The sequence below is a fragment of the Curtobacterium sp. MCLR17_040 genome (genome assembly GCF_003234735.1).
GTDB classification, from domain to species: Bacteria; Actinomycetota; Actinomycetes; order Actinomycetales; family Microbacteriaceae; genus Curtobacterium; species Curtobacterium flaccumfaciens.
Window position 1 is genome coordinate 1 of the sequence record NZ_QKTE01000028.1, and the last position, 41,469, is coordinate 41,469.

The 41,469-nt window shown below is 71.5% G+C and carries 39 protein-coding genes; 19 read left to right on the forward strand and 20 right to left on the reverse strand.

Going from position 1 to position 41,469, the window contains the following annotated elements:
- Positions 1-51: 51 nt before the first annotated feature.
- Positions 52-633 carry a hypothetical protein gene (locus DEJ01_RS16770; RefSeq protein ID WP_111093655.1) on the reverse strand — a complete coding sequence of 194 codons (582 nt, stop codon included), beginning with the start codon at positions 631-633 and terminating at the stop codon, positions 52-54.
- 114 nt (positions 634-747) lie between these two features.
- Between DEJ01_RS16770 and DEJ01_RS16775 the strand changes: the two genes are divergently transcribed.
- Positions 748-1,188 carry a GNAT family N-acetyltransferase gene (locus DEJ01_RS16775; RefSeq protein ID WP_027465835.1) on the forward strand — a complete coding sequence of 147 codons (441 nt, stop codon included), beginning with the start codon at positions 748-750 and terminating at the stop codon, positions 1,186-1,188.
- Between the two features lie 76 nt (positions 1,189-1,264).
- Here the strand turns inward: DEJ01_RS16775 and DEJ01_RS16780 are convergent, their stop codons facing one another.
- On the reverse strand, positions 1,265-5,041 hold the full coding sequence (locus DEJ01_RS16780; protein ID WP_181438488.1) for a multifunctional oxoglutarate decarboxylase/oxoglutarate dehydrogenase thiamine pyrophosphate-binding subunit/dihydrolipoyllysine-residue succinyltransferase subunit: 3,777 nt from the start codon (positions 5,039-5,041) through the stop codon (positions 1,265-1,267).
- Positions 5,042-5,219: 178 nt separating this feature from the next.
- On the opposite strand from DEJ01_RS16780, the gene DEJ01_RS16785 reads away from it, so the two are divergent.
- On the forward strand, positions 5,220-6,659 hold the full coding sequence (locus DEJ01_RS16785; protein ID WP_071406349.1) for a GuaB1 family IMP dehydrogenase-related protein: 1,440 nt from the start codon (positions 5,220-5,222) through the stop codon (positions 6,657-6,659).
- A gap of 97 nt (positions 6,660-6,756) precedes the next feature.
- On the opposite strand, the gene DEJ01_RS16790 is transcribed toward DEJ01_RS16785, so the two are convergent.
- The 4 genes from DEJ01_RS16790 to DEJ01_RS16805 form a co-directional block, all read right to left on the reverse strand.
- Positions 6,757-7,794 carry a hemolysin family protein gene (locus tag DEJ01_RS16790; protein ID WP_027465832.1) on the reverse strand — a complete coding sequence of 346 codons (1,038 nt, stop codon included), beginning with the start codon at positions 7,792-7,794 and terminating at the stop codon, positions 6,757-6,759.
- The gene (locus tag DEJ01_RS16795; protein WP_111093656.1) at positions 7,791-9,173 is read right to left on the reverse strand and encodes a hemolysin family protein; all 1,383 of its coding nucleotides are present in this window, start codon (positions 9,171-9,173) and stop codon (positions 7,791-7,793) included. Before DEJ01_RS16795 ends, DEJ01_RS16790 begins: the two co-directional genes overlap by 4 nt.
- 156 nt (positions 9,174-9,329) lie before the next feature.
- Positions 9,330-10,412 carry an NADH:flavin oxidoreductase/NADH oxidase gene (locus tag DEJ01_RS16800; RefSeq protein WP_027465830.1) on the reverse strand — a complete coding sequence of 361 codons (1,083 nt, stop codon included), beginning with the start codon at positions 10,410-10,412 and terminating at the stop codon, positions 9,330-9,332.
- A gap of 9 nt (positions 10,413-10,421) precedes the next feature.
- Complete coding sequence (locus tag DEJ01_RS16805) at positions 10,422-11,054, reverse strand: HAD family phosphatase (RefSeq protein ID WP_071244826.1); 633 nt, start codon at positions 11,052-11,054, stop codon at positions 10,422-10,424.
- Positions 11,055-11,078: 24 nt separating this feature from the next.
- On the opposite strand from DEJ01_RS16805, the gene DEJ01_RS16810 reads away from it, so the two are divergent.
- Positions 11,079-11,939, forward strand: a complete 861-nt coding sequence (locus tag DEJ01_RS16810; RefSeq protein ID WP_111093657.1) for an ADP/ATP-dependent (S)-NAD(P)H-hydrate dehydratase — start codon at positions 11,079-11,081, stop codon at positions 11,937-11,939.
- Between the two features lie 264 nt (positions 11,940-12,203).
- Here the strand turns inward: DEJ01_RS16810 and DEJ01_RS16815 are convergent, their stop codons facing one another.
- Positions 12,204-12,914 carry a YceI family protein gene (locus DEJ01_RS16815; protein ID WP_111093658.1) on the reverse strand — a complete coding sequence of 237 codons (711 nt, stop codon included), beginning with the start codon at positions 12,912-12,914 and terminating at the stop codon, positions 12,204-12,206.
- A gap of 83 nt (positions 12,915-12,997) precedes the next feature.
- On the opposite strand from DEJ01_RS16815, the gene DEJ01_RS16820 reads away from it, so the two are divergent.
- Together DEJ01_RS16820 and DEJ01_RS16825 are read left to right on the forward strand one after the other, a co-directional pair.
- Positions 12,998-14,311 (forward strand): glycosyltransferase 87 family protein, encoded by a 1,314-nt coding sequence (locus DEJ01_RS16820; protein WP_111093659.1) that lies wholly within the window; start codon positions 12,998-13,000, stop codon positions 14,309-14,311.
- On the forward strand, positions 14,308-14,616 hold the full coding sequence (locus tag DEJ01_RS16825) for a thiamine-binding protein (protein WP_111038588.1): 309 nt from the start codon (positions 14,308-14,310) through the stop codon (positions 14,614-14,616). The genes DEJ01_RS16820 and DEJ01_RS16825 overlap by 4 nt, the downstream gene beginning before the upstream one ends.
- Before the next feature lie 3 nt (positions 14,617-14,619).
- Here DEJ01_RS16825 and DEJ01_RS16830 read toward each other — a convergent pair whose 3' ends face one another.
- Complete coding sequence (locus DEJ01_RS16830; protein WP_146245116.1) at positions 14,620-14,808, reverse strand: hypothetical protein; 189 nt, start codon at positions 14,806-14,808, stop codon at positions 14,620-14,622.
- Between the two features lie 128 nt (positions 14,809-14,936).
- Here DEJ01_RS16830 and DEJ01_RS16835 point away from each other — a divergent pair, with 128 nt between their 5' ends.
- Both DEJ01_RS16835 and DEJ01_RS16840 read left to right on the forward strand, forming a co-directional pair.
- Positions 14,937-15,116, forward strand: a complete 180-nt coding sequence (locus DEJ01_RS16835) for a hypothetical protein (RefSeq protein WP_111038590.1) — start codon at positions 14,937-14,939, stop codon at positions 15,114-15,116.
- A 124-nt stretch (positions 15,117-15,240) separates the two neighbouring features.
- Positions 15,241-16,506, forward strand: coding sequence for an MFS transporter (locus DEJ01_RS16840; protein WP_111093660.1), 1,266 nt, complete (start codon positions 15,241-15,243; stop codon positions 16,504-16,506).
- Between the two features lie 169 nt (positions 16,507-16,675).
- On the opposite strand, the gene DEJ01_RS16845 is transcribed toward DEJ01_RS16840, so the two are convergent.
- The 6 genes from DEJ01_RS16845 to DEJ01_RS16870 all read right to left on the reverse strand — a co-directional run bounded on the left by DEJ01_RS16845 (position 16,676) and on the right by DEJ01_RS16870 (position 24,345).
- The gene (locus DEJ01_RS16845) at positions 16,676-17,347 is read right to left on the reverse strand and encodes a response regulator transcription factor (protein ID WP_017888182.1); all 672 of its coding nucleotides are present in this window, start codon (positions 17,345-17,347) and stop codon (positions 16,676-16,678) included.
- Between the two features lie 87 nt (positions 17,348-17,434).
- Positions 17,435-18,757: a hypothetical protein gene (locus DEJ01_RS16850; protein WP_111093661.1), complete on the reverse strand. Its 1,323-nt coding sequence runs from the start codon at positions 18,755-18,757 to the stop codon at positions 17,435-17,437.
- Entirely contained in the window at positions 18,754-19,911 is a 1,158-nt protein-coding gene (locus DEJ01_RS16855) for an ATP-binding protein (RefSeq protein WP_111029197.1), read from the reverse strand. Before DEJ01_RS16855 ends, DEJ01_RS16850 begins: the two co-directional genes overlap by 4 nt.
- 132 nt (positions 19,912-20,043) lie before the next feature.
- Positions 20,044-21,246 (reverse strand): homoserine O-acetyltransferase, encoded by a 1,203-nt coding sequence (locus tag DEJ01_RS16860; RefSeq protein ID WP_111093662.1) that lies wholly within the window; start codon positions 21,244-21,246, stop codon positions 20,044-20,046.
- Positions 21,247-21,516: 270 nt separating this feature from the next.
- Entirely contained in the window at positions 21,517-22,848 is a 1,332-nt protein-coding gene (locus DEJ01_RS16865; RefSeq protein ID WP_071404574.1) for a bifunctional o-acetylhomoserine/o-acetylserine sulfhydrylase, read from the reverse strand.
- A 405-nt stretch (positions 22,849-23,253) separates the two neighbouring features.
- The gene (locus tag DEJ01_RS16870) at positions 23,254-24,345 is read right to left on the reverse strand and encodes an acyltransferase family protein (protein WP_111047812.1); all 1,092 of its coding nucleotides are present in this window, start codon (positions 24,343-24,345) and stop codon (positions 23,254-23,256) included.
- A gap of 122 nt (positions 24,346-24,467) precedes the next feature.
- Between DEJ01_RS16870 and DEJ01_RS16875 the strand changes: the two genes are divergently transcribed.
- The 5 genes from DEJ01_RS16875 to DEJ01_RS16895 all read left to right on the forward strand — a co-directional run bounded on the left by DEJ01_RS16875 (position 24,468) and on the right by DEJ01_RS16895 (position 27,871).
- A complete protein-coding gene (locus DEJ01_RS16875) occupies positions 24,468-25,241 on the forward strand; it encodes an SDR family oxidoreductase (protein ID WP_111024829.1) in 774 nt (257 codons plus the stop codon).
- An 82-nt stretch (positions 25,242-25,323) separates the two neighbouring features.
- On the forward strand, positions 25,324-25,851 hold the full coding sequence (locus tag DEJ01_RS16880) for a phosphoribosyltransferase (RefSeq protein WP_051596753.1): 528 nt from the start codon (positions 25,324-25,326) through the stop codon (positions 25,849-25,851).
- Complete coding sequence (locus DEJ01_RS16885; protein WP_181438489.1) at positions 25,848-26,567, forward strand: Type 1 glutamine amidotransferase-like domain-containing protein; 720 nt, start codon at positions 25,848-25,850, stop codon at positions 26,565-26,567. The genes DEJ01_RS16880 and DEJ01_RS16885 overlap by 4 nt, the downstream gene beginning before the upstream one ends.
- Before the next feature lie 5 nt (positions 26,568-26,572).
- On the forward strand, positions 26,573-27,256 hold the full coding sequence (locus tag DEJ01_RS16890; protein ID WP_111093664.1) for a uracil-DNA glycosylase: 684 nt from the start codon (positions 26,573-26,575) through the stop codon (positions 27,254-27,256).
- 9 nt (positions 27,257-27,265) lie between these two features.
- A complete protein-coding gene (locus tag DEJ01_RS16895) occupies positions 27,266-27,871 on the forward strand; it encodes a GNAT family N-acetyltransferase (protein WP_111093665.1) in 606 nt (201 codons plus the stop codon).
- Between the two features lie 106 nt (positions 27,872-27,977).
- Here DEJ01_RS16895 and DEJ01_RS16900 read toward each other — a convergent pair whose 3' ends face one another.
- Positions 27,978-28,676: a FadR/GntR family transcriptional regulator gene (locus DEJ01_RS16900; RefSeq protein WP_181438490.1), complete on the reverse strand. Its 699-nt coding sequence runs from the start codon at positions 28,674-28,676 to the stop codon at positions 27,978-27,980.
- Positions 28,677-28,883: 207 nt separating this feature from the next.
- Between DEJ01_RS16900 and DEJ01_RS16905 the strand changes: the two genes are divergently transcribed.
- On the forward strand, positions 28,884-30,440 hold the full coding sequence (locus DEJ01_RS16905; RefSeq protein ID WP_111093667.1) for a GntP family permease: 1,557 nt from the start codon (positions 28,884-28,886) through the stop codon (positions 30,438-30,440).
- A complete protein-coding gene (locus DEJ01_RS16910) occupies positions 30,437-31,006 on the forward strand; it encodes a gluconokinase (protein WP_111093668.1) in 570 nt (189 codons plus the stop codon). Before DEJ01_RS16905 ends, DEJ01_RS16910 begins: the two co-directional genes overlap by 4 nt.
- 157 nt (positions 31,007-31,163) lie before the next feature.
- Here the strand turns inward: DEJ01_RS16910 and DEJ01_RS16915 are convergent, their stop codons facing one another.
- The gene (locus DEJ01_RS16915) at positions 31,164-32,159 is read right to left on the reverse strand and encodes a zinc-binding dehydrogenase (protein ID WP_220038704.1); all 996 of its coding nucleotides are present in this window, start codon (positions 32,157-32,159) and stop codon (positions 31,164-31,166) included.
- Complete coding sequence (locus DEJ01_RS16920; RefSeq protein WP_220038705.1) at positions 32,152-32,700, reverse strand: TetR/AcrR family transcriptional regulator; 549 nt, start codon at positions 32,698-32,700, stop codon at positions 32,152-32,154. The genes DEJ01_RS16915 and DEJ01_RS16920 overlap by 8 nt, the downstream gene beginning before the upstream one ends.
- 197 nt (positions 32,701-32,897) lie before the next feature.
- On the opposite strand from DEJ01_RS16920, the gene DEJ01_RS16925 reads away from it, so the two are divergent.
- From DEJ01_RS16925 to DEJ01_RS16935, 3 genes are read left to right on the forward strand one after another with little or no spacing between them, the layout of a single operon-like run.
- A complete protein-coding gene (locus tag DEJ01_RS16925; protein ID WP_111093670.1) occupies positions 32,898-33,257 on the forward strand; it encodes an MmcQ/YjbR family DNA-binding protein in 360 nt (119 codons plus the stop codon).
- Positions 33,254-34,600, forward strand: coding sequence for a replication-associated recombination protein A (locus tag DEJ01_RS16930; protein WP_111093671.1), 1,347 nt, complete (start codon positions 33,254-33,256; stop codon positions 34,598-34,600). Before DEJ01_RS16925 ends, DEJ01_RS16930 begins: the two co-directional genes overlap by 4 nt.
- Positions 34,597-36,030, forward strand: coding sequence for a carboxylesterase family protein (locus tag DEJ01_RS16935; RefSeq protein ID WP_111093672.1), 1,434 nt, complete (start codon positions 34,597-34,599; stop codon positions 36,028-36,030). Before DEJ01_RS16930 ends, DEJ01_RS16935 begins: the two co-directional genes overlap by 4 nt.
- 63 nt (positions 36,031-36,093) lie before the next feature.
- On the opposite strand, the gene DEJ01_RS16940 is transcribed toward DEJ01_RS16935, so the two are convergent.
- Both DEJ01_RS16940 and DEJ01_RS16945 read right to left on the reverse strand, forming a co-directional pair.
- A complete protein-coding gene (locus tag DEJ01_RS16940) occupies positions 36,094-37,011 on the reverse strand; it encodes a L,D-transpeptidase (protein WP_111093673.1) in 918 nt (305 codons plus the stop codon).
- Positions 37,012-37,035: 24 nt separating this feature from the next.
- Positions 37,036-38,709, reverse strand: a complete 1,674-nt coding sequence (locus DEJ01_RS16945) for an ABC-F family ATP-binding cassette domain-containing protein (protein WP_111093674.1) — start codon at positions 38,707-38,709, stop codon at positions 37,036-37,038.
- A 52-nt stretch (positions 38,710-38,761) separates the two neighbouring features.
- On the opposite strand from DEJ01_RS16945, the gene DEJ01_RS16950 reads away from it, so the two are divergent.
- A complete protein-coding gene (locus DEJ01_RS16950) occupies positions 38,762-39,178 on the forward strand; it encodes an HIT family protein (protein WP_071404585.1) in 417 nt (138 codons plus the stop codon).
- 36 nt (positions 39,179-39,214) lie between these two features.
- Here DEJ01_RS16950 and DEJ01_RS16955 read toward each other — a convergent pair whose 3' ends face one another.
- Positions 39,215-39,514 (reverse strand): hypothetical protein, encoded by a 300-nt coding sequence (locus DEJ01_RS16955; protein WP_071404586.1) that lies wholly within the window; start codon positions 39,512-39,514, stop codon positions 39,215-39,217.
- Between the two features lie 40 nt (positions 39,515-39,554).
- On the opposite strand from DEJ01_RS16955, the gene DEJ01_RS16960 reads away from it, so the two are divergent.
- Positions 39,555-41,000 (forward strand): amidase, encoded by a 1,446-nt coding sequence (locus tag DEJ01_RS16960; protein ID WP_111093675.1) that lies wholly within the window; start codon positions 39,555-39,557, stop codon positions 40,998-41,000.
- Positions 41,001-41,469 lie beyond the last annotated feature (469 nt).

Consider the following 41,469-nt stretch of genomic DNA (forward strand, 5'->3'; position numbering starts at 1 on the left):
TCAGATGTGTATAAGAGACAGGGGTGGGACGGATCGGGACGGGGACGGGGATCAGTCGGTCTGCGCTTCCCACACGAACGTGGTGCCGGCCTCGGACGACTGCACCTTGTTGGGCGCTCCCTCGCTCAGGTCGTAGCTGAAGCGGTAGGTCGTGCTCGCCGTGCCCGTCGTGGGCTTCCACGCGTCGACGCCGGTGCCGAAGGAGTCGGACGCCATGAGGTCGGCGAGCGTCCCGTCGTGCACGGTCGTCCCCGTGGTGAAGGTGCTGCAGTCCCCGGCGGTACCCAGGGCGCCGCGCTCGACCTTCATGCCGACGTACTGCGCCAGTTCGTCGGCGTCGGCTGCGTCTGCGGCGTAGAGCTTCACGGTCGAGGCGTTGGTGGTGTTCGCCGTCACCGTGATGCAGTTCGAGCCGGCGGACCCCGGCACCAGGTCGTCGACGTCGAACAGCGCGACGCCCTGGTCGTCGTCGGTGAGGGAGACGGCACCGGTGCGCCAGCTGTTCGCGGCGTTGTCGGTGCTGCTCGAGAAGGCGGCGTACGAGGCCGTGGCGATGAGTGCGCCGCTGGCGACGACGGCGAGGGGGAAGGCGATCCAGGCGGCGGTGCGGCCGTGGCGGGAGGTGATGTGCATGGCTGTCCTGTCGGTCGGTTCACCCGGCGGGTGATATGACAGCAGCGTATATGAATATCAGTTGTTATGGAACCCCGTCGCAACACGACCGACGGCCCGGGTAGGTTGGCCGACATGACCCTCTCCGTCGAGTCGACCACCACCTGGTCCGACACGGACGTCGCCGACGTCGCCGCCCTCGTCCGCCTGCTCGGTCACGACGTCGACGATGCGTCGATGCGCGCCCGCCTCGACCGGCTCACCCCCGAAGCCGGGCACCGCACCTGGGTGGTCCGTGGTGACGACGGCCGGGTCGTCGCGGTCGCCGGCGCGCAGGTCACGTGGGCGTACGCCAGCGACGAGCCGACGGCGCAGCTGCTGCTGCTGGTCGTCGACGACACGGCCAGGAGGCTCGGCACCGGTTCGGCGCTCATCGGCACGTTCGAAGCATGGGCGGTCGAGCAGGGCGCGCGTCGCCTCAGCGCCGTCAGCGCGGCCGCGACGGACAGCGCGCACCGGTTCTACCAGAAGCGCGGGTACCACGACGCCGGGGTGCGGTACACGAAGATCGCGTAGCGCCACCTTCCTGGCGAACGTCGAAGCGCCCCGTGCAGGAGTCCCTCGGACTCCCGCACGGGGCGCTTCCCCGTGACTAGGCCGACGCGCTCAGCGCCGTGTCGATGACGTCGGCGGCCTCCTGCGCGGAGCGCTTCGAGGACCCCGTGGCCGGTGCGGCACTCGCCGAGCGGGCCGCGACGGACAACGGGCGACCGCCCAGGTGCGGCGACAGGTTCATGCAGACGAACGGCCAGGCGCCCTGGTTCTCCGGCTCCTCCTGCGCCCACACGACGTCGGCGTCCGGGTAGCCCGCCAGGACCTCGAGGATGCGGTCGAGGGGGAGCGGGGCGAGCTGCTCGAGGCGGACGAGTGCGACGTCGGTGATGCCGCGCTTGTCGACCTCGGCACGCAGGTCGTGGTGCACCTTGCCGGAGTGCAGCACCACGCGACGCACGGCGCCCTTGTCGGTGATCCGCGCGTCGTCCAGCACGGGCTCGAACGTGCCCGTCGTGAAGTCCTCGACCGTGCTCGTCGCCTGGCGGAGCCGGAGCATCGCCTTCGGGGAGAACACGACGAGCGGCTTCTGCGGACGGGCCCAGGCCTGCCGGCGGAGCAGGTGGAAGTACGACGCCGGAGTCGACGGGCGCGCGACGATCATGTTGTCCTCGGCGCACAGCTGCAGGTAACGCTCGATGCGTGCCGACGAGTGGTCCGGCCCCTGGCCCTCGTACCCGTGCGGCAGCAGCAGGACGAGGCCGGAGCGCTGTCCCCACTTCTGCTCGGCGGACGAGATGAACTCGTCGATGACGATCTGGGCGCCGTTCGCGAAGTCGCCGAACTGCGCCTCCCAGAGCACGAGGGACTCGGGGCGCTCCACCGAGTAGCCGTACTCGAAGGCCATCGCCGCGTACTCGCTCAGCAGCGAGTCGTACACGTAGAACCGGGCCTGGTCCTCGGTGAGGTTCGACAGCGGCAGCCATTCCTGGCCGTTCACCCGGTCGTGGAACACCGACTGGCGCTGGACGAAGGTGCCGCGTCGGGCGTCCTGTCCGGCGAGGCGGACGGGCTTCCCCTCGACCAGGATCGACCCGATCGCCATGAGCTCGGCCATCGCCCAGTCGATGCCGCCGTTGCGCGTCATCTCGGTGCGCTTGGTCAGCAGCTGCTGCAGCTTCGGGTGGATCGAGAACCCGGCGGGCGGGTTGCTGTGCGCGTCGCCGATCGCCCGGACGAGTTCTTCGGACACGGCGGTCTCGTGCACCTCGACCTCGGAGTCGTCGCGCTGCGCGGCCGGGCGTTCGAGCCCCTGCACCGCACCGTCGTCGTCGACCTCGATGACCGGGATGGTGCCGGTCTGTGCCTCGTGCGTCTCGGCGAAGGCGCGTTCCAGGCGGTCCTGGAAGTCGCGGTGCGCCTCGTCGTACTCCTCTTGCGTGATGTCACCGCGGCCGACGAGGGCCTCGGTGTACAGCGTGCGGACGGAGCGCTTCGCCTCGATGAGGTTGTACATCAGCGGCTGCGTCATCGAGGGGTCGTCGCCCTCGTTGTGCCCACGGCGGCGGTAGCAGATCAGGTCGATCACGACGTCGCGGTGGAACTCCTCGCGGTACGCGAAGGCGAGTTCGGCGACGCGGGCGACGGCCTCGGGGTCGTCGCCGTTCACGTGGAAGATCGGTGCCTGGATCGTCTTCGCGACGTCGGTGGAGTACACCGAGCTGCGCGCCGACTCGGGCGGGGTGGTGAACCCGACCTGGTTGTTGATGACGAGGTGGACCGTGCCGCCGGTGCGGTAGCCGCGGAGCTGCGACATCTGCAGCGTCTCGACGACCACGCCCTGGCCGGCCATCGCCGCGTCGCCGTGCACGAGCACGGGGAGCACACCGAAGCTGCCGGGGGCTTCGCGGTCCTGCTTGGCGCGGACGATGCCCTCGAGCACGCCGTCGACGGCTTCGAGGTGGGACGGGTTCGCGGCGATCGTCACCGGGATGCTCGAGCCGTCGGACGTGCGGAACACGCCCTCGGTGCCGACGTGGTACTTCACGTCGCCGGAGCCCTGACCGGACACCGTGCCCGGCAGCGAGGACCCCTCGAACTCACGGAAGATCTGCCCGTAGGTCTTGCCGGCGATGTTCGTCAGGACGTTCAGGCGGCCACGGTGGGCCATGCCGATCGCGACCTCGGCCAGTCCGGCTCCGGCGGCGTGCTGGATCAGGGTGTCGAGGAAGGCGATGGTGGACTCGCCGCCCTCGAGCGAGAAGCGCTTCTGGCCGACGTACTTGGTCTGCAGGAAGGTCTCGAACGCCTCGGCCTCGTTGAGCTTGCCGAGGACGCGGAGCTGCTCGTCCTTCGACGGCTTCGAGTACGGCACCTCGATGCGCTCCTGCACCCAGCGACGCTGTTCCGGGTCCTGGATGTGCATGTACTCGATGCCGACCGTGCGGCAGTAGGCGTCGCGCAGGATCCCGAGGACGTCGCGGAGCGGAGCCGAGGTGGTGCCGGCGAGCCCACCGGTGACGAACTCGCGGTCGAGGTCCCAGAAGGTCAGCCCGTGGCTCTCGATCTCGAGGTCGGGGTGCGTGCGCTGGCGGTACTCGAGCGGGTCGATGTCGGCCATCAGGTGCCCACGGACGCGGAAGCTGTTGATGAGCTCCTGCACGCGCGCGGTCTTGTTCACCCGGTGCGCCAGGTCGACGTTGATGTCGTTCGCCCACTGGATCGGCTTGTAGGGGATCCGGAGTGCGGCGAAGATGCCGTCGTAGAAGCCGTGCTCGCCGATGAGGCGCTCGTGCACGTGCTTGAGGTACTCGCCCGAACCGGCGCCCTGGATGACGCGGTGGTCGTAGGTGCTCGTCAGGGTGATGGTCTTGCCGATGCCGAGCTCGACCAGGGTCTTCGACGCCGAGCCCTGGAACTGCGCCGGGTACTCGAGGGCGCCGGCGCCGATGATCGAGCCCTGCCCCTTCGTCAGACGGGGGACCGAGTGCACGGTGCCGATGCCGCCCGGGTTGGTGAGCGAGATCGTCGTGCTCTGGAAGTCCGCCGGGGTGAGCTTGTTGTCACGGGCACGCTTGACGAGGTCTTCGTAAGCGGAGAGGAACTGACCGAACGTCAGGGTCTCCGCGCGCTTGATGCTCGGCACCAGGAGCGAGCGGGTGCCGTCCTTCTTCGGGACGTCGATCGCGATGCCGAGGTTCACGTGCGCCGGGGCGACGACGAACGGCTTGCCGTCGCGCTCCTCGTAGTAGACGTTCTGGCTCGGGAAGTCCTTGAGCGCCTGCACCATCGCCCACCCGATCAGGTGCGTGAAGGAGATCTTGCCGCCGCGGGCGCGTCGCAGGTGGTTGTTGATGACGATCCGGTTGTCGATCATCAGCTTCGCCGGGATCGTCCGGACGCTCGTGGCGGTCGGGACGGTCAGCGAGGCGTCCATGTTCGACGCCAGCGTCTTGGCCATGCCCCGCAGCGGGGTCGCCACGTCCTCGTGGGTCTCCTCGTGGTCGTCGGCGGCGTCGTTCGCCTCGGCCGGGATCGGCTGCGGTGCCGGCTGACGCGAGGTGGTCTTCGCCTGGATCGGGCCCGACTTCGCCTCGCCCGGGGTGTCCCCGGTGGCCGGCTGCTGCGTCGACGACTGCTGCTGGGCGGATGCCTGCTGGGCCGGTGCCTGCTGTGCCGGCGCCTGCTGCGCGGGGGAGCCCGCCGGAGCCGGAGCGTCACCGACCTGCGTGCGGTGGTAGCTCTCGAGGACCGGCCACCAGGACTTGTCGACCGACTCCTTGTCCGCGACGAACTGCTCGTAGAGCTCGTCGACGAGCCACTCGTTCGCCCCGAATTCGCCCGCGGTCTCGTCCGTTCCGGTCAGATGGCTCGACACAGCCGATCGCCCACTCTCCGTCGATAGATGCTCGTGTGTGTCGTGCGGAGCAACCCTGCGCCGCACAGGTGCCAAGCCTAGCCGCTCCGACATGTCCGTTCCGTGTCAGCCGCGGCGCGAGTCGGCAGCCCCCGGAGCACCCGGTCGGGGCCGTGACGGGAGCCGTACAGTGGAGCGCATGAGGTTCTACGAGACGCGGCCGACGCACGACCTGACCTACTCCGACGTCTTCCTCGTCCCGAGCCGTTCCGGCGTGACGAGCCGCTTCGACGTCGACCTCGCGGCGAACGACGGCAGCGGTGCCACGATCCCGATCGTCAGCGCCAACATGAACTCCGTCACCGGCCCCCGGCTCGCCGCCACCCTGGCCCGCCGCGGTGGTCTGGGCGTGCTGCCGCAGGACATGCACCTGCAGGACCTCGACGCCGCGATCCGCTGGGTGAAGGACCAGCCGGTCGACTTCGACACCGCCTACGACATGGGTGCGCAGACCACCGTCGCCGAGGCCCTCGAGCAGCTCCTGCCGGTGGCCGGCCGTGGTGTGGTCGTCCGCGACGCCGACGGCGAGTACCTGGGCTGTGTGCCCGCGACCCGCCTCGGCACCGCCGGCCCCGACGCCGTCCTCGGCGACCTGCTGCACGGTGCCTCGACCGCGATCGACGCCGAGGACGCCGGCACGCCCCGCCACGTCTACGACGTGCTCGCGGCCGCCGAGGTCGACTTCGCGCCGGTGATGCGGCACGGCCGGGTCGTCGGGACCACGAGCCAGACGAGCGCGATCCGCTCCGACATCTACACGCCCGCCGTCGACGGTTCCGGCCGGCTCCGGGTCGCCGCCGCCCTCGGCATCAACGGCGACGTCGCCGCCAAGGCCAAGGCGCTGGCGGCCGCGGGCGTGGACGTCCTGGTCCTCGACACCGCGCACGGCCACCAGGACGGCATGCTCCGCGCACTCCGCACGGTCGCGTCGCTGCAGCTCGGCATCCCGCTCGTCGCCGGCAACGTCGTCACGGCCGACGCCGTCGCACACCTGGTGGGGGCCGGAGCGGACATCATCAAGGTCGGCGTCGGCCCTGGTGCCATGTGCACCACCCGCATGATGACGGCCGTCGGTCGTCCGCAGTTCTCCGCCGTGCTCGAGACCGCCGCGGCGGCCCGCTCGCTGGGCGCACACGTCTGGGCGGACGGCGGGGTGCGCTACCCGCGCGACGTCGCCCTCGCGCTGGCAGCCGGGGCGTCCGCCGTCATGATCGGCTCGTGGTTCGCCGGCACGCTCGAGGCCCCCGGTGTCCTGCGCCGCGACGCCGCGGGCAAGGCGTACAAGGAGAGCTGGGGCATGGCCTCGGCCAAGGCCGTGCGTGAGCGGTTCGAGCGGCTCGACCCGTACGAGCGGGCCCGCAAGGCGCTCTTCGCCGAGGGGATCTCGTCGTCCACGATCTACCTCGACCCGGAGCGCCCGAGCGTCGAGGACCTGCTCGACATGATCACCACCGGCGTCCGTAGCTCCGCGACCTACGCGGGCGCGTCGTCCCTCGCCGAGTTCTCCGAGCGTGCGCTGGTCGGCATCCAGTCCGCCGCCGGGTACGAGGAGGGCAAGCCCCTGCCCGTCAGCTGGTAGCGCGGCCGGGGCGCGCGTCGCCCTGGTCGCGACCACGGACGGACGGGAGGCGCGGTGCCAGCTGGCACCGCGCCTCCCGTCCGTCCTTCCGCTGCGTCTACCGGCGTCGGGTCGCGTCCTCGACCTCGCCCACCAGTTCTTCGAGGATGTCCTCGAGGAACAGCACGCCGATCGTGCGGCCGTCCGCGTCGAAGGCGCGGGCCACGTGGCGCCCGGCGGCCCGCATGGTCGCGAGCGCGTCCTCGAGGTCCATCTCGGTGTAGAGCGAGATGAGCTGGCGGATGCGCTTCGGCGGCACTGGGTCGTCGAACTCGTCCGGTCGCAGGTCGATGACGTCCTTCACGTGCACGTAGCCGGTGGGGGAGCCGTCCTCGCCGACGAGCACGTAGCGGGAGAACCCGCGCTGCGCCACGGCGTGCTCGACGTCGGCCGGGGTGGCGTCGTCGGGCAGGGTGACGAGTTCGGCCATCGGCACGGCGACGTCACGGACCTTCTTCTCGGTGAACTCGAACGCCAGGGCGAGCTTGCCGTCGTCGGTCAGGGTGCCCTCGCGGCGGGACTGCTCCACGATGGTCTGCACCTCCTCCACCGTGAAGGCGCTCACCGCTTCGTCCTTGGGCTCGACGCGGAACAGCCGCAGCACGGCGTTCGCGACCTCGTTCAGGCCGACGATGACCCAGTGCAGGCCGTGACCGATGTACCAGAGCGTCGGCACGAGCAGCAGCGCGGCGCGGTCCGGCATCGAGAACGAGATGTTCTTCGGCACCATCTCGCCGAACACCACGTGCAGGAACGACACGAGCAGCAGCGTGAACACGAAGGCCACGGTGCCGATCACCTCGGCGCTCCAGCCGGTCAGGTGCAGCGGGACCTCGAGCAGGTGGTGGATCGCCGGCTCGGACACGTTGAGGATGAGCAGCGAGCAGACCGTGATGCCGAGCTGGGTCGTCGCGAGCATGCGGGTGGCGTGCTCCATGGCCCACAGGGTCATCTGCGCGGCCTTCGAGCCCTCCTCCGCGCGGGGTTCGATCTGCGAACGGCGTGCGGAGATGACCGCGAACTCCGCCGCGACGAAGTACGCGTTGCCCATCAACAGGACGACGAGCCAGAAGATGCCCCACCAATCGGAGCTCATCGGGTGCTGCCCTTCGTCGTGGTGGTCGGGGTGCTCTTGGTGGACGGGATGATGATCGCGGTCGCCGCCGTGTCGGTCGACGGGCGCGTCGGGGTCCAGCGGATGCGGTCGATCCGACGGCCGTCCAGCCGTTCGACGCGGAACACGCCGCCGTCCAGTGGCACCTCGTCGCCGACGACGGGCAGGCGGCCCAGCGTCGACATGACGAACCCGCCGACGGTCTCGTACGGGCCCTCCTCGGGCACCTTCACGCCGGCGCGGTCCTCGAGCTCGTCGGGACGCAGCAGACCGGGGAAGGTCAGCCAGTCGCGGGAGCGGACCACGTCGATGCGGGCGCGGTCGTGCTCGTCGGAGACCTCGCCGACGATCTCCTCGATCAGGTCCTCGAGCGTGACGACCCCGGCGGTGCCGCCGTACTCGTCGACGACGATGACCATCTGGTAGCCGCGACCGCGGACCTCGGCGAGCAGGGTGTCGCCGGGCATGGTCTCCGGCACGCGTTCGGCGCCGGTCATGAGAGCCCCGACGGGGACTTCCGGACGCTTCTCGCGCGGCACGGCGACGGCCTGCTTGACGTGCACGATGCCGACGACGTCGTCCGCGTCCTCCTCGATGACGGGGAAGCGGCTGAAGCCGGTCTTGCGGGCGAGGGCGATGACGTCCTCGGCGGACTCGGACACGCGGATGGTGGAGAGCCGCGGGCGCGGGGTCATCACGTCGCTGGCGCTCAGCTCGGAGAACGAGATGGTGCGCTCGAGGAGCGTCGCGGTGTCCTGTTCGAGCGAGCCCTCCGACGCCGAGCGGCGCAGCAGCGAGGTCAGTTCCTCGGCACTGCGCGCACCGGAGAGTTCCTCCTGCGGCTCGATGCCCAGCGACCGGAGCACGGCGTTCGCGGTGCCGTTCAGCAGCGCGACGGCGGGCTTGAAGACCGTCGTGAACGCGATCTGCAGCGGGACCACGAGCCTGGCGGTCTGCAGGGGCAGCGCGAGCGCGAAGTTCTTCGGCACGAGCTCGCCGAGGATCATCGACAGCAGGGTCGCGATGACCAGCGCCACGATCGAGCCGACGGTCTCGACGATGCCCTCCGGCAGGTTCATCGCCAGGAACGGCGCCTCGAGCAGCTTCGCGATCGAGGGTTCGAGCAGGTAGCCGGTCAGCAGCGTGGTCAGCGTGATGCCCAGCTGTGCGCTGGACAGGTGCGTCGAGGTGACCTTCAGCGCGCCGATGACCGGCGCGAGACCGGCTTCACCGCGGTCGCGCCGCGCTTCGACGTCGGCGCGGTCGAGGTTGACCAGCGCGAACTCGGACGCGACGAAGACACCCGTGCCGAGGGTCAGCAGGATGCCGCCGATCAGCATGACGATGTCGATCGGACTCATGATTCACCCCCGTTCGCGCACAGGGATGACGTGCAGCTCACCGAGTGAGCGGCGGATGAGTGAGGCGAAGAACTATTCGGGGGATCGTCCACAGTGCTGCCAATCGTACTGCCTGCGCGGTCGCCGGACCGTGAATCCGTACAGAACCGACCGCGCCTAGGCCGTGATCCGCGCGCGGTGGTACTGCTGCGGCTCGTAGTCGACCGGCACGCGGAGTTCGACGGCGGCACGGAGCGCGAACGACGGGTCGCGCAGCATCTCGCGACCGATCATCACGACGTCGGCCAGGCCGGTCGCGACGATCTGCTCGGCCTGGAACGCCTCGGAGATCATGCCCACCGCGATCGTCGGGATGCCGGCGTCGCGCTTGATCGCCGCGGCGTGCGGCACCTGGTAGCCGGGGCCGACCGGGATCGGCGCGCTCGCGACGTTGCCGCCGGTCGACACGTCGGCCAGGTCGGCACCGTGCTCAGCGGCCCAGCGGGCGACGACCGTGGTCTCGTCGAGCGTGAGCCCGCCGTCGACCCAGTCGGTGGCCGAGAACCGGACGACGATCGGGAAGCCCTCGCCGACCTCGGCGCGCACGGCGTCGACGACCTCGAGCAGCGCGCGGGCACGGTTCTCGAGCGAGCCGCCGTACTGGTCGGTGCGCTGGTTGCTCAGCGGCGAGAGGAACTGGTGCAGCAGGTAGCCGTGGGCCGCGTGGATCTCGACCAGGTCGAACCCGGCCTCGACCGCGCGGCGGGCGGACTGCGCGAAGGCGAGGGCGACCACGCGGATGTCCTCGACCGCGAGCTCGCGCGGGACGTCGTAGCCGTCGAAGGCCACGGCCGACGGCGCGACCGTGGTCCAGCCGCCCTGGTCGGCGGGGACGGTGCCGTGCGTGGTGTCCCAGGGGCGGTAGGTCGACGCCTTGCGCCCGGCGTGCGCGAGCTGGATGCCCGCCGCGGCCCCCTGCTCGTGCAGGAAGTCGACGATCGGCTTGAACGCGTCGCGCTGCTGGTCGTTCCAGAGCCCGAGGTCCTGCGGGGTGATCCGTCCCTCGGGCACGACGCCCGTCGCCTCGACGACGACCGCGCCGGCGCCGCCCTTGGCGAACCCGCCCAGGTGCACGAGGTGCCACGGCGTCGGGACGCCGTCCTGCTGGTCCACCGAGTACTGGCACATCGGGGAGACCCAGATGCGGTTGCGGACGGTCAGGTCACGGACGGTGATCGGGTCGAACAGGGCGTGCGTCACGCGGGCTCCTCAGAGGACGGGTGCCGGCGCCTCGGCCAGTTCCGTCAGGAACGACCGCAGCGACGCCGGCGACGTGTAGTGGTGGCCGACCGCCCCGATCGCTTCCGCACCGGTGGCGTTCTCGGCCCTGTTGTCCACGAACACCATCTGACCCGGGTCGATTCCCAAGCGCGCACAGGTGTCGCGGTAGATGGATGCCGCGGGCTTCAGGACGTGCTCCTCGGCGCTCACCACGACGGTCTCGAACAGCGAGCCCATCGGGGAGCGGCGGTACGGGTCGCCGAAGTCGAAGCCTGCGTTCGAGAGCAGGGCGACACGGGTGCCGGCGTCGTGCAGCTCCTCGACGATCTCGAGGGTCTCCGGCTCGACCTCGAACCACCCGGTGAAGTCGATCGCCCAGAACCGGTGGATCTCGGAGATGCTCCAGGTCCGTCCGGTCCGTTCCGCGATGGCACGCCAGTACGCCACGACGGACAGGTCGCCGCGGTCCAGGTCGTGCCGGAGCTCCTGGTACACCGGGAACAGCTCGTCCGCCGGGACCCCGGTGGCGGCCACGAGGGCGTCCCGCGAGGCGTGCGGCGTCCGGCTGATCACCTCGCCGTAGTCGAAGACCACCACGCGACCAGGCAGGAACAGGCTCATGTGCTCCACCGTAACGTGGGGCCGGTGAACGACTTCGTGCCCGTCCGACCGTCCGATGCCGCCGCGTGGGTCACCGCGCCGACGGGGGAGTCCACCAAGTACCGCCGCGGGGTGCTCGGCATCGCGACCGGGTCCGACCAGTACCCCGGCGCCGCGGTGCTCGGGGTCGACGCCGCCGTGCACACCGGCGTCGGCATGGTCCGGTACGTCGGACCGTCACGCGCCACCGACCACGTGCTCACCCGCCGCCCCGAGGTCGTGTCCGGTGTCGGCCGCGTGCAGGCCTGGCTCGTCGGCTCCGGCATCTCGGCGCCGTCGCTCGGTGACCTGGACGCGACGACGGCGGCGGGCTTCTCGCACGCGTCCGACGACGGCGTGCCGGTCGTCGTCGACGCCGGGGCGATCCCGCTCGTCGACCTCGGGCCGCTCGCCGTGCTCACCCCGCACGCCGGTGAGCTCGCCTCGTTCCTGGGGGCCGATCGCGCCGAGATCGAACAGGACCCGGCGGCCGCGGCGCTCCGGGCGGCCGAGCAGACCGGCAGCGTCGTGCTGCTCAAGGGCGAGCGGACGCACGTGGTCACCCCGGACGGGTCGGTGCGGCTCGTGGCGTCCTCGGCGACGCCGTGGCTCGCGGCGGCCGGTGCCGGGGACGTGCTGGGCGGGGTCCTCGGGGCGCTCGTCGCCGCGCGGCAGGGCTCCGTCGAGGCGGTTGGGTCGTCGCTCACGCCGTCGGACCTCGCGCACCTGGCCGCGTCGGCCGCGGTGGTGCACGGGCTGGCGGCGCGGCGGGCGTCCGGCGGCGGGCCGTTCCCGATGACGACGCTCATCGCCGAGCTGCCGGGGGTCGTGCGGGACCTGGTCGTGGACGGGGACGCGCGCGGCTAGCGGTCGGTGCGCGTGCACCTTCCGACGATCCACGAGGTGATCGACGCGTGTTCTGTCGAAGGATGCGCACGCAATGGGTTCGTGCGCATGTTCCGACGGGACACCACGGGTTCGACAGGTGCAAGGTCGCAACATGCGCACGCATCAGTGAGCGGGTGCGGCCCCAGGACGCGACGACGGACGGACGGGAGGCGCGGTGCCAGCTGGCACCGCGCCTCCAGGCCGTCGGCGGGCACGTCACGGGCGTGACGCGCGTCGCGGACGTCAGCTCGCGGGGGTCGCGTGCACCAGGAACTCGACGGAACCGGCGTCGTCGACCTTGACGAACCCCAGGCTCGGGGCCTGCACGCCGTAGTCCGAGAAGGTGATCGGGACCGAACCGGAGATGTCGACGCCGTCGCCGTTCAGGCCGACCTGCAGCTTCGCGGTGACGTCCTTCGTGACGCCGTGCAGGGTGAGCGTCCCCGGGGCCGTCACGGTCGTCGTGTCGGAGCCGCTCGGGACCGCGTCGGCGATCGGTCCGGTGAGTTCGAAGGTGGCCTCGGGGAAGGCCGCCGCGTCCATCGCGGAGTCGCGGAAGTAGGCGTCGCGCTGGTCGGAGTCGGTGGTGATGTCGGCGACCTGCACCGTGATCTTCGCGGCGGTGATGCTCGTGCCGTCGACGGTCGCGGTGCCGGCGACGCTGTCGGTGCGGCCGGTGACGGTGACGTCGGAGCCGTTCAGGACCTCGTGGACGCGGTACCCGGCCTCGGAGTCGCCGCCGACCGTCCACTCGCCGGACAGGTCCGTGTCGTCGAGGGTGGAGGCTTCGCGGGTGGCGGCGACGGACGGCGCGGCCGAGGCCTTCGCGTTCTCGTTGCTCGTGTAGACGTTCGTGAAGACCACCGCGCCCACGACGCCGAGGACGACGACGGCGGCGATGACGGAGATCCAGATGACGGCCTTGCGGCGCTTGCGCGGGGTGTCGGAGGTCACGAGCAGAACGGTGACACGTCATGCTCGGGAGACCCTGAGTCCGTGGCAGCGACCGTCCCCGGTCCGGCCGCTACGCTCGTCCGGTGCAGAGGACCTCGACCCGGTGGCTCGAACTCGCCGGCTTCGTCCTGGCGTTCGTCGCCGTGCACGGGTTCCTGTGGTGGCTGACCCTCGTGTCGGCGAACCTGCCGCTCGGTGACGTGACCATCACCTACAGCCGCTGGATCGAGACCGGGCGGACCGCGGACTTCTGGGTCGGCATCGACGGCGCGTGGGTGTACCCGATCCTGGCGATCGTGCCGATGGCGGCCGCGGCACTCGGGGGCGTCGCGTCGATCGGTACCGGTTGGCTGCTGCTGATGGTGCTGCTCGATGCCGCGGCGTGCGCGTTCCTGTGGCGGTTCCGGGCACGTGTGGGGTCGTCCGACCGCTTCGGCGTGCACGGCGTGCGGGTCGTCTGGTGGTGGCTGCTGTTCCTGCTCGCGCTCGGGCCGATCGCGCTCGGTCGGATCGACACCGTCGCGACGGTGTTCGCGCTGGTGGGCGTGGCGTTCGTGGCCTCGAGGCCGGCCGTCGCCTCCGCGCTCTTCACCGCCGGCGCGTGGACGAAGGTGTGGCCCGCGGCGCTCGTCGCGGTGCTGCTGCTGGTGCGTCGTGGACATCGCCGTGGCGTGCTCACCGGGGCCCTGGTGCTGAGTGCGCTGATCGTGCTCGTCGACGTGCTGTGGGGCGGTGCGCCGTACCTGCTGTCCTTCGTCGGTGAGCAGACCGGCCGTGGGCTGCAGATCGAGTCACCGCTCGCGACGCCCTTCATGTGGGCCGCAGCGTTCGGCGTCCCGGGTGCAGCGGTGTTCTACGACCAGGAGATCCTGACCTTCGAGGTGTCCGGTGCCGGCACGTCCGCCGCCGCCGCGGTGTCGACGCCGCTGATGGCCGTCGTCGTGGTGGCCGGGGTCGTGCTCGCGCTCTGGGCCGCGCGCCGGGGTGCCCGTCGGGCCGAGCTCGCGCCGGTCCTCGCGCTGCTGTTCGTCGCGGCGCTCATCGCGACGAACAAGGTGGGGTCGCCGCAGTACATCGGCTGGTTCGCGGTGCCGATCGTGTGGGGGCTGGCCGCCGGTACCCCCAGTGCGCGCCGGTTCGTGCCGATCGCGGTGACCGCGCTGCCGATGGCCCTGCTCACGCAGGTGATCTACCCGGGCTACTACGACCAGTTGCTCGGTGTGCAGCCGTGGATCCTCGTGGTGCTCACGGTCCGGAACGTGCTCGAGGTCGCGATCCTGGTGTGGAGCGTGGTCGTACTGGTGCGGATGGGGCGGGCTGCGCGGTCCGGACGGGTGTCGGCGCGCTCGTCGCCGTCCGTGCGCGACCAGCCCGAGCCGGGCAGGATGGACGCATGATCGTCGCCTTCTCCGTCGCTCCGTCCGGTGGTCCCGCTGCAACGTCCGACGGGTCCGTGCACGACGCCGTCGCGGCCGCCGTGCGCGTGGTGCGCGAGAGCGGGCTGCCGAACCGCACCTCGTCGATGTTCACCGAGATCGAGGGGGAGTGGGACGACGTCATGGACGTCGTCAAGCGCGCCACCGAGGCCGTCGGTGCGTACGGCACCCGGGTGTCGCTCGTGCTCAAGGCCGACATCCGCCCCGGGCACACCGGCGAGATCGACGGCAAGCTCGAACGGCTCGAGGCCGCGCTCGGCGACTAGTGGTCAGCGGCGCCGACGCGGACGCCTGCGGCGACGGGGGTCGGTGCCGAGGACCGCGGCGACCGTCAGCATGACGAGGCCGGCGACCGCGAACACCACGACGATGACGATCCCGATCGGGTCGGTCGCGTCCTCGCAGTTCGCAGGCGCGCCGGCGGCGCAGGAGGCCAGGACGGTCGTGACGGTGGGCACGTCGTCATCCTGCACCGCAGCGTCGCCCGACACGCCGGAGCGGTCCCTCGGATGTCGGTGGCCGGGTGTCTCATGGTCTGCATCGAGCCACTTCCGGTGGCCTGCGAGACGACGATGAGGAGCGCGTGATGATGCACGACGGCTGGTGCCCCGACTGCGACCTGCGAACGGTCGTCATCGACACGGACGAACAGGGCGAGAACGCCTGGGCGAGCTGCGCGGAGTGCGGCACCGGATGGGTGCACCGCGACGAGCTGCCCGAGCAGGCCCCGGCACGGACCCGCACCCCGGAGCGCCAGGCGGCCTGAGCTCCCGCGGGCTTTCGTTGGTCCGTTGGAGCGGTCTACACTCGACGGACCAGGACATCACGGCCGCCCCGTCCGGTGGGGTGCTGCACCGTCGTCCCGCTCTGCCCGCACGAGAACAGGCCCCATGTCACAGCTCACGCCTGCGCGTCGCACCCTCGCGCTCATCTCGCTCGCCCTCGGCGGGTTCGCCATCGGCTCGACCGAGTTCGTCGCGATGGGGCTGCTGCCGAACATCGCGCAGGCCCTGCTCCCCGAGCAGTACGGCATCGACCCCGACGCGGGGATCGCCCACGCCGGCTGGCTCGTCAGTGCCTACGCCCTCGGGGTGGTGGTCGGTGCGCCGACCATCGCGGCGATGTCCGCCCGGTTCCCGCGCAAGGGCCTGATCCTCGTGCTGCTCGTCGGGTTCGTCGTCGCGACGATCGCGAGCGCGCTGCTGCCCTCGTTCGGTCTGGTGCTCGTCGCCCGCTTCGTCGCGGGTCTGCCGCACGGCGCCTACTTCGGCATCGCGTCGATCGTGGCCGGCGACATGATGGGCCCGGGCAAGCGCGGCAAGGGCATCGCGATGGTGCTGCTCGGCCTGTCGGTCGCGAACGTCGTCGGGGTTCCGGCGATCACGTGGGTCGGACAGGTGGCCGGGTGGCGGGTCGCCTACGGCGTCGTCGCCGCGCTGTTCGCCCTGACGTTTATGGCCGTCGCGGCCTTCGTGCCGAAGAGCGCCCGCGACGAGCACGCCACGATCGGCCGTGAGCTCCGGGCGTTCCGCGTGCCGCAGGTGTGGATCGTGATGGGCCTCGGTGCCGTCGGGTTCGGCGGGTTCTTCGCGGTGTACTCGTACATCTCGCCGCTCGTGCAGAACGTCACCGGCATGCCCGAGTCGTTCGTGCCGATCGTGCTCGTCGTCGTGGGCATCGGCATGGTCGTCGGCGGGGTGCTCGGCGGACACCTGGCCGACCACAGCGTGAAGCGCACGATCTACGTCGGCATGTTCTCGCTCATCGGAGCCCTGCTCATCACCGTCCTGACGGCGCAGTGGCTCTGGGGCATGCTGCTCGGCGCGTTCCTGCTCGGTGCGACCTCGTCGGCGATCCCGCCGGCGGTGCAGTCGCGCCTGATGGACGTCGCCGGGGATGCCCGCACGATCGCCGCGGCGCTGAACCACTCGGCGTTCAACATCGGCAACTCGATCGGTGCGGCCCTGGGCGGCGCGGTCATCGCCGCCGGCTTCGGGTTCCTCGCACCGGGCTGGCTCGGCATCGGCCTCGCGCTGCTCGGCGTCCTGGTGACGATGGTCAGCTACGCGGTCGAGCGGCGGAGCACCCGTCGCGCCGCGGTCCGCTCCTCGTCACCGTCCACCGGTCCGATCACCGCACCGGTCCCGACGGCCTGACACGCGGGGTGCGCGCACGCACCCGCCGGACGGGAGGCCCGTGGCGGCGCCGCCACGGCCCTCCCGTCCGTCACGTGGCGCGGAAGACCGCCCCGAGTGAGCAGAAGACGTCGGGTTCCGTGACCGGACCCGACGTCTTCTGCTCACTCGATGCGCGACGCAGCGCGCGCTAGAGCCCCAGGGGGCTGCCGTCCTGCACGATGATGCCGTCGGTGATCGCACGCTTCCGCAGCGCCACCTTCGTGCCCACGTCGAAGCCGGCGACGCGGTACTTCTCGCGGATGCGCTTGAGGTAGCTCTTCGCGGTCTCCTCGGAGATGCCGAGCTGGTAGGCGACGCTCTTGACGGGCTCGCCACCGCCGTACAGGGCCATCACGCGACGCTCCTGGGCGCTGAGCTTCGGGACGCCGCCGACGTCGCCGCTGTTGATGGCGAGGTCGAGCTCGGCCGAGACGTACTGCTCGCCGCGCTGGGCGGAGCGGATCGCCTCGACGATCATGTCGGCGTCCTCGCTCTTGACGAGGTACCCGAGGGCACCGGCGCCGAGGGCCTCGCGCACGACGTTCGGCTCCGAGTACGTGCTCATCACGACGGTCTTGACGCCCGCGGTCTTGAGCGTCGAGATCTTCAGCGACACCGGGATGGAGTCCTTGAGGTCCAGGTCCAGCAGCACCACGTCGACCGGGAACGCCGGGCTCGTCAGGAGCTCGGGCCAGGTCGTGACGGCGGCCACCAGGGTGATGTCGTCGGCCGCGTTCCGGATCCACTCCGTGAGCGCGCCGAGGAGCATCCTGTGGTCGTCGACCAGTGCGAGTCGGATCGGTTCCTCTGGAGTCGCCATGCTGGCGTCCTTTCTCGGTGCGGATTGCTCGGCCGATCCTAGGAGGATGCGGGCCGGAAGTCGGTCAGGCGTGCGGGTGTCCGGCGGCTACATCGACGGATGTCGGTTCACGACGCAGTGCGCGACGATGTGCAGCGCGCCGTCACGGACGGTCTCGGTGTACGGGCCGATGCGCTGCAGGGCGCTCCACGCCGTCGGGCCGAGGCTGCGCCGGGGCACCCCGCGGGACTCGATGACGACGGGGACGTCCATCGTGTCGTCGCTGACCGGGTGACCGTCGGAGCCGATCGGGCCGAGGGTGACGGAGACGACGGGCATGCCGGGCTGCGCGGTGCGGCCGTCGCCGACCATCTGCCAGATCGCCTGCAGCAGCCCGTCGCGCTGCGTGGGGGAGAGGTGTCCGGCCAGGGCGGTCGGGTCGGCGACGCTCACCGAGCGACCGAGGTGGTCGGACTCGGTGATCGCGTGGTAGAGCCAGGTCTCGCGACGGCCCTCGATCAGGTGCAGGCGGAGCTCGGTGGCGAGCGACGCGGCGACGGAGCTCGAGGCGTCGGACAGCGGCAGCGGGTCGGTGCCGTTGGCGACGGCGTCGAGCAGCTTCTCGGCGGCCAGGTCGAGCCGGGCGAGCTCGTCCGAGGCGAGCATGCCGACGGCGAACTGCGGCGCCTGCACGTTGCTCTGCACGAGCACCCGGTCGAGTTCGCGCTGCACGAGCTGGCGGAACCGCTGCACGACGTACAGCGCGAGCGACGGCGGCACCACGACGAGCGACAGCAGGGACACGATGCCGGGCATGGTGTCGTGCGTGATCGGCGTCGACGCGACGGCCATCACGATGAACGCGATGCCGAGCGCACCGATGGCGGCTGCGACCTCGCGGGCGGGTCGGAGCGTGGCGATCGGCAGCAGGGCGAACCCGGCGGCCATCGACGCGGTCGCGGTGTGCGCGATGTCGTGCTCGGGCGAGATGCCGATGAAGTCGAGGGTGACCACGCACGCCAGCACGACGCAGATCAACGCGAAGGCCGGACCCGTCAGCCGTTCGCCGTAGGTCAGGACACTGAGTCCGACCCCGACGGCGGCGACGACGTAGAGCCCCCAGGCGACCGCGGGCAACCACGGGTCGGAGTACTCGTTCCAGCGCACCAGGAAGAACGCGATGCCGGCGACGGCCTCGATCGCGGTGAGGACCGCGGCGCCGAGGCCGAGGTAGCCGGCACCGAGCGAGGCGCCGGGCTTCGCGGCCTGGCGCAGCGACCGGGCGCCGGTCGACGTGGACGGGAGCCCTCGGGCCTGGCGACGTTCACTCGTCCGGTACCGCTCGCGCGCCTCGCGGCGGGTGCGGGGTGCTGGCGGAGCGGTCTCGCCGGGCAGGCTGCGGCCGATGGTGTCCTCGGGGACCCGGGTCATCGCGGTGCCTCCAGGACGACGGTGGTGCCGGAGCCCGGCGCGGAGAAGAGCTTCGCGTCGCCGCCGACCTCGCGCAGGCGGTTCACGACGCTCTCCTTGAAGCCGAGTCGCTCGGCACTGACGGTGGTGAGGTCGAAGCCGACGCCGGAGTCGGTGACCATCGCACGGACGACCTCGTTGTCGTGGACGATCGTGACGTGCGCCTCGCCGACGCCGGCGTGCCGACGGACGTTCTCGAGGCACTCGCCGAGCGCGAGGAGGAACGCGTCGAGCACGTTCGACGGCAGCAGGACCTGCCCGGTGCCGTGCCAGCTGACCTCGAGCCCCATCCGGCCGAAGCGCTGCTTGACCGACTCGAGGGTCTGCCCGAGCGGTGACTCCTCTTCGCGGGTGAGCGAGTAGTCACCGGACTGCGAGGGCTGCGGGGTCGCACCGAGGCGCAGGTGCCGCAGCAGTCGGGCGTCCTCGGCGGCCTGCTCGCGCATCGCCTGCTCGGAGACGCCGACGCCGGAGTGCGCCAGCAGCGTCAGGGTCGCGAGCACGGTGTCGTGCAGCAGGCGGGCACCCTGGCGGCGCTGGGCCTCGGTCTCGCTGGCCTGCCGTTCGGCGCGGTGGGCGGTGCCGATGCTGTAGATGCGGCGGGCGACGCGGGGGATGCTGCGCGAGATCCAGATCGCCACGACGGCCATCAGGATCCACCCGAGCAGTGCGCCGCTGACCGGGGTCGACAGGAGCGAGCCTGAGCCCCAGACCATGAGCACCACCACGGCGCCGCCGCCGGCGATGGTGATGCCGAGACCGACCGGGTGCCCGCGCTGGGCCATCAGCGGTGCCGAGAGCCCGCCGGCGGCCAGGGGCATGACGGCGCTGGCGACGAGGGGTCGCGCCGAGTCGGGGACCCCGGTGAAGAGCAGCACCATCGTGGCGAGCCCGGCGACGACGATGGCGGCGGTCCACCACACTTCGCCGCCGCGAGCGAAGCACACGAGCGCGGTGATCATCGCGGCGATGCAGAGGAGTGCGCCGATGAGGGGCGGCGTGGGCACGGCGGCGGCGGAGAGGATGCCCACGACGCTGACGAGCGCGCAGACGATGCCCACGACACGGGTCGCCGACCGCAGCAAGCGGTCGCGTTCCTGTGCGATGAAGTCCATCGATGTCCTGGTTGGTGACGATCTGGCGGTGCGGGAAACCGAGCGTCGGTCAGTGCCGAGCTCCACGCCATCATTCCACGCGCGCCACCCGTTGGGGGGTCTTCGGCGCGCCGTGGTGGCAGGCGGGCCCGTTCAGGAGTCGAGCAACCGCCGCAGGTGCGCCCCGACCTGCTCGTGCTCGATGAGGAACCCGTCGTGTCCGAACTCGCTGTCGATCACCGCTGCGGAGTCCCCGTCGAGCGCGTCCGGCACGCCCGCGGCGATCCGGTGCTGGTCCTCGACGGGGAACAGCCGGTCGCTCGAGATCCCCACGACCAGGGTCCGCGCGGTCACGAGCCCGAGTGCCGCCGACACCCCGCCGCGCCCGGCGCCGACGTCGTGCGAGTCCATCGCGTACGTCAGCGTCACGTAGCTCGAGGCGTCGAACCGCCGGGTGAACTTGTTGCCGTGGAAGTCGAGGTAGCTCTCCACGGAGAACCGGCCGTCGTCGCCGAGCGGGGAGACGTCGCTCTGCCAGGACCGCGCAAAGCGGCTGTTCAGCTCGTCCGACGCCCGGTAGGTCATCAGCGCCATCCGCCGGGCCAGCGAGAGTCCGCGGTGCGGGCCCTCGCCGACGTCGGCCTCGTAGTAGTTGCCGCCCGCGAACGCCGGGTCCATCTGGATCGCCGCCCGCTGCAGCGAGTTCGCCGCGATCTGGTCGGCGGTGGTCTGCGCCGTCGACGCGAGGACCGCCAGCCGCTGCACGCGCGCGGGGTGCGAGACCGCGAACTCGAGGGCGTGCATGCCGCCCATCGACCCGCCGACGACGGCCGCGAAGGTCTCGATGCCGAGCCGGTCGGCGAGCTGCGCCTGCACCTCGACCTGGTCGCGCACCGTCACGAACGGGAACCGCGAGCCCCACTCCGCGCCCGACGGCGACACCGACGACGGCCCGGTGGTGCCCTGGCAGCCGCCGAGCATGTTCGGCGCGATCACGAACCACCGGTCGGTGTCGATCGCCCGCCCGGGCCCGACGACGTCGCCCCACCAGCCGGCGGTGCGGTGGCCCGGGCCGGCGGCACCCGTCACGTGCGAGTCCCCGGTCAGTGCGTGCAGGACGAGCACGGCGTTGTCGCGGGCGGCGCTGAGCGTGCCCCACGTCTCGTAGGCCACGCGCACGGATGGCAGGCGGCCGCCGCGCACCCACTGCTCGCCGAGGGACGCGAAGTGGCGTGCACCCGGGTGGTCACCGGGACGCCAGGCACCGGTCACGGGCGGCTTGCCGAGGGTGCCGAGTTCGGTGCCGGGCACCAGGGTGGACGGCACGGAGTCCTCGGGGGTCGTCTGCCAGTCCATCGTGCGTCCAGTCTGCCGGGAGGCGCGGGTCGCCGCCGCCGTGTTACGTCACGCCCGGCGCGTGGCCGGCCTTCGGGCCGTGCTCGCCGTTCCGTGCGCGCGCATGTTCCGACATCGTGCGCGTCGTTCGACTCGTGGATCGTCGCACCGTGCGCACGTACCGGATGCGTGTGCAACGAGCGACGTCCCACGCGTCGATCGACACGTGGGACGTCGCAACATGCACGCGCATCGGCAGCCAGCCAGGCAGGCAAGCAGGACGGGCGAACCCTACGCGCGCTGGCTCTCCTGCGCGATCGCCCGGGCCGCGGCGAGCCCGGCCTCGAGGTCGGCCTTCAGGTCGGCGATGTTCTCGATGCCGACCGACAGCCGCACCAGGCCGGGCGTCACCCCGGTGGTGAGCTGCTGCTCGGGGGTGAGCTGCGAGTGCGTGGTCGACGCCGGGTGGATGACGAGCGAGCGGACGTCGCCGATGTTCGCCAGGTGCGAGAACAGCTGCAGGTTGTCGACGAACGCCTTGCCCGCGGTGACCCCGCCCTTGAGCTCGAACGACAGCACGGCGCCGACGCCCTTCGGCGCGTACCGGTTCGCGGCGGCGTACCAGGGCGACGTCGGCAGCCCGGCGTAGGCGACCGTGGCGACGTCGGGGTGCTGGTCGAGCCACTCCGCGATCTCCTGCGCGTTGGACACGTGCCGCTCGATGCGGAGCGACAGGGTCTCGATGCCCTGCAGCAGCGCGAACGCCGTGTCCGCCGAGTTCGACGCACCGAGGTCACGCAGCAGCTGCACCCGGGCCTTCACGATGTAGGCGAGCTCGTTGCCGACCGCCTCGGCGAAGACCGCACCGTGGTACGACGGGTCGGGCGTGTTGAACTCCGGGAACCGGTCGGCGTGCTGCGACCAGGCGAACTTCCCGCCGTCGACGATGATCCCGCCGATGACCGTGCCGTGGCCACCGAGGAACTTCGTGGCCGAGTGCACCACGATGTCGGCACCGTGCTCGAACGGACGGATCAGGTACGGCGTCGCGATCGTGTTGTCGACGATCAGCGGGACGCCGGACTCGTGGGCGACGTCGCTGACGCCCGTGATGTCGAGGACGTTGATCTTCGGGTTGCCGATGGTCTCGGCGAAGAACAGCTTCGTGTTCGGTCGGACCGCGCGGCGCCACTCCTCGAGGTCGTCCTGGTCCTCGACGAACGTCGTCTCGATGCCGAGCTTCGCCAGCGTGTACTTGAACAGGTTGTACGTGCCGCCGTAGATCGACGACGACGACACGATGTGGTCACCCGCCCCCGCGATGTTCAGCACCGCGTAGGTCTCGGCCGCCTGGCCGGACGCGACGAGCAGGGCCCCGGAACCGCCCTCGAGCGCGGCGATCCGCTGCTCGACGACGTCGTTCGTCGGGTTCATGATCCGGGAGTAGATGTTGCCCGGCTTGGCGAGCGCGAACAGGTCGCGCGCTTCGTCCGAGTTCGCGAAGACGTACGAGGTCGTCTTGTAGATCGGCGTCGCTCGGGCCCCGGTGGTCGGGTCCGGCTGCGCGCCGGCGTGGACCTGGGTGGTCTCGAACTGCCACTGCGCGGCGTCGTGCTCGGTCATCTTGGTGCTCCTGTCCGGTGCGGCTGGTCGTCGGGTCGCCCTGCGCTCGGCCTGGAGGCGCGGCGCGGCTGTGCGTCGGGTGTCACGGTACGCAGGTGGCCGGGCCCGCACCACCGCACCCGCCTCGGGACGTAACGCGCCCGCCCGACGCGCCACGGGCCTCCAGTCCGTCCGGCCGTCCGTCCGCACCGTGCTGTCATCGTCGGACGGTGCGAGGTCGGTGGTTCCGTGCGGCGCTGCCGCGCCGCACGGAACGGGCAAGCCCGCACCGGCCGGAGGAACGCGCACGGTGCGGGGTTCCGTCGGACGGTGCGAGGTCGGTGGTTCCGTGCGGCGCTGCCGCGCCGCACGGAACGGGCAAGCTCGCACCGGCCGGAGTAGCGCGCACGGTGCGAGGTGGCACCGCTACGCCGCGTCGCGGCGGAACAGCCAGTCGACCTTCGGCTCGAGCAGCCACCGCATCCCGCGCCGCACGAAGGGCTGCGCCAGGAAGAGGCTGACGGCGCACGCGATGACGACCATGAGGAGCACGAACGGCCATGCCGAGTGCTCGCCGGCCAGGACGCCGGACTCCCGGATCGGGTAGAGCACGAACGTGTGGAGCAGGTAGACGTACATCGTCGCCGCGCCGAACTGGGTGATCCAGATGTTCCGACGGGGGATGAGCACCAGGAACGACGCCGTCAGCAGGGTCGCGAGCAGCATCAGGCCGAAGCGCACCGCACCCGCCCACCAGGCGTCCTCGCCGAGCCCCGAGTAGGAGTCGTCGTAGAAGAACCAGTGGTGCAGGTCGAACTCCTTGAACTGCGGGATCCAGACCGCGCACGACACCGCCCACGCGGCGAACACCACGACGGCGGCGATCCGCACCCGGACGACCGTGCGGCGGGACGCCTCGTACCAGCGGTCGAAGACGCCCCACTGCTTGACCTGCCAGCCGAGCAGGAAGAACGGCAGCAGGCTGATCGCGCGGGACAGCGAGAGCGTGGAGTCGACGTTGTCGAAGTAGCCGACGCCGATGCTGAACACGACCGCCCAGAACAGCGGCCACCGCAGCTGCGCCAGGTACGGCAGGATCAGCTTGAAGATGCCCAGGGCCAGCAGGAACCACAGGGTCCACGTCGGCTTCGTCGGGTTGAAGTCCTTGCCGCCCTCGACGATGCCCTGCACCACGGTCCAGATCGTCTGCATGATGATGTACGGCACGACGATGTCCGTGATCGTCCGCCGCATCCGCTTCGCCGTCGGGGTGTCCGCCGACGAGAAGTAGCCGCTGATCACACCGAACGCCGGCATGTGGAACGCGTAGATGAACGTGTAGAGCGCCAGGGCGTGCTCGCTCGCCGGCGTCTGCCGCTGGATCGCGTGGCCGATGACCACGAGCGTGACCGCGACGAACCGCGCGGTGTCCCACATCGGGATCCGGCGCGGGGCTCGACCGGGCTCGAGCTGCGTCGCCGGGGCCGAGGGGGCGGGAGGGGCGGCATCCGTCGTCATCGCCGGTCACGTTACCGGATCGTGACCTGGACGGCCCGGTGCGGTGCCGGAACCGTCCCGCTCGGTACGGTGGACGGACCGGGCCACCACGCGCGCGGTCACCGACGCAGGAGGCAGATCACATGGCAGCACGGCGCGCAGTCGTCACCGGAGCGAGCTCGGGCATCGGGGCGGCCACCGTCCGGCTGTTCCGGTCGCGGGGCTGGGACGTGCTCGCCGTGGCCCGCCGCGCCGCGAAGCTCGAGGCGCTCGCCGCGGAGACCGGGGCCGACACCCTGGTCGCCGACATCACGGACGCCGACGACGTGGCGGCGCTGGCCGCACGGGTCGCGGACCTCGGCGGTGCCGACGTGCTCGTGAACAACGCCGGTGGGGCGTTCGGCTCGGCGAGCGTCGAGGAGTCCGACGTCGACGACTGGCGCGCCATGTTCGAGGTCAACGTGATCGGCACGAAGCGTGTCGTCTCCGCGCTGCTGCCGCACCTGCGGGACCGGGCTCGGGAGTCCGGGGGCGCCGACATCGTCACGGTGACCAGCACCGCCGGGTTCGTCGCGTACGAGAACGGTGGCGGCTACAACGCCGCGAAGTTCGCCGAGCACGCCCTGGTCGGTGCGCTCCGGCTCGAGCTGAACGGCGAGCCGATCCGGGTCGTCGAGATCGCGCCGGGCATGGTGAAGACCGACGAGTTCGCGCTCACCCGGTTCCGCGGGGACGAGCAGAAGGCCGCCGCGGTGTACGACGACGTGCCGGAGCCGCTCGTGGCCGACGACGTCGCCGAGGCGATCGTGCACGCGGTGGAGCTGCCGGCACACGTGAACCTCGACCTCGTGACGATCCGGCCGGTGGCACAGTCGGCGCAGCACAAGCTGGCGCGCGGCCCGCTGACGCCCCGCTGAGCCAGCCCGCGCCGGACCCGCGCAGCGCCCGGGCTGCTGCCGCGGGTCGCGGGCGCGGGCTCCCTGCCGGTACCGTGGTCGGATGCCGATCAGCAGCGAACCCGAGCCCGCGGCTCCGTCCACCGTGACCGTGACGAGCGGGCCCGAGGTACTCGGCTGGCTCGAGTTCGGTGACGCCGCACGCCTGCTCGCCAAGGACGTCCTGTCCAGCGGCTTCGAGCCCGAGGTCGTCGTCGCCGTCGCCCGCGGCGGACTGATCATCGCCGGCGCCGTGGCGTACGCCCTCGGCACCAAGGAGTGCGGCTCGATCAACGTCGAGTTCTACACCGACGTCGAGCAGCGGCTGGAGGAGCCGGTCGTGCTCGCCCCCGCCCTCGACGCCCCGAGCCTGGCCGGCAAGCGGGTCCTCGTCGTCGACGACGTGTCGGACTCCGGCCGCACCCTGCGCCTGGTGGTCGACATCATCCGGAACGCCGGTGCCGACGTCCGGAGCGCCTGCCTGTACTCGAAGCCCGGCACCGTCCTCGAGCCCGACCACGTGTGGCGCCGGGTCGACGGCTGGATCACGTTCCCGTGGAGCGCCCTCGCCCCCGTGACGGCCGAGTCGTGAGCATCCACCTGGTCGGCGGCGGTCTCTTTGCCGCCTCGGACGCCGCAGCACCATTCCTCGCCGAGGCGACCGCCCGTTCGGCAGCGGTCGGCCGGAGCGTCCCGCGCATCGCCCTGCTCTCCGTGGCGGGCACGGACGGCGGCAGCCCGTCGTCGACGGCCGACATCGCCGAGGTCCTCGGCGGCCCGCGCACGGCCGAGGTGCTCGTCACCGAGGTCGCGGCCGGTCAGGTCTTCGACACCACCGTCCTGAGCGACGTCGACGCCCTGGTGATCGGCGGCGGTGTCACCCCCGACTACCTGGCGGCGATCGCCCCGCTCGTCGACCAGCTCCGGCTGCTCGTCTCCGACGGTCTGCCCTACCTCGGCTACTCGGCCGGTGCGATGATCGCCGCCGACCGTGCCCTGGTGGGCGGCTGGCGCATCGGCGGCGTCGAGATCTGCCCCGAGGCGGCGTCCGAGGGGCTGGACGAGGTCGAGCTCCGCGAGGGCCTCGGCCTGGTCGACCTGACCATCGACGTGCACGCGGTGCAGGCCGGCACGCTCGCGCGGCTCGTCGCCAGCGCCGAGGCCGAGTTCGTCACCGCCGGACTCGCGATCGACGAGGACACCACGCTCGTCGTCGGCGAGGGCGCGCTCGAGGTCCGCGGGACCGGCAGCGTCTGGCGTGTGATGGCCGGCGAGGAGTCGGTGGCCGTCGCCACCATGGGCGCGTAGCCGACGTGGAACCACGGCCACTGGCCGACCTGGTCGACCCCGGCTGGGCCGATGCCCTCGCACCCGTCGAACCCGACGTACACAGGATCGGCGAGTGGCTCCGCGACGAGACCGCAGCCGGTCGCCACTACCTGCCCGCCGGCGGCGACGTACTCCGCGCGTTCACGAGCCCGTTCGACGCCGTCAAGGTGCTGGTCGTCGGGCAGGACCCGTACCCGACGCCGGGCCACCCGATCGGGCTGTCCTTCGCCGTCGACCCGGCCGTCCGTCCGGTGCCGCGGAGCCTGGCGAACATCTACCGCGAGCTCGCCGACGACCTCGGGGTGACGCCCCCGCAACACGGTGACCTGCGGGCGTGGTCCGACCAGGGCGTGCTGCTGCTCAACCGGGTGCTCACCGTGCAGGCGGGCGAGGCCGGCAGCCACCGCGGCAAGGGTTGGGAGGCTGTGACCGACCAGGCCGTCCGCGCCCTGGTCGCCCGTGGCACCCCGCTCGTCGCCGTGCTCTGGGGTGCCCAGGCCGGTTCGGTGCGACCGCTCCTCGGCGACACCCCGGTCGTCGCGTCGGCCCACCCGAGCCCGCTCAGCGCGTCGCGCGGGTTCTTCGGCAGCCGCCCGTTCTCGCAGGTGAACGCGCTGCTCGAGTCGCAGGGCGCACCGCCCGTCGACTGGACGCTGCCCGCTCAGTAGGCTCGGCACGTGCTCGAGGAGGAATACCAGCGACGGCGGGTCCTGCCGCGGCACCTGCGTGCCCCGGCGGCGACCGAGGCGGCCTTCGAGTACCGCATCCGTGCGGCCGAGGTGGGGGACCTGCCCCACGTGCGCGAGATCCACACGCACTACGTCCGCAACTCGTCGGTGACCTTCGACCCGGCGGCGTTCACGTACGCCGCGTGGAAGAAGCGCTACGACGACATCCGGAAGCGCCGCCTGCCGTTCCTGGTGGCGGAGAACCCCGCCGGGCAGATCCTCGGGTACGCCCTGGTCGACGCGTGGAACCCGCGGGACCGCTCGAACCACGTCGTCGAGGACTCGATCTACCTCGGCGCCGCGTCCGGTGGCAAGGGGCTCGGCCGCGCGCTGATGGAGGCACTGCTCGACGAGTGCCGTTCGGCCGGCGTGCGCGAGGTCGTCGCCGTCATCGCGGACCGCCAGGCCGAGGCGTCGATCCGGCTGCACGAGCGGCTCGGCTTCGAGGAAGTGGGCCGGATGGGCAAGGTCGGCTACAAGTACGACCGCTGGCTCGGCACGGTCACGATGCGGCTCCGCCTGCGCGGCCCGCGACTGTTCGCGCGACGACGCTGACGGAGCCGACGCGGTCGACGCGCGTCACGCTCGAGACGCGGCCGCGGGGCGGACGGGAGGCCCGTGGCGGCCCCGGCACGCGCCTCCAGGCCGTCGCCCGGTCGCGTCAGCCCGTCGGCGCCTCGGTGATGAACTCGTCGCGCGTCACGCGGAGCAGCGCGGTGGCCGCCGCCGCGGCGGCGTCCGCGTCACCGTCGACCGCTGCGCGCCCGACCGCCTGGTGCCGGAGCGCCGCCTCGCGCGTCCAGCGCGTGATGGGGTCCCGCGAGTCCGACGTGCGGGTGCGGAGCAGCGCCTCGACCGTGCCGGCGAAGTGCGCGAACACGGCGTTCCCCGACCCGGTGAGCAGGGCACGGTGGAAGCGGACGTCGGCCTCCAGGTAGGCGCGGCTGTCCTCGCGTCCGCAGGCGTCGAGCATGTCCTCGGCGGCGGCGAGCACGGCGTCCGCGCCCTCGGAGCCGGCGGTCAGGGAGGCCGCGACCGGTTCGACGCCGAGCCGGAGCTCGACGAGCTCCCGCTGCTGCACGAAGTACGCCGGTGAGGTACCGCGCCACCGGATCACGGTGGGGGCGAGGAGCTCCCACGCGGTGATGTCGCGGACGAGCGTGCCGACCCGCTGCCGGGGCTCGACCAGGCCGAGGGACTGCAGGACGCGCAGGGCCTCGCGGACGACCGAGCGGGACACCCCGAACTCGTCGGCGACCAGTTCGGGTCGCACGACGGAACCCGTGGCCAGGTCGCCGTCGACGATCCGCTGGCCCAGGGTGTCGAGCACGTGGGCGTGCAGTCCGCGTGCGGTGGGCATCGTTTCCTCCGTGCAGTACGGGTCACGCGGTCGTCGTGACGCCGGTCCCATCGAAGCGGCAGACTCCGGGGACGGGCGGTTGGCGCGCGGGACGACGTCGTATAGTCTGATTAATCAGATTATTGAGGGTCGGCGTTCGTCGCGCCAGTCCACCCTCGACACGAAGGCGACGGAGCCGCGCAGCAGCGACTCCAGGAAGGGGCGCTGATGCCTCACGCTCTCCCGGACCACCTGCTCGCCGCGGGTGGCACCACCGAGACGGTCGACCCGTCCGGTTCGATCCCGCAGCTGATCATCGCGGCACTCGCCGGCATCGTGGTGATCATCGCGCTCATCACCTGGCTGAAGGTGCACCCGTTCATCGCGCTCACGATCGGCGCGCTCGGCGTCGGCATCGGCGCGGGGCTCGCTCCCGACAAGGCGGTCACCAGCTTCGGTGACGGCTTCGGCGCGACCATGACGAGCGTCGGCATCCTGGTCGGGCTCGGGGCGATGTTCGGCAAGATGCTCGTCGACTCGGGCGCAGCGGACCGCGTCGTGGACACCCTGGTGCGGAAGTCGTCGAAGGCGGCGCTGCCGTGGACGATGGCCCTGATCGGGGCGCTCATCGGGCTGCCGATGTTCTTCGAGGTCGGGCTCGTCCTGCTCATCCCGATCATCGTGCTCGTCGCCAAGCGGAGCGAGGTGCCGATCATGAAGATCGCCGTCCCCGCCCTGGTCGGCCTGTCGACGATGCACGCGTTCGTCCCGCCGCACCCCGGCCCGCTCGTCGCGATCTCCACCGTCGGCGCGAACCTCGGCACCACGCTCGCCTTCGGCATCGTGCTGGCGATCCCGGTGATCATCCTGGCCGGGCCGGTCTTCGCCCGCTTCGCGGCCCGCTGGGTCGACATCCCCGTCCCCGACATGTTCGGGTCGCGCGGGGCGGTCGCCACCGCCGGGCCGGGTTCGGGGTCGGGATCCGGGTCCGCCGCCTTCGCCGACGACCCGGCACACCCCGGACGGGAGGCCCGGCGCGGCCCCGCCACGCAGGACACCGCGTCCCTGCCCAACGGCAAGAGCGACTTCACGCGCGTCATCAGCGAGCCGCGCAGCCCGTCGTTCACCGTCGCCCTGATCGGCATCCTGCTGCCGGTCGTGCTCATGCTCGCCCAAGCGATCCGTGAGGCCACCGCCCCCGACGCCGCCGGGTCGTGGGTGAGCCTGCTCGACTTCCTCGGCTCGCCGATGATCGCCATCGGCATCGCGGCCGTCTACGCGATGGTCTTCTTCGCGATCGGCGGTGGCATGGACCGCTCGGCGGTGTCGAAGTCGCTCGAGAGCGCGCTGCCCCCGATCGCCGGCGTGCTGCTCATCGTCGGCGCCGGCGGTGGGTTCAAGCAGGTGCTCATCGACACGGGGATCGGCGGCGTGATCGCCGACGCCGTCAAGGACTCCGGCGTCTCGGTGCTGCTCGTCGCCTGGGTCGTCTCGGCCCTGGTGCGCGTGGCGACCGGGTCGGCCACGGTCGCCACGGTGACCGCCGCCGGCATCATGGCGCCGATCGCCGCCGATCTGTCGACGCCGATGACCTCCCTGCTCGTGCTCGCGATCGGTGCCGGCTCGGTGTTCCTGTCGCATGTGAACGACGCCGGGTTCTGGCTGGTCAAGGGGTACCTCGGCACCACGGTGGGGCAGACGTTCAAGACGTGGACGGTGCTCGAGTGCCTCATCTCGGTGTTCGGTCTGCTCGGGGTCTTGCTGGCCGGGGTGTTCATCCGATGAGCGGCGCAGACCTCGGTGCGGCCGCTGCTGCCGGTGCGGCCGACGCCGGGCTGGACGCCCGCGTCCTGGTGGTGATGGGGGTCTCCGGGTCCGGCAAGTCGACCGTCGCCGCCATGGTGGCGGAGCAGGTCGGGTGGGAGTTCGCCGAGGGCGACGCGATGCACCCGCCGGCGAACGTCGACAAGATGCACGCCGGCACCCCGCTCACCGACGAGGACCGCTGGCCGTGGCTCGACGTCGTCGCCGGGTGGATCCACGGGCACCTGGACGCCGGGACGAACGGCGTGGTGACCTGCTCGGCCCTGAAGCGCTCGTACCGCGACGTGCTGCGGGCTCCCGGGGTGGTGTTCGTGCACGTGGCCGGTGACGGTGCGCTCATCGAGGAGCGGATGTCGCAGCGCTCCGGGCACTTCATGCCGACGTCGCTGCTGCAGTCGCAGCTCGCCACGCTCGAGCCGCCGCAGTCCGACGAGGCCCACCTGACGATCGCCGCCGACCGCACCCCGGAAGAGGAGAGCGCCGAGGTCGTGGCGCGGCTCGGACTGGTCCGGATCCCGAGAGCCTGATCGGGCAGCGCTCGGCAGCAGGAGCTCGGTGACTCCTTCCCGCTCCTGCCCCACGGTTGCGGGTTCGGCGCCCACCTGTGGCGCCGGACCCGTCCGGCGGTGCCCATGGCGCGACGAGTGATAGTCGGAAGGAGCGGCTCCTGACTGCCTCTGGTGTTCAGTCTGCCGGGATCACGACGACTCGTTTGCCGATGCGGCGGCTCGATCCGAAGTCCTCGTGGGCTGCAGCGACCTGGTCGAGTCCGGTGTACGTGCTGGAGATGACGACGCGCATGGTTCCTGCTTCGATCGCGCGGAGGTACCCGCCAAGAGCGTCAGCGGAGAGATCGGAGGCTTGTCCTGCGTAGCTCGTGAGGCGGACGCCGTTGGGGATCGTGAACGGCGAGAAGTCCGGGATGGTCCATTCGTCGCTGAGCGCGCCGACGAAGCAGACGGTGCCACCGGGCCGGGTCAGCGTCAGCACGTCCGACAGCGCTGTCGCGCTGACGAACTCAAGGGCAGCGTCGAGTCCTTTCGTCGCGATCGAGCGGACGGCGGCCGGCAGCGTCGCATCGTCGATGAGGACGTGGTCGGCGCCGACCTGGTGCAGCACGTCCGCTCGCCCCGGGTTGCGGGTGGTGGCGAAGACGGTGGCACCGAGCTGGTGGGCGATCGCGATGGCGGTGAGGCCGACGGTCGAGGTCCCACCATGGATGAGCACCTGCTGGCCGGCCTGAAGGTGGACGCCGGTCGTCAGCGCTCCGTGGGCGGTTTGCAGCATCTCCGGGAGCGCGCCGACGATGTCCCACCCGAGGTCGGTCTCGAAGGGGATCGTGTCGGCTGCGTCGACGACGGCGTACTCGGCGTAGCTGCCGTCGATGGTGCGTCCGAGGCCGCCCATCATCGTGGCGACCTTCTGCCCTGGAACGAGGTCCACGCCGTCGCCGACGGCATCGACGACGCCAGTGGCTTCGATACCGAGGATGCGGGGGAAGGAGAAGTCGGGGCCGGATCCACCCTTCCGGCTGGTGACTTCGGACTCGTTGACGCCGAACGCTCGCACTCGGATCCGGACGTGGCCCGCGGTGACCGCTGGGAGTGGCACCTCGCCCACGGTGAGTTCCTCGGGTGCGACAGGACCGGTCAGGCGGACGGCCTGCATCGTTTCAGGCATCGTCGTGCTCCTCCGTGTGGAGTGGGTACCCGGCCGGGACCAGCCCGATGATCGCTTCGTAGGGGCGGCGGACGGTGGTCTCGTCGAGAGGTGCGTCGGGGTGTGCCAACCGGTGGCTCCACCACCCCCACAGCATCGCGTTGATGGCGAGAGCGATGTTCGTGGGCGCGACGGGCCGGAGCATCACGAGGGAATCGTCCTCGACTGCCTGGAGCACCGCCGCCACCTTCGGGTCGCGCGCGCCGTGGTGGCGTATCTCCTCGTACAGCCGGATGTCGGCAAGGGTCGGACTGGTGGCCCCGATCGTCGCGTCGACGAGCGCATCCACCACGTCGCCAGCGCTTCGGGCATCGCGAACCGGGGCGGCGTACCGCGGCTCGAGCGCGCTGCGGGTCGAATCCAGGGCAGCCAGGATGAGGCCGTCGAGGGTCGGGAAGTAGTACGTCATCGACCCCAGGGGCACCTCGGCTCGCGCAGCAACGCCACGGTAGGACACCGCGCTGATCCCGTCGGCCTTGATCACGTCGAGGGCGGCCTCCACGATTCGCGATCGACGGCCAGGGTCATTGGGTTTCCCTCGACGCATGCTCTCTCCGATGTCGGCATCAGTGCGTACAGTGGTACGTACTTCTTCCAGATTAGACCAGAGCAAGGGAGTCTCGTGAAGGACAACACGCTGCTGACCGGGGTCGCCGGGGAACCGATCGTCGTCCTCAAGGCCGCGCCGAGGCGTGAGCAGTGACCCTCTCCGGCGAGCAACTGCAGCGCACCGCCAGGAACGCCGCCACTGCGCTCGAGCACGTCAGCACCGGCCGGCCGTTCACGCCACACCTCGAGGTGTGGAAGGTTCGGGACAAGGTGTTCCTGATCGTCACCGAGGACGACCCGGACCTGCAGATCATCACCGTGAAGGCCGATCCGCATCACGCTGATGCGCTCCGCCGAGACCACGGGTCGATCGGGGCCGGGCAGTACCTCAACAAGCACCACTGGACATCCGTCGGCCCCGGCCCGGGCATCACGAAGCGCCTGATCGAGGATCTCGTGCTCGGCTCGTACGACCTCGCGGACGGACACCGCCAGGAGGAGGATTCGTGAACGAGCCGCCGTCCCTGTTCGACGTCGATGACGCTTCCCGGCCGCTCGCGGACCGGTTGCGTCCGCGCGTCCTGGCCGATGTGGTCGGGCAGGACCACCTGCTCGCTGAAGACGCTCCGATCGGGCGGATGGTGGCGTCGAAACGGCTTGTCTCGATGGTTCTCTGGGGGCCTCCCGGCTGCGGGAAGACCACGATCGCCAGGCTCCTCGCTGAGCAGACCGACCTCGCCTTCGAACCCCTGTCGGCAACGTTCTCCGGTGTCGCAGACCTCCGGAAGGTGTTCCAGACCGCTCGGCGACGGCGCGAGGTCGGGCAGGGCACGCTGCTGTTCGTCGACGAGATCCACCGCTTCAACCGGGCGCAGCAGGATGCGTTCTTGCCGTACGTCGAGGACGGCACCATCGTCCTGGTCGGAGCGACAACCGAGAACCCGAGCTTCGAACTCAACGGCGCGCTGCTCTCCCGCGGTCAGGTGTTCGTCCTGAAACGCCTGGACGATGCTGCGCTCGCCACGCTCATCAGCCGCGCGGAAGACCTGCTCGGAGCGCCGCTCGCGCTCGACGCGGACGCCCGGCAGGCGCTGATCGCCATGGCTGACGGGGACGGCCGGTACCTGCTGAACATGATCGAACAGGTCCAGACGCTGCCCGCACCCGTCGATGCGGCTGCTCTCGCCGCAGCGGTGCAGAAACGGGCGCCGCTGTACGACAAGGCGCAGGAGGGCCACTACAACCTCATCTCCGCCCTCCACAAGTCGATGCGCGGCTCCGACCCGGACGCTGCTCTGTACTGGTTGGCGAGGATGCTCGACGGTGGAGAAGACCCGCTGTTCATCGCCCGACGGATCACCCGGTTCGCCACCGAAGACGTCGGCATGGCAGACCCAGGGGCAGTGCAGCAGGCCCTCGCCGCGTGGGACGTGTACGAGCGGCTCGGCTCACCCGAAGGCGAACTCGCGATCGCGCAGGCCGTCCTCTACCTCGCAACCGCACCGAAATCGATCGGCGTGTACCGCGGCTTCAACAGGGCACGCGCCGCAGCCAAGCGCACCGGATCGCTGGCGCCACCGGCACACATCCTCAACGCCCCGACCCGGCTGATGAAGGACCTCGGTTACGGCCGTGGCTACCAGTACGACCCCGACACCAACACCGGTTTCTCCGGCGCCGACTACTTCCCCGACGGCATGCCCCGAGAGACGTTCTACGAACCCACTGCCGGCGGCTACGAACGCGCCATCACTGAACGCCTCCGACACTGGGCCCAGCTCCGCGCCGCCGCCGCCGGCGGCGACTCGACGGAGCGCGATGACACCACCTCACCGAAAGGACCATCCGCATGACCACGTCCGAAACCGCAGACCAGGCTGCCGTCCGATCCTGGCTCGGCGTTCCTTACGCGACCGCGGACCGGTTCCGCAGCCCGATGGTCGCGCCCTTCGACCCCGATCTGCCCTACGACCAGAAGGGCCCCGCGCCTCTGCAAGCCGGTGGCACCAGCTGGCTCGAAGCCGACAACGGGTTCAGTGAAGACTGCCTCAACCTCAACATCTGGGCACCGGGAGACGCTGGCGACGAACCGCTTCCGGTCATCGTGTACATCTTCGGCGGCGGATGGATGCTCGGTGCGAACACGCAGACCACCTCCGACGCGTCCGGACTCGCCGCGACCGGACGCGCCGTCGCCGTCTCCATCAACTACCGACTCGGTGCTTTCGGGGCGCTCACCCTGTCGCAGTACGGGGGCGCACTTGCAGAAGCGTCGAACCTCTGCCTCCAGGACGTCATCGCCGCGCTGCAGTGGGTCCAGCACAACATCAGCCGGTTCGGTGGTGATCCGAACAACGTCACCATCACTGGGCACAGCGCCGGCGCGTACTCGACCCTGAACCTGCTCGGCGCACCGTCTGCTGACGGCCTCTACCACCACCTGGCCGCGTTCTCCGGGATGCCCGCCCGTCAGGTGCCGGCCTGGGGCGCAGAGGAGCGTGCCCATGCGGTCGTCACGGCGCTCGGGCTGCAGGACGACCCCGAACAGCTCCTCCACGTCGACGCGTACGAGCTCGCCGAAGCGATGGCGGGGACACAATCGGCTGACCCCGGTGCCGCGCACGGAGTCGACAACGACCTCGTCGGGATCGTCGACGACCGTGGGGGACCTCACGGTGTCCTCGCGGACCTGGCCCTGCAGGCCCTCGAGTCCGGTCGGCACAAGGACGTCGACATCCTCTTCAGCAGCACCACTCACGAAACCGACTGGTGGGTCCTGCACCGCACCGACGACTTCGACCCGGGCAGCATCGACGACCTCGTTGCCGAGTTCGCCCATCGGAACCGCATCCCGCGCAGCCGAGCCCGTCAGATCGTCGCTGCGTACGACGTGGACGGACGCACTCCGGTCGAAGTCCGCGGGGCACTCCTCACCGACTTCTCCTTCACGTTGCCGCAGACGCGTGGTGCACTCGCGCACGCAGCCGCGGGCGGAAACGCCCACCTGCTCTCGGTCGGGCCCGTCGAGGGAGCGCACGCGGTGCACGGAACCGAGATGTACGGCATCGTCGGCCGGACAAAGCCCGGCGCGAGTGACGCACAGGTCCTCCGAGACACCTTCGTCCGTGACACGCTGCTCGCGCTCGCATCCGGCGACGCCGGTGCGCTGTGGGAACCTGTCGGCGCGGTGCCGATCGTCATGGGGGTCGGCGACATGCCCTACGACGCCACCGCCCACGCAGAAGCAGTCCTTGAGACCTTCTCAGGGGTGGAGCGGCCGTAGCAGATCCACCGGGGCGGGGCTGCCTCCACATCCGGGGCCGCTGCCCCTTCCACTGACCCGGGCTCAGTCGAACCGGATCGGGGTGCCGACGGGCAGCGCCGCCAGGGTGCGGGTCATCTCCGCCGAGATCCGGACGCAGCCGTGCGAGCTGCCCGTCGGGTCCGGGTAGTAGTGCAACGCGGTCAGCGCGGCGTTGCCGCCGTACGACGGGATCCGGGACGAGTGCGCCCCGGTCAGGATGATGGGGTTGCCCTGCGTGTACGCGACGCGGGTGTCGACGTACGCCGCCTCGACGTAGGTGGCGGTGTCGGCCGGTGTGGGGTCCTCCGGGGTGCCGAGCCGCGCGGCCTCGGTGGCGGTGACCTTCCCCTTCCGGGTGACGACGGACACGGTGCTCGCCGCGACGTCGACCGTGATCATCCGATCGGTGCGCGTCACGGTGAAGTCGGCGGCCCGGGCCCAGGCGAACGTCGCGCTCGGGGCGTCCGGATCGCCGCCGTCACCGGGGGTGCGGTTGCGGGACGGCGTCGACACCAGGAGCATCCCGCCGTCCCGGCCGGGGGAGCGACCCCACACCGCGGTCGCCGCGGGTCGGTTGATCGTCGACACCAGGTGGGACAGGGTCGCCACCGGCCGGGCGTGGCTCGACGGGCTCGCGTACAGGGCGACGAGCGGCGTCCGCGGGGTCGCGGTCTGCCACGTGTCCTCGGGCTCCACGTCCCCGCCGTCGAGCAACTGCGGCACGACGGCGTCGTGGAACGCCAACGGCAGCGCGGCCAGGGTCGCGTCGGACGGTGCAGCGGGGACGGCCGCGAGCGTCGGCTTCGGTTTCGGCGTGGCGCTCAGGGTCGGTGTCGTCGTGGCCCAGGCCGCGCGGGTCGGCTCCGGTGCTGGCGACCCGACGGTCACCCCCACCACGACGGCAGCGACGGCGAGCACCACCACCCCGGCAGTCGTCGCGATCCAGGTGTTGCGTCGCATGGTGCTTCCCCCTCGGTCGATCCGTCAGCGTTCGGTGACGGTGCCGCCCTCGACCCGCCACTGCCGGTCGAGTCGGACGGTCTCCAGCATGCGCCGGTCGTGTGTGACGAGCAGCAGGGTCCCGTCGTAGGACTCCAGTGCCTGCTCGAGCTGCTCGATCGCGGTGAGGTCCAGGTGGTTGGTCGGTTCGTCGAGGACGAGCACGTTCACCCCGCGGGCCTGCAGCAGCGCGAGTCCGGCCCGGGTGCGCTCGCCGGGGGAGAGCGCCGAGGCCGGTCGGCCGACGTGGTCCGCCTTCAGCCCGAACTTCGCGAGCAGCGTCCGGACGTCGGCGGTCGTGTACTCGGGGACGATCGCCTCGAACGCCGCTGCCAGGGGCTGGTCACCGGTGAACGCCGCACGCGCCTGGTCGACCTCGCCGACCGCGACGCTGGACCCGAGCGAGGCCGTGCCCGTCGTCGGCGCCTGCTTGCCGAGCAGCGCCCGCAGGAGGGTGGACTTGCCGGCGCCGTTCGGGCCGGTGATGCCGATCCGGTCACCGCCGTCGACCTGCAGCGAGACCGGGCCGAGGGTGAAGTCGCCCTGGGTGAACGTGGCGTCCGACAACGTCGCGACGACGGCCGACGACCGGGGTGCGCTGCCGATCGTGAACTCGAGCTGCCACTCCTTGCGCGGCTCCTCGACCTCGTCGAGCCGGGCGATGCGGGACTCCATCTGCCGGACCTTCTGCGCCTGCTTCTCGCTCGACTCCGAGGCGGCACGACGGCGGATCTTGTCGTTGTCCGGGCTCTTCTTCATGGCGTTCCGCACACCCTGGCTCGACCACTCGCGCTGCGTCCGTGCCCGCGAGACCAGGTCGGCCTTCGTCGACGCGAACTCGTCGTACGCGTCACGCTTGTGCTGCCGGGCGATCTCGCGCTCCTCGAGGAACGAGTCGTACCCGCCGCCGAACAACCGGTTCGACGACTGCGCCAGGTCGAGCTCGAGCACCGAGGTCACCGAGCGCGCCAGGAACTCACGGTCGTGGCTGACGAGCACCACCCCGCCGCGCAGCCCGCGCACGAACGCCTCGAGCCGGTCGAGGCCGTCCAGGTCGAGGTCGTTGGTCGGCTCGTCGAGCAGGACGATGTCGAACCGCGACAGCAGCAGCGCGGCGAGCCCGACGCGGGCGACCTGCCCACCGGACATCGCGGTCATCAGGGAGTCCGGGCCGACGCCGTCCGCACCGGAGTCGCCGGTGCCGTGTTCGAGGCCGAGGTCGGCGAGCACCGCCGGGATCCGGTCCTCCAGGTCCGCGGCTCCCGCGGCGAGCCAGCGGTCGAGCGCCGCCGAGTACCGGTCGGCCGCTGCGTCGCCGGCGTCGGGGTCCCCGAGCGCCGCCGCCGCTGCGTCCATCGTCGCCGTCGCCTCGGTGCAGCCGGTCCGCCGCCCGAGGTACGCCGAGACGGTCTCGCCCGCGATGCGCTCGTGCTCCTGGGGGAGCCACCCCACGAACGCGTCCGTCGGTGCCAGGGACACCGTGCCGGCCAGCGGCTCGTCGACCCCGGCCAGCAGTCGGAGCAGCGTGGACTTGCCGGCACCGTTCACACCGACGACCCCGATCACGTCGCCCGGCGCCACCGTCAGGTCGAGGGAGTCGAACAGCGTGCGAGCGGCGTACCCGCCGGACAGGCCCTTGGCGACGAGCGTGGCGGTCATGCGCCCATCGTCCCACGCGGAGCGGGCACCCCACGTGCAGCAGACTGGGCCGATGGACTCCTGCGTCTTCTGTGCCGTGATCGCCGGTGACCAACCCGCCGTGTGGGTCGAGCGCGAGGAGCACGCCGTCGCCTTCGCACCCCTGCCCGACTCGGCGCTGGCTCCCGGCCACACCCTGGTCGTGCCGGTCGAGCACACCGCCGACCTGCTCAGTGCAGGACCCACGGCACTCGCCGCCACCACGGCACTGGCGCAGCGCGTCGCCCGTGCGATGAAGGGGGCGCTCGGCGCGACCGGGACCGTCGTGCTGCAGGCATCGGGCGCGGACGCCGGCCAGAGCGTGCCGCACCTGCACCTCCACGTCGTGCCGTGCTGGCCGGACGACGCCACGACGCACTGGCCGGAGCGACGATCGGCGCACGTGGTCGACGGTGACCCGCACGCGCTCCTCGCCGAGATGTTCGAGTAGTCGCCCGAGCAGACCCTGCCCGGCCCGGCGCGACCCTCAGCCCCTGGGTACCAACCGACCCGCACCCACCGGCAGCAGTCCGCCCCGGTACTCGAGCGCCGTCGCGCCGCCGACCGGCACCGATGCCGCTCCGAACCGCCACGCGCGGTTGAACAGGTACACGCCGATCACCGTGTCGCCGTCGTCCGGCACCGCCCACGTGCCGGTGCCCCACTGGGCCGGGTGCCCCACACCGTCGACGGTGACGGTCGGCCGGGCGAACCAGGCGAACAGGGGACGGACGAGCCGGAGTTCGATCCGGCGCTTCGTCGTGCCGGAGGGGAGAGTGGTGTCCACCGTCGAAGGATACGGGCCACCGCCGCCTAGGCTCGGAGCCGTGTTCGAACTCCACCACCTCTCCGCACAGGAACTCTGGGACTGGATCCGCCGGGGCGAGGCGACCGCCCTCGAGGTCACCGAGCACTACCTGTCCCGCGTGGAACGCCTGGACGCCGGACTCGGCGCCTTCGTGACGGTCACCGCGGACGCGGCCCGGGCCCGAGCCGATCGCCTCGGCCACCTGGTGCCGACGTCGAGACCGTTGTGGGGCCTCCCGTCCGCCGACAAGGACCTGTACGACCGCGCCGGCGTCCCCACGCGGAACGGCACCGCGAGCCTGCCGGAGCGTCCCGCGTCGGCCGACCACCCGCTCGTCGCCGCGCTCGACGCGGCCGGCACCGTCAGCCTCGGCAAGACCGCGTCACCGGAGTTCGGCATGTCCTCGTCGTCCGAGACCCGGCTCGGCGTGACGCGGAACCCCTACGACACCGCGCGCGCGCCGGGCGGGTCGTCGAGCGGCGCGGCCGTCGCCGTCGCCGCCGGACTGTTGCCCGCCGCGGTCGGGTCGGACGGCGGCGGATCGGTGCGGATCCCCGCCGCGGCGACCGGGCTCGTCGGCCTGAAGCCGAGCCGCGGCCGCGTGCCGTCGATGCCCGGCCGCTCCGGCGTCGGCGGCCTGTCCGTGGCAGGGCCGCTCACCCGGTCCGTCGCCGACGCGGGCATGCTGCTCGACGCGCTGGTCGCGCCGACCGGGCTGCCGGAGCCGTCGCCCTACGCGCTCGTCACCCCCGACGTCGGCGAGGGGCCGTTCACCGCGGCGGCCGTCCGCGGCGAGGGCCGGTTCGTCGTCGGGGTGCTCGACGGCTCGCCGTGGGACGACACCGTCGACGTGGTCATCGACCCCGCTGCACGGGCCGCCGTGGAGACCGCCGTGCGGGTGCTCGGCGAGGTCGGGCACGGCGTCGAGGACGTCCGGATGCCCCGTGTGCCGTACGCCGACGCGTTCCGGGTGGCGTGGGAGAGCTCGGCCGCCCGCCTGCCGCAGGTGCCCGGCATCGACCTGTCGTCGCTGACCCCGCTCGTGGCGTGGCTCGTGGCCCGCGGACGGGCACTGTCCAACACGCAGGTCCTCGACGCGATGACGACGCTCGACACCTTCTCGACGACGCTCATCGGCGCGTTCGACCGGTTCGACGCGGTGCTCACGCCGACCCTCGCGATGACGCCGCGGCCCCTCGGCTGGTACGGCGACGACCCGGACGAGGACTTCCGCCGCCAGTGCGCCTACTCACCGTGGACGTCGATGGCGAACGTGTCCGGGCTCCCCGCGATCACCCTGCCGGTCGGCGTGACCGACGACGACCACCCCGACGGTGGCGGGCTGCCGATGGGCGTGCAGCTGATCGGACGCCCCGGCGGCGAGCGCGTCCTGCTCGCGATCGGCGCGCAGCTCGAGCGCCGGTTGCGCTGGCAGCGGCGGCACCCGGCTGCCTGGACCGCCTGACGGGAGGCGCGGGGCCGCTCCGGTGCGCGGGGTGCGGGGGCGCGGCGCACCGTGCGCGCGTGCGCGCGGCGCACCGTGCGGCGTTGTCCGGCTGGTGCGGGGTTGCTTGCTCGATGCGGCCTTGTAGGCCGGCTCTGTGCGGGCAAGCTCGCACGGAGTGGCGGGGTGCGCACGGTGCGGTGGACTCGTGTGCGTCTGGTCTGGAGGCGCGGGGCGGGCTGGTGCCGTGCCTCCTGTCTGGCGCACGGTGCGGTTTCGTGCATGTGGTGCGGCGTTGCTTGTTCGGTGTGGCCTTGTAGGCCGGCTCTGTGCGGGCAAGCCCGCACGAGATCGCTGGGCGCGCACGGTGCGGTTTCATGCGTGTGGTGCGGGGTTGCTTGCTCGGTGCGGCCTTGTAGGCCGGCTCTGTGCGCGCAAGCCCGCACCGAGTGGCGGGGCGCGCACAGAGCCGGCCTACAAGGCCGCACCG

Coding starts and splice junctions, on each gene's coding strand:
- DEJ01_RS16835 (WP_111038590.1), top strand. CDS start 14,937: ATGATGCACGACGGCTGGTGCCCCGACTGCGACCTGCGAACGGTCGTC.
- DEJ01_RS16900 (WP_181438490.1), bottom strand. CDS start 28,676: ATGCCCACCGCACGCGGACTGCACGCCCACGTGCTCGACACCCTGGGC.
- DEJ01_RS16785 (WP_071406349.1), top strand. CDS start 5,220: ATGAGGTTCTACGAGACGCGGCCGACGCACGACCTGACCTACTCCGAC.
- DEJ01_RS16845 (WP_017888182.1), bottom strand. CDS start 17,347: ATGGCGACTCCAGAGGAACCGATCCGACTCGCACTGGTCGACGACCAC.
- DEJ01_RS16860 (WP_111093662.1), bottom strand. CDS start 21,246: ATGGACTGGCAGACGACCCCCGAGGACTCCGTGCCGTCCACCCTGGTG.
- DEJ01_RS16805 (WP_071244826.1), bottom strand. CDS start 11,054: ATGAGCCTGTTCCTGCCTGGTCGCGTGGTGGTCTTCGACTACGGCGAG.
- DEJ01_RS16790 (WP_027465832.1), bottom strand. CDS start 7,794: ATGAGCTCCGATTGGTGGGGCATCTTCTGGCTCGTCGTCCTGTTGATG.
- DEJ01_RS16855 (WP_111029197.1), bottom strand. CDS start 19,911: ATGGACTTCATCGCACAGGAACGCGACCGCTTGCTGCGGTCGGCGACC.
- DEJ01_RS16935 (WP_111093672.1), top strand. CDS start 34,597: ATGACCACGTCCGAAACCGCAGACCAGGCTGCCGTCCGATCCTGGCTC.
- DEJ01_RS16950 (WP_071404585.1), top strand. CDS start 38,762: ATGGACTCCTGCGTCTTCTGTGCCGTGATCGCCGGTGACCAACCCGCC.
- DEJ01_RS16910 (WP_111093668.1), top strand. CDS start 30,437: ATGAGCGGCGCAGACCTCGGTGCGGCCGCTGCTGCCGGTGCGGCCGAC.
- DEJ01_RS16850 (WP_111093661.1), bottom strand. CDS start 18,757: ATGACCCGGGTCCCCGAGGACACCATCGGCCGCAGCCTGCCCGGCGAG.
- DEJ01_RS16875 (WP_111024829.1), top strand. CDS start 24,468: ATGGCAGCACGGCGCGCAGTCGTCACCGGAGCGAGCTCGGGCATCGGG.
- DEJ01_RS16770 (WP_111093655.1), bottom strand. CDS start 633: ATGCACATCACCTCCCGCCACGGCCGCACCGCCGCCTGGATCGCCTTC.
- DEJ01_RS16840 (WP_111093660.1), top strand. CDS start 15,241: ATGTCACAGCTCACGCCTGCGCGTCGCACCCTCGCGCTCATCTCGCTC.
- DEJ01_RS16795 (WP_111093656.1), bottom strand. CDS start 9,173: ATGAGTCCGATCGACATCGTCATGCTGATCGGCGGCATCCTGCTGACC.
- DEJ01_RS16865 (WP_071404574.1), bottom strand. CDS start 22,848: ATGACCGAGCACGACGCCGCGCAGTGGCAGTTCGAGACCACCCAGGTC.
- DEJ01_RS16915 (WP_220038704.1), bottom strand. CDS start 32,159: ATGCCTGAAACGATGCAGGCCGTCCGCCTGACCGGTCCTGTCGCACCC.
- DEJ01_RS16940 (WP_111093673.1), bottom strand. CDS start 37,011: ATGCGACGCAACACCTGGATCGCGACGACTGCCGGGGTGGTGGTGCTC.
- DEJ01_RS16825 (WP_111038588.1), top strand. CDS start 14,308: ATGATCGTCGCCTTCTCCGTCGCTCCGTCCGGTGGTCCCGCTGCAACG.
- DEJ01_RS16880 (WP_051596753.1), top strand. CDS start 25,324: ATGCCGATCAGCAGCGAACCCGAGCCCGCGGCTCCGTCCACCGTGACC.
- DEJ01_RS16870 (WP_111047812.1), bottom strand. CDS start 24,345: ATGACGACGGATGCCGCCCCTCCCGCCCCCTCGGCCCCGGCGACGCAG.
- DEJ01_RS16945 (WP_111093674.1), bottom strand. CDS start 38,709: ATGACCGCCACGCTCGTCGCCAAGGGCCTGTCCGGCGGGTACGCCGCT.
- DEJ01_RS16775 (WP_027465835.1), top strand. CDS start 748: ATGACCCTCTCCGTCGAGTCGACCACCACCTGGTCCGACACGGACGTC.
- DEJ01_RS16905 (WP_111093667.1), top strand. CDS start 28,884: ATGCCTCACGCTCTCCCGGACCACCTGCTCGCCGCGGGTGGCACCACC.